This window comes from Arthrobacter sp. B2a2-09, from assembly GCF_027587375.1.
Taxonomy (GTDB): Bacteria; Actinomycetota; Actinomycetes; order Actinomycetales; family Micrococcaceae; genus Arthrobacter.
In genome coordinates this window covers 113,773-171,281 of the sequence record NZ_JAMXIC010000005.1, presented here as the reverse complement: position 1 = coordinate 171,281, position 57,509 = coordinate 113,773, and the positions used below count along the sequence as shown (strand labels likewise).

General features: G+C 64.8%; 48 protein-coding genes and 1 pseudogene (2 of these 49 only partly in view). 33 read left to right on the top strand and 16 right to left on the bottom strand.

All coding sequences use genetic code 11. From position 1 onward, the window contains the following. The 4 genes in view from NFJ07_RS07760 to NFJ07_RS07745 are tightly spaced (at most 12 nt apart) and all read right to left on the bottom strand, a layout consistent with a single transcriptional unit that may run on beyond the window. Positions 1-1,071, bottom strand: partial view of an amidohydrolase gene (locus tag NFJ07_RS07760; RefSeq protein WP_269993534.1) — the 5' portion only. It extends 612 nt beyond the left edge of the window; 1,071 of the gene's 1,683 nt are visible here — the first part of the coding sequence; it begins with the start codon at positions 1,069-1,071; the stop codon falls past the left edge of the window. Positions 1,072-1,080: 9 nt separating this feature from the next. After that, positions 1,081-2,487, bottom strand: a complete 1,407-nt coding sequence (locus NFJ07_RS07755) for an aldehyde dehydrogenase family protein (RefSeq protein WP_269993533.1) — start codon at positions 2,485-2,487, stop codon at positions 1,081-1,083. Between the two features lie 12 nt (positions 2,488-2,499). Beyond that, positions 2,500-4,116, bottom strand: coding sequence for a thiamine pyrophosphate-dependent enzyme (locus NFJ07_RS07750; protein WP_269993532.1), 1,617 nt, complete (start codon positions 4,114-4,116; stop codon positions 2,500-2,502). Then, positions 4,113-5,450, bottom strand: coding sequence for an MFS transporter (locus NFJ07_RS07745; RefSeq protein WP_269993531.1), 1,338 nt, complete (start codon positions 5,448-5,450; stop codon positions 4,113-4,115). Before NFJ07_RS07745 ends, NFJ07_RS07750 begins: the two co-directional genes overlap by 4 nt. A gap of 152 nt (positions 5,451-5,602) precedes the next feature. Here NFJ07_RS07745 and NFJ07_RS07740 point away from each other — a divergent pair, with 152 nt between their 5' ends. The 4 genes from NFJ07_RS07740 to NFJ07_RS07725 all read left to right on the top strand — a co-directional run bounded on the left by NFJ07_RS07740 (position 5,603) and on the right by NFJ07_RS07725 (position 9,390). Continuing rightward, entirely contained in the window at positions 5,603-6,835 is a 1,233-nt protein-coding gene (locus NFJ07_RS07740; RefSeq protein ID WP_269993530.1) for a helix-turn-helix domain-containing protein, read from the top strand. A 148-nt stretch (positions 6,836-6,983) separates the two neighbouring features. After that, a complete protein-coding gene (locus NFJ07_RS07735) occupies positions 6,984-8,342 on the top strand; it encodes an MFS transporter (RefSeq protein ID WP_269993529.1) in 1,359 nt (452 codons plus the stop codon). Continuing rightward, positions 8,339-8,755, top strand: coding sequence for a RidA family protein (locus NFJ07_RS07730; protein ID WP_269993528.1), 417 nt, complete (start codon positions 8,339-8,341; stop codon positions 8,753-8,755). Before NFJ07_RS07735 ends, NFJ07_RS07730 begins: the two co-directional genes overlap by 4 nt. Beyond that, on the top strand, positions 8,752-9,390 hold the full coding sequence (locus tag NFJ07_RS07725) for an RraA family protein (RefSeq protein WP_269993527.1): 639 nt from the start codon (positions 8,752-8,754) through the stop codon (positions 9,388-9,390). Before NFJ07_RS07730 ends, NFJ07_RS07725 begins: the two co-directional genes overlap by 4 nt. Positions 9,391-9,555: 165 nt before the next feature. Here NFJ07_RS07725 and NFJ07_RS07720 read toward each other — a convergent pair whose 3' ends face one another. Continuing rightward, complete coding sequence (locus NFJ07_RS07720) at positions 9,556-10,704, bottom strand: helix-turn-helix domain-containing protein (protein WP_269993526.1); 1,149 nt, start codon at positions 10,702-10,704, stop codon at positions 9,556-9,558. Between the two features lie 184 nt (positions 10,705-10,888). Here NFJ07_RS07720 and NFJ07_RS07715 point away from each other — a divergent pair, with 184 nt between their 5' ends. Genes NFJ07_RS07715 through NFJ07_RS07700 form a run of 4 tightly spaced genes read left to right on the top strand, consistent with a single transcriptional unit; the run spans position 10,889 to position 16,297 of the window. After that, positions 10,889-12,412, top strand: coding sequence for an amino acid permease (locus NFJ07_RS07715; RefSeq protein WP_269993525.1), 1,524 nt, complete (start codon positions 10,889-10,891; stop codon positions 12,410-12,412). Then, on the top strand, positions 12,409-13,779 hold the full coding sequence (locus tag NFJ07_RS07710; RefSeq protein ID WP_269993524.1) for a M20 family metallo-hydrolase: 1,371 nt from the start codon (positions 12,409-12,411) through the stop codon (positions 13,777-13,779). Before NFJ07_RS07715 ends, NFJ07_RS07710 begins: the two co-directional genes overlap by 4 nt. Continuing rightward, positions 13,776-14,588, top strand: a complete 813-nt coding sequence (locus tag NFJ07_RS07705) for a nitrilase-related carbon-nitrogen hydrolase (RefSeq protein WP_269993523.1) — start codon at positions 13,776-13,778, stop codon at positions 14,586-14,588. The genes NFJ07_RS07710 and NFJ07_RS07705 overlap by 4 nt, the downstream gene beginning before the upstream one ends. A gap of 50 nt (positions 14,589-14,638) precedes the next feature. After that, a complete protein-coding gene (locus tag NFJ07_RS07700) occupies positions 14,639-16,297 on the top strand; it encodes a flavin monoamine oxidase family protein (protein WP_269993656.1) in 1,659 nt (552 codons plus the stop codon). Positions 16,298-16,426: 129 nt separating this feature from the next. Here the strand turns inward: NFJ07_RS07700 and NFJ07_RS07695 are convergent, their stop codons facing one another. Both NFJ07_RS07695 and NFJ07_RS07690 read right to left on the bottom strand, forming a co-directional pair. Continuing rightward, positions 16,427-16,756, bottom strand: a complete 330-nt coding sequence (locus tag NFJ07_RS07695; protein ID WP_269993522.1) for an FCD domain-containing protein — start codon at positions 16,754-16,756, stop codon at positions 16,427-16,429. 33 nt (positions 16,757-16,789) lie between these two features. Then, positions 16,790-17,614 (bottom strand): oxidoreductase, encoded by an 825-nt coding sequence (locus tag NFJ07_RS07690; protein WP_269993521.1) that lies wholly within the window; start codon positions 17,612-17,614, stop codon positions 16,790-16,792. Positions 17,615-17,826: 212 nt separating this feature from the next. Between NFJ07_RS07690 and NFJ07_RS07685 the strand changes: the two are divergent. From NFJ07_RS07685 to NFJ07_RS07675, 3 genes and pseudogenes are all read left to right on the top strand, one after another. Further along, positions 17,827-18,817, top strand: a pseudogene (locus NFJ07_RS07685) (helix-turn-helix transcriptional regulator). Further along, positions 18,814-19,695, top strand: a complete 882-nt coding sequence (locus NFJ07_RS07680) for an SDR family oxidoreductase (RefSeq protein ID WP_269993520.1) — start codon at positions 18,814-18,816, stop codon at positions 19,693-19,695. Before NFJ07_RS07685 ends, NFJ07_RS07680 begins: the two are co-directional and overlap by 4 nt. 157 nt (positions 19,696-19,852) lie before the next feature. Next, the gene (locus NFJ07_RS07675; protein WP_269993519.1) at positions 19,853-20,617 is read left to right on the top strand and encodes an SDR family NAD(P)-dependent oxidoreductase; all 765 of its coding nucleotides are present in this window, start codon (positions 19,853-19,855) and stop codon (positions 20,615-20,617) included. Positions 20,618-20,720: 103 nt separating this feature from the next. On the opposite strand, the gene NFJ07_RS07670 is transcribed toward NFJ07_RS07675, so the two are convergent. Beyond that, a complete protein-coding gene (locus NFJ07_RS07670) occupies positions 20,721-21,359 on the bottom strand; it encodes a TetR/AcrR family transcriptional regulator (RefSeq protein ID WP_269993518.1) in 639 nt (212 codons plus the stop codon). A gap of 203 nt (positions 21,360-21,562) precedes the next feature. Between NFJ07_RS07670 and NFJ07_RS07665 the strand changes: the two genes are divergently transcribed. The 13 genes from NFJ07_RS07665 to NFJ07_RS07605 all read left to right on the top strand — a co-directional run bounded on the left by NFJ07_RS07665 (position 21,563) and on the right by NFJ07_RS07605 (position 34,890). Beyond that, positions 21,563-22,669, top strand: a complete 1,107-nt coding sequence (locus NFJ07_RS07665; protein WP_269993517.1) for a Gfo/Idh/MocA family protein — start codon at positions 21,563-21,565, stop codon at positions 22,667-22,669. After that, a complete protein-coding gene (locus tag NFJ07_RS07660) occupies positions 22,666-23,475 on the top strand; it encodes a hypothetical protein (RefSeq protein WP_269993516.1) in 810 nt (269 codons plus the stop codon). The genes NFJ07_RS07665 and NFJ07_RS07660 overlap by 4 nt, the downstream gene beginning before the upstream one ends. Positions 23,476-23,577: 102 nt before the next feature. Beyond that, positions 23,578-24,894, top strand: a complete 1,317-nt coding sequence (locus NFJ07_RS07655) for an ABC transporter substrate-binding protein (RefSeq protein ID WP_269993515.1) — start codon at positions 23,578-23,580, stop codon at positions 24,892-24,894. A gap of 23 nt (positions 24,895-24,917) precedes the next feature. After that, positions 24,918-25,880: a carbohydrate ABC transporter permease gene (locus tag NFJ07_RS07650; protein ID WP_269993514.1), complete on the top strand. Its 963-nt coding sequence runs from the start codon at positions 24,918-24,920 to the stop codon at positions 25,878-25,880. Then, complete coding sequence (locus NFJ07_RS07645; RefSeq protein ID WP_269993513.1) at positions 25,880-26,773, top strand: carbohydrate ABC transporter permease; 894 nt, start codon at positions 25,880-25,882, stop codon at positions 26,771-26,773. Before NFJ07_RS07650 ends, NFJ07_RS07645 begins: the two co-directional genes overlap by 1 nt. Before the next feature lie 42 nt (positions 26,774-26,815). Further along, complete coding sequence (locus NFJ07_RS07640) at positions 26,816-27,550, top strand: sugar phosphate isomerase/epimerase family protein (RefSeq protein ID WP_269993512.1); 735 nt, start codon at positions 26,816-26,818, stop codon at positions 27,548-27,550. After that, entirely contained in the window at positions 27,550-28,770 is a 1,221-nt protein-coding gene (locus tag NFJ07_RS07635) for a Gfo/Idh/MocA family protein (RefSeq protein WP_269993511.1), read from the top strand. Before NFJ07_RS07640 ends, NFJ07_RS07635 begins: the two co-directional genes overlap by 1 nt. Positions 28,771-28,773: 3 nt before the next feature. Further along, positions 28,774-29,874: an alpha/beta hydrolase gene (locus NFJ07_RS07630; RefSeq protein ID WP_269993510.1), complete on the top strand. Its 1,101-nt coding sequence runs from the start codon at positions 28,774-28,776 to the stop codon at positions 29,872-29,874. Positions 29,875-30,010: 136 nt separating this feature from the next. Then, on the top strand, positions 30,011-31,009 hold the full coding sequence (locus NFJ07_RS07625; protein ID WP_269993509.1) for a sugar phosphate isomerase/epimerase family protein: 999 nt from the start codon (positions 30,011-30,013) through the stop codon (positions 31,007-31,009). Between the two features lie 46 nt (positions 31,010-31,055). After that, entirely contained in the window at positions 31,056-32,252 is a 1,197-nt protein-coding gene (locus NFJ07_RS07620; protein ID WP_269993508.1) for an MFS transporter, read from the top strand. 47 nt (positions 32,253-32,299) lie between these two features. Continuing rightward, the gene (locus tag NFJ07_RS07615) at positions 32,300-33,277 is read left to right on the top strand and encodes an aldo/keto reductase (RefSeq protein WP_269993507.1); all 978 of its coding nucleotides are present in this window, start codon (positions 32,300-32,302) and stop codon (positions 33,275-33,277) included. A gap of 75 nt (positions 33,278-33,352) precedes the next feature. After that, positions 33,353-33,724: a DUF2255 family protein gene (locus tag NFJ07_RS07610; protein WP_269993506.1), complete on the top strand. Its 372-nt coding sequence runs from the start codon at positions 33,353-33,355 to the stop codon at positions 33,722-33,724. Positions 33,725-33,786: 62 nt separating this feature from the next. Then, entirely contained in the window at positions 33,787-34,890 is a 1,104-nt protein-coding gene (locus tag NFJ07_RS07605; protein ID WP_269993505.1) for an NADH:flavin oxidoreductase, read from the top strand. 247 nt (positions 34,891-35,137) lie between these two features. On the opposite strand, the gene NFJ07_RS07600 is transcribed toward NFJ07_RS07605, so the two are convergent. Continuing rightward, positions 35,138-35,935: a hypothetical protein gene (locus NFJ07_RS07600; RefSeq protein WP_269993504.1), complete on the bottom strand. Its 798-nt coding sequence runs from the start codon at positions 35,933-35,935 to the stop codon at positions 35,138-35,140. Positions 35,936-36,075: 140 nt separating this feature from the next. After that, the gene (locus NFJ07_RS07595) at positions 36,076-37,407 is read right to left on the bottom strand and encodes a hypothetical protein (protein ID WP_269993503.1); all 1,332 of its coding nucleotides are present in this window, start codon (positions 37,405-37,407) and stop codon (positions 36,076-36,078) included. A 318-nt stretch (positions 37,408-37,725) separates the two neighbouring features. Here NFJ07_RS07595 and NFJ07_RS07590 point away from each other — a divergent pair, with 318 nt between their 5' ends. Further along, complete coding sequence (locus NFJ07_RS07590) at positions 37,726-38,301, top strand: gamma carbonic anhydrase family protein (protein WP_269993502.1); 576 nt, start codon at positions 37,726-37,728, stop codon at positions 38,299-38,301. A 572-nt stretch (positions 38,302-38,873) separates the two neighbouring features. On the opposite strand, the gene NFJ07_RS07585 is transcribed toward NFJ07_RS07590, so the two are convergent. Together NFJ07_RS07585 and NFJ07_RS07580 are read right to left on the bottom strand one after the other, a co-directional pair. Further along, positions 38,874-39,605, bottom strand: a complete 732-nt coding sequence (locus NFJ07_RS07585) for a tyrosine-protein phosphatase (protein WP_269993501.1) — start codon at positions 39,603-39,605, stop codon at positions 38,874-38,876. Continuing rightward, positions 39,602-40,921 (bottom strand): MFS transporter, encoded by a 1,320-nt coding sequence (locus NFJ07_RS07580; RefSeq protein WP_269993500.1) that lies wholly within the window; start codon positions 40,919-40,921, stop codon positions 39,602-39,604. The genes NFJ07_RS07585 and NFJ07_RS07580 overlap by 4 nt, the downstream gene beginning before the upstream one ends. Positions 40,922-41,084: 163 nt before the next feature. Between NFJ07_RS07580 and NFJ07_RS07575 the strand changes: the two genes are divergently transcribed. Together NFJ07_RS07575 and NFJ07_RS07570 are read left to right on the top strand one after the other, a co-directional pair. Continuing rightward, a complete protein-coding gene (locus tag NFJ07_RS07575) occupies positions 41,085-42,809 on the top strand; it encodes a glycoside hydrolase family 3 protein (RefSeq protein ID WP_269993499.1) in 1,725 nt (574 codons plus the stop codon). Beyond that, entirely contained in the window at positions 42,806-43,444 is a 639-nt protein-coding gene (locus NFJ07_RS07570; protein ID WP_269993498.1) for a TetR/AcrR family transcriptional regulator, read from the top strand. The genes NFJ07_RS07575 and NFJ07_RS07570 overlap by 4 nt, the downstream gene beginning before the upstream one ends. A gap of 431 nt (positions 43,445-43,875) precedes the next feature. On the opposite strand, the gene NFJ07_RS07565 is transcribed toward NFJ07_RS07570, so the two are convergent. The 3 genes from NFJ07_RS07565 to NFJ07_RS07555 form a co-directional block, all read right to left on the bottom strand. Then, positions 43,876-44,646, bottom strand: coding sequence for an SDR family NAD(P)-dependent oxidoreductase (locus NFJ07_RS07565; protein ID WP_269993497.1), 771 nt, complete (start codon positions 44,644-44,646; stop codon positions 43,876-43,878). A gap of 96 nt (positions 44,647-44,742) precedes the next feature. Further along, a complete protein-coding gene (locus NFJ07_RS07560) occupies positions 44,743-46,410 on the bottom strand; it encodes a flavin-containing monooxygenase (protein WP_269993496.1) in 1,668 nt (555 codons plus the stop codon). 14 nt (positions 46,411-46,424) lie between these two features. Further along, the gene (locus tag NFJ07_RS07555) at positions 46,425-47,378 is read right to left on the bottom strand and encodes an alpha/beta hydrolase (RefSeq protein WP_269993495.1); all 954 of its coding nucleotides are present in this window, start codon (positions 47,376-47,378) and stop codon (positions 46,425-46,427) included. Positions 47,379-47,739: 361 nt separating this feature from the next. Between NFJ07_RS07555 and NFJ07_RS07550 the strand changes: the two genes are divergently transcribed. The 4 genes from NFJ07_RS07550 to NFJ07_RS07535 all read left to right on the top strand — a co-directional run bounded on the left by NFJ07_RS07550 (position 47,740) and on the right by NFJ07_RS07535 (position 53,262). Next, complete coding sequence (locus tag NFJ07_RS07550) at positions 47,740-48,882, top strand: substrate-binding domain-containing protein (protein WP_269993494.1); 1,143 nt, start codon at positions 47,740-47,742, stop codon at positions 48,880-48,882. Positions 48,883-48,965: 83 nt separating this feature from the next. Continuing rightward, the gene (locus NFJ07_RS07545) at positions 48,966-49,685 is read left to right on the top strand and encodes an SDR family NAD(P)-dependent oxidoreductase (RefSeq protein WP_269993493.1); all 720 of its coding nucleotides are present in this window, start codon (positions 48,966-48,968) and stop codon (positions 49,683-49,685) included. Between the two features lie 23 nt (positions 49,686-49,708). Further along, complete coding sequence (locus tag NFJ07_RS07540) at positions 49,709-52,246, top strand: ATP-binding cassette domain-containing protein (RefSeq protein WP_269993492.1); 2,538 nt, start codon at positions 49,709-49,711, stop codon at positions 52,244-52,246. Further along, positions 52,243-53,262, top strand: coding sequence for an ABC transporter permease (locus NFJ07_RS07535; RefSeq protein WP_269993491.1), 1,020 nt, complete (start codon positions 52,243-52,245; stop codon positions 53,260-53,262). The genes NFJ07_RS07540 and NFJ07_RS07535 overlap by 4 nt, the downstream gene beginning before the upstream one ends. Before the next feature lie 11 nt (positions 53,263-53,273). On the opposite strand, the gene NFJ07_RS07530 is transcribed toward NFJ07_RS07535, so the two are convergent. Next, the gene (locus tag NFJ07_RS07530) at positions 53,274-54,926 is read right to left on the bottom strand and encodes a sigma-54-dependent Fis family transcriptional regulator (RefSeq protein ID WP_269993490.1); all 1,653 of its coding nucleotides are present in this window, start codon (positions 54,924-54,926) and stop codon (positions 53,274-53,276) included. Between the two features lie 186 nt (positions 54,927-55,112). On the opposite strand from NFJ07_RS07530, the gene NFJ07_RS07525 reads away from it, so the two are divergent. Together NFJ07_RS07525 and NFJ07_RS07520 are read left to right on the top strand one after the other, a co-directional pair. Continuing rightward, positions 55,113-56,606 carry an NAD-dependent succinate-semialdehyde dehydrogenase gene (locus NFJ07_RS07525; RefSeq protein WP_269993489.1) on the top strand — a complete coding sequence of 498 codons (1,494 nt, stop codon included), beginning with the start codon at positions 55,113-55,115 and terminating at the stop codon, positions 56,604-56,606. After that, positions 56,606-57,509: the 5' portion of an iron-containing alcohol dehydrogenase gene (locus NFJ07_RS07520; protein WP_269993488.1), read on the top strand. 347 nt of this gene lie beyond the right edge of the window; 904 of the gene's 1,251 nt are visible here — the first part of the coding sequence; the start codon lies at positions 56,606-56,608; its stop codon lies off the right edge, out of view. Before NFJ07_RS07525 ends, NFJ07_RS07520 begins: the two co-directional genes overlap by 1 nt.

The following is a 57,509-nucleotide window of genomic DNA, read 5'->3' as shown; positions in this document are numbered from 1 at the left end:
CGCAATCGACCACCCCGAGGCGTAGGCGGCCTCGATCCGTTCCCGCAGGAGGGCGGGTTCGGCTTGGAAGTATCCCGTGTTGCCTGTGTTGTCCGTCTGCCCATGGCTGCAGTACTCGTCGCTGACGGCGGCGGTCTCGCCGAGAAGCGAGCCGTCCAGGAAGACCTTGGCTGGGCCCAGGGAGAGGTATTCGTTGCCGAATCCGCTCGCTATGCCCAAATCCAGGCCTGCCGCACCGGAACCGTCGTCGTCGTGGCCGCCAACCCGGTGCAAAACGTCCAGCACCGGCATGACCTGGGCGCGCGCATGGAGCCTGCCGTTGGCCGCGGCCCGCTGGTATGCGGCTAGCTCGACCGGGCTGTGCCCGATCCAGCCACCACCCACGCCCGCTTCGGTGAAGCTCGTGATGCCCTCGGAGGCATAGTGACGCGTGGCCCGATCCAGGGCTGCCTCGATTTCGGTAATCGAATACGGCAGGGTCAGCTGCTGGATCAGTGCTTGCGCCGTTTCCTGGACAAGCCCCGTGGGCCTCCCGGCGGAGTCGCGGACGATCACGCCGCCGTCGGGATCTGAGTACGACGGCGACTCAGCACCGGCCTGCCGCAGTGCGGCTGTGTTGACCACGGCCATGTGACCAGAGTTGTGCCGCATGAACAATGGCCGCTCCCCCGTGATGCGGTCGAGTTCGCGGATGTCCGGGAACGCGCCGTCGTGCTGCTGCTGGCTGAAGCCAGTGGCCATGAGCCAGGCGCCAGCCCCATGGCCTGGGCCAGCGCCAGCGTCGGCCATGGCTCCCCGCAGCAGCCCGTACAACTCCCCCAGCCCCCGCGCCTTGGACACATCCAGCTCGGCCAGGCCCAGCCCGAACCACGTGGTGTGGCAGTGCGCATCGATGAAGCCGGGAGTGACGGTGGCGCCGCCAAGGTCGAGGATCTCGGTGGCGGCAATGCCATCCAGGTCTTCATCGAGTCCCGCCACGAGGCCTTTCCAGACTCCCAGCGAGCGGGCGCATGGACGGCCCGGGTCCATCGTGATGATATCCGCGTTGCGCAGGAGCAGGTCAAGTTTCATACCGATGGCCTAGCGGTGCGAGGTGGTAACGGACTTGATCCGGGTGTAGTCCTCCAGCCCGAAGACGGAGAGGTCCTTGCCCGTGCCGGAGTGCTTGAAACCGCCGTGTGGCGCCTCGGCCGGAATGACTTGGTGGCAGTTGATCCACACGGCGCCGAAGTCGAGCTCGTTGGACACCCGGGTGACCACGCCGTGGTTGTTGGACCAGACACTTGAGGCGAGCGCGTACTTCGTACCGTTGGCCAGCTCAAGCACCTCTTCCTCGGTGGAGAACGGCTGGACCGTGACCACCGGGCCGAAGATCTCGTCGCACACCACCTCGTCAGTCTGGAAGACGCCGTCGATCACTGTCGGTTCGAAGTAGTACCCCGCACCGGTACGTTTGCCGCCCGACAGGATGGTGGCATTGGCCGGAAGCCGGGTCATAAAGCCTTCCACGCGCTCAAGCTGCGTTAAACTGTTCAGCGGCCCAAGGTCCGACGCGTCATCGCCGAGGGTCAGCGCGGCGGCGGCAGCACCGAGGGCCTTGGCGAACTCGGCGTGAATGTCCGCGTGGACCAGCACCCGGGTCACGGCAGTGCAGTCCTGGCCGGCGTTGAAGAACGCGCTCAGGGCGAGCTCGCGGGCGGTCTGCTGGATATCGATGTCGGCGAAGACGATCGCAGGCGCTTTGCCGCCGAGCTCCAGGTGGACGTCCTTCAGGGTCTTGGACGCAGCGGACATGACCTGGGCGCCCGCCCGGGTGGAACCCGTGATGGACACCATCTCCGGGATCTCGTGGTCCACCATCGCGGCACCCGCCTCCCGGCCTCCGCAGACGATGTTCACGACGCCGGCGGGGTAGACCTCCTGGGCCAGCTCGCCCAGGATCACGGTGGACCACGGGGTGGTGTCCGCGGGCTTCAAAACCAGAGTGTTTCCCGCCGCCAAAGCCGGCCCGATCTTCCAGATGGCCATCATGAACGGGTAGTTCCACGGGGTAATCTGCGCGACCACACCCAGCGGTTCGCGGCGGATGGTGGACGTGAAGCCCTGCACGTACTCGGTGGACGCGGTACCGGACACGACGCGGCAGGCTCCGGCGAAAAACCGCAATTGGTCGGCGCCGCGGAGGATCTCCAGTTCGCGGGTGACGGCCCGCGGCTTGCCCGTGCACGCCACTTCGGCGTCCAGCAGCCGGTCCACATTTGCCTCGATGAGGTCCGCGAGTTGCAGCAGCAGCGCCTGGCGCTCGCCCGGCGTCGTGCGCTTGTAGCTCTTGAAAGCGGCAGCAGCGGCCCGGAAGGCGAGGTCGACGGCGGCCGCGTCACTATCCGGGGCGGTGCCGATCTGGGTTCCCGTCCGGGGATCGAAGAAGGGCAGGCTCGCCGGGGCGTCGACCGCCTGGCCGTTGATGATGTTCTTGAGCGTGATCACGTGGGGCTCCAGTCAGTTGCTCTTGGGGGAACGGGTGGTGGGGTCCTGCGGGAGGTGCAACACGGCCGGGAGGCCGGAGTCGACGGCGCGGCGGAACGCGGCGGCGAAGTCCTCGGCCCTCTCAACGCGCTCGCCGTAGCCGCCGTAGGAGCGGGCCAGGGCGGCAAAATCGGGATTGGTCATGTGCGTGCCGGACGGTCGGCCCGGGTAGTGGGCTTCCTGGTGCTCTCGGATGGTGGCGAAGATGCCGTTGTCCACCACCAGCACAATGAACTTTGCGCTGTGGCCCATGGCCGTGGCGATTTCCTGGCCGTTCATCATGAAGCAGCCGTCGCCAGCCACCGAGATGACCTGGCGGCCGGGGTATGCCAGCGAGGCCGCAACGGCCGCCGGGATTCCCATGCCCATGGCTCCGTTGCGCGGAGCGGCGAGGGAGTTAGCGCTGTTGTGCTTCAGGTAGCGGGCCGGCCACAAGGCGTGGTTGCCCGCGCCGAAGGTGAGGACGGCGTCGTCGTCCATCTCTTGCTTGAGGATCTCCATCACGACGCCGAGGTCCACTGCCGTGCCTCCGTCAGGTTGGGCCGAGGAGAACTTGAGGTAATTTGCCCGGGCGTCCTGGAACCAGCCGGCGGCGGGCCGCACGGCAGAGTCCGTGTCCGCGATGGCAAGCGAGAACGCCGAGACGTCTGCGGTGATGTGCTGGTCCACCTGGCCGAAGTGGCCGAGGAGGTCCGGGTCCGGGTTGATCACGACGGTCCCGGCATTGAGGCCGCGGGTGTAGCCGTCTGAGAGGACGTCGCCGCGGACGCAGCCAAGGAAAACGAGCAGGTCGGAGTCGTCCAGAAGCGCTGCGGTGGCATCATTGCGGCCGTATCCCAGGAAGCCTGCGTAGGACTCGCTGCTGTGCGGGACGGCGTCGTAGGCGCGGAAATCGGCCACGACGGGGATGCTGTGGCGTGCCGCCCAGACGGCCAGCGCGTCCCCGGATTCCTGGGTCCAGCCCTCGCCACCCACCACGACGAGCGGCTTGTTGGCCGCGGCGAACCGCGTTTCCAGCTCGGCCAGGTCCGCGGCAGCGGGACCGGGACGGGAGACCCGGCGCGGCTCCACGGTGCCTTCGTTGACGGCGTGCACCAGCACATCCTCCGGCAAGCCGATCACTACGGGACCCGGGCGTCCGCTAAGCGCGGTAAAGATGGCGTCGTCCACCACACGGGCGGCGGAAGCGGCGTCGTCGAGAGTCACGACTTTCTTCGCGGTGCTGCCGAACCAGGCGTTGATGTCGAACTCCTGGAAGGATTCCCGCCCGCGGTCCGCCACGGGGATGAGGCCCACGAACAGGATCATTGGTGTCGCGTCCTGGTGTGCCGTATGGATAGCGATGAACGCGTTGGCGGCGCCGGGGCCGCGCGTCACCATGGCGACGCCGGGGAGTTCCGTGAGGCGGCCCTCGGCCAGCGCCATGAAACCTGCTCCGCCTTCGTGGCGCGTCACGATGGTCTCAATCGAGGAGTCGTGGAGTCCGTCCAGGACATCCAGGTAGCTCTCGCCGGGGACGCCGTAGACGCGTTTGATGCCTGCGCGTTCAAGCTGCTCGACGATGAGGTGGCCTGCTGTAGTGGTGCTCAATGCTTCATTCCTTCTTCTTTGATGCTCAGGCCGGGAAGGAAGATCCCGGACACGGCGGTCAGTATGGAAACAATCAGGAGAATGATGGCGCCGGGCCAAAATGAGTTGCCGTTGGCGGCCACCAGCGCTGTGGCGATAAGGGGTACGAAGCCGGATATGACACCCGCGGTATTGGAAGTGATGGCGACGCCCGTGTAGCGGACCTTGGTGGCGAACAGTGCCGTCAGCGCCGTGCCCGAGACGGCGTACGGGATGGACAGGACGGCGACGCCGATCGTCATGCCAACGACCACCAGGACCGGATTACGGCTGTCGATGGCAAGGAAGACAGGGACCGCAATGATGGCTGAGGCCACACCGCCCCACAAGATGACTTTGCTGGCACCGAATTTTTCACCCATCCTGCCGGCCCAGATCAGGGCCCCGATTTCGAGTGCGGCCGCAAGGAGGGTGCCCAGGAGAAGCAGCTCGGACGGCAGCTTCAAGACCTTGGTGCCATAGAAGACCACGAAGCTAGTGATGAGGTAGAAGCCGCCGATGCCAAGCAGCGCCGAGCACATGCCCACCAGGATCTGGCGCCAGCTGTTCTTCAGCACGCCGCGGATGGGGGCATGCTCGGTTTCGCCGGATTCCATGAGGGCTTCAAATTCGGGCGACTCGCTGAGCCTGCTACGGATCCACATGGAGATGGCCAGGAGCGGGATGGCTGCGATGAAAGGGATGCGCCAACCCCACGCGTCGAAGTTGCGCTGACCCACGAGGAAGAGCATGCCGAAGAAGCCTCCGGAGGACAGGATGGTGCCGATCGGGGAGCCGATCTGCGGCAGCGCCGCGTAGCGGGCACGCTTGGCGACCGGGGCGTTTTCGACGGCGATGATCACCGCGCCGCTCCATTCCCCTCCGACGGCGAGGCCCTGGACGATTCGCAGGGCCACCAGGAGGATGGGGGCGGCCAGGCCGATGGTCATATAGTTCGGCAGCAATCCGATCAGGCCGGTGACGACGCCGATTCCGACGATGGTGACCATGAGGATCTTTTTGCGGCCTACTTTGTCGCCGAGGGCGCCGAAGATGAATCCACCGATGGGACGGGCGACGAACCCTACGGCGAGGGTGGCGAAGGAGCCCATCGCGGCCACGAATGGATCCTGAGACACGAAGAACTGCGCGTTGAACACGAGTGCTGCCGCGGTGGTGAAGAGGAAGAAGTCGTACCACTCCAGCGCTGTGCCTACGAGGGCGGCGAGCGCGACCTTCCTGGTGACCCTCTCATCGACTGTGCGGGGCATCCCGGGAGTCAGATGCGTGGGGGCGCTGCCTGCGCTGCTGGCCATGATTACTCCAAAAGATTCGAACGATGCCGTGAAAACCGAGGAACTGCCGGTTGTGATTGGCCTCACTCGGCAGTGACTACTCCCATAGTGCCAGTAGATCCGCCCAAAAAAACTAGCTCCGTGCCACTGAATATCGGCCGTAGAATGTGTGAATGCACAATGCAGAGAAGGCTGGCGACGCAGCACGCTGGGGAGAGCTCGTGGAAGGGTTGCACGGGCGGCTGGAGGAACTTGTCGAGCTTTTCGTGACGCGCGTCCAGGAGATCCCCGAATATGCCGACAACAGGGTGAGCTTGCCGGAATTGAGGAGCACGGCACGTGAAACTTTCCGGCGCCTCATCGACGGACTGCGGGACGAGAGGTTCCGCCATTCAAACTCCCATGGCAGTCAGGATTCGCTGGCGCGCTTCTCCTCGGAGCTTGGTGCCAAACGGGCGCGTGCCGGAATTTCGCCCGAAGCCCTGATTTCAGCTGTACGCCTGGATTTCAGCATTCTTTGGGCAGATCTCCTGAAGATCTCGGACGCGGAGGATGCCGTGCTCTTGACGTCCCATGTAGACCAGGTGTGGCGCGTGGTGGATGAATTTGCCACCCAGACCCACTCCAGCTATTCGAGCGAGCGCGTCCGGATGGCCCAGGAGGAATCAAACATCCGCCGGGAGTTCATCGCCCGGTTGTTCAGCAAGTCCGAGCTATCGGCAGATACCATCAGCCAGGCCGCGGGAGCCCTGGCCACGGACCCGGAAGCAAGGTTTTCCATCGTGGCGGCGAGCGGCGAGGCAGCCTCCAAACTGCGGACGATTGCCACCCAGGGCGGCTGGCTCCAACCGTCCCAACGGCTCTACGTCCACGAATTCGGCGGCAGCACGTACGTCTTCTGGGCGTTGCCGCGGGCTCATGGCGGAGGGCCCCGCGTCGCGGGACTCGGCGGCGCAGGCCGGCAAGACGAAGGACCTGCCTACATTCCTGCGCCCATCATCGGAATACCTTGTGGTTATGTCGAGGGATTTTCCGGCCTGCGCGCCCTGCCCTCCGCAGCACGCACGGCGGAGCGCCTCGCTTTGCTGCTCCAGCCCGCTGACCGAGGCCCATTGACGGCGGCAGCAGCGTGGGCCCGTCTCGCCAAGCAGCAACTCCAGGATGCGGGCCTGGACCTCTGGGCCGATCTTGAGTCCGCCCTCTCGGAATGCCGCGACGGCGAGCGCGAGCGGCTGACCGAGACGGTGCGCCATTTCCTGCACACGGGCAACATCACCACGACGGCGCAGGAACTGTTTTGCCACCGGAACACCATCCTCAACCGGCTCAACCGCTTCCAGGAGCTCACTGGCATCGATCTGGCCGTGCCGGCGCAAGCGGCCCGGCTGGTGGTGGCCTGGGCCTGAGGTCTGCAAAGGAAAGCGGTGTTGTGTGAACACACATTTTCCGTCGTTTTTTGCTGGAAATTCAGCCATTGAAGTGTGGTACGCAACACAGGATAGTTATCTGCATCCTCACCCGGGCACTCGCCCCCACACTCATCTGGAGCTTCTCATGGCCCAAACGGTAGATACCGCTCCCGCGTCCGCAGCCAGGCTTGACCTGGCCAAGATGCGCAAAATCGCCCTCGCCAGCGTCATCGGCACCACAGTCGAGTGGTACGACCTGTTCGTGTTCGGAACAGCGTCCGCCTTGGTCTTCAACAAGATCTTCTTCCCCAGCTTCGACCCGATCGTCGGCACCATGCTGGCCTTCGGCACCTTCGCCTCCGCCTACATTGCCCGCATGGTAGGCGCCATCATCTTCGGCCACTTCGGTGACCGTCTCGGCCGCAAATCCATGCTCCTGATCTCCTTGCTGACCATGGGAGCGGCAACTTTCGCCATCGGCTTGCTGCCTGACTACAACAGCATCGGCATCACGGCGCCGCTGCTTCTCCTCCTGCTACGCGTCATCCAAGGCCTGGCATTGGGCGGCGAGTGGGGCGGCGCGGTACTCATGACCGTTGAGCATGCGCCTTCCGCCCGCCGAGGCTTCTACGGTTCCCTCGTTCAGGTAGGCGTTCCCGCAGGCACCTTGATCGCCAACGTCGCGTTCCTGATCGTCGCTTCCACCATCAGCTCGGACGCACTGCTGAGCTGGGGTTGGCGCATCCCGTTCGTGGCCTCCTGCCTGCTCGTGGCTGTCGGCATCTACATCCGCCTCCACATCGAGGAAACCCCGTCATTCCAGGCCGTCAAGACCGCCGGCGCCAAGGCGAAAATGCCCTTTGCCGCCCTCATGGCCAAGTACTGGAAGCAAGTTGTCCTCGGCGGCATCGCCACTCTCTCTACCGGGAGCACCTTCACCCTACTGGTTGCCTCCGGCGTTTCCTACGGCAAGAAGGACCTCGGCCACTCGGAGAGCCTCATGCTCTGGGTTGTCCTGGCTTCCTGCGCACTGTGCTTTGTGCTCATCCCCTTCTTCGGGAAGCTCTCGGACAAATACGGCCGCAAGCCGATCATCTACGCCGGAGTGGCCGCTGAGGCGCTGTTCGCATTCCCGATGTTCTGGCTCATGGACACCAAGTCCGTACCCCTGTTGTTCGTCGCCTACCTCGGAATGATGACCGCCTTCGCAGCCAACTACGGTCCCATCGCCACGTTCCTGGCCGAACTCTTCGGTTCCAAGGTCCGCTACTCCGGATTGTCCGTGGCCTACATGCTCTCCGGCCTCCTCGGCAGCGCCGCTACCCCGTTCATCACCACCTGGCTCCTGGGCCTGACCCACCAGAGCTCCTCCATCGCCTGGTACATCACAGCCGCTGCATTGATCTCCTTGGCGGCGCTGTTCGTCCTGACGGAAACCCGCCACGGCAACATCGACGCCGTCGACGTCGCCCCGGTGGATGCGGCGGAAGCGGCGGCGAAATGAGCGATTCCCCAGCGACGAACCCGGTACCCGCGACGGCCGCCATCACGCGGTTCGGCGAAGTCCCCGGCCAGGCAGCCGCCGTCGGACCCTTCTCCCACGCGGTCATCGCCAACGGTTTCGTGTTCACCTCCGGCCAGATCCCGGCCATCACCGGTTTGGACGACCAACCGGAGACCTTCGAAGGACAAGTCCGGCAGACGATCGAAAACCTGCGTGCGGTACTGGAGGCAGCAGGTTCCAGCCTGGCGCACGTGGTCAAGGTCAACACGTACTTGACCAGCCAGGACCAACTCGAGGAGTACAACCGCGTCTACACGGAGTACTTCGGCTCCGCGAAGCCCGCGCGCACTTCCGTCTGTGTGAGCCTCTGGGGAGTATCCCTTGAGATTGAATGCGTGGCGGTGCTCGCATGAGCCAGGCATCTACGGCGGAGCTTCGGTCCTCGGCAGGCCTGTTAGCCCGGCTTGCCGAGGTCAGCTACCCCACTATCGGACACTTTCTTGAGGACGGATTTGTTGATCCGGCAATCCAGTCGCTGCTCGACGGCGTAAAGGTGGCCGGGCCTGCGGTGACAGTCCGAATCGTTGACAACGATGCGATCGCCATGAACCGTGCACTCCTAAAGCTGTACCCAGGAGCAGTGCTGGTGATCGACATGGATGGCGACCACCGCCATGCGCCCGTCGGCGCAGTAACGGCAGCAGCCGCCAAGGCCCAGGGCGCGGCTGGCATCGTTGTGGACGGACGAGCCACGGATCTGTTGGAGTTGCGGAGCACCGGCCTGCCGGTCTTCGCCCGCGGCACCTCGTGCCTCACCACCAAGCGGCTGCACGCCAAGGAATCATCGGTCAACGTTCCCGTGTTGTTCGGCGGAGTCGAGGTTCATCCCGGAGACTGGGTGCTGGGTGACGATAATGGCGTGATTGTGCTGACCCAGGAGGAGGCGACAGCGGTCTTGGAGCGGGCACTCGCCTCGGACGCGGCCGAGCCGGAACTGCTGGCACGAATCGCCGTGGGTGAACCGCTCGAAACGCTGCTCGTGCACTGAAGCATGTGACCGCCACACGCCGCCATGCGACGCGCTGCTGGCAGCACGCTCGACTTGTCCAGAGACGGAGGCTCAAGCCACACAGGAGTGTGTGGCTTTGAGCCGTCTCCACGCCGGGGCCTTCGTGATGCCAGCACGGGAATATCGACTCCGGAACCTGCGCCCCTACCCCCCAATGGCAAGCAGCGCCAACGCACTGTCCCGTGGCTTTTGAAGGTCCAGGCCTGTGTAACCTTCAAATGCCGCCAGCCTGTTGACAACGGTGTTCCGGTGGCAGGCGAGCCTGTCTGCCGTGGCTACGAGGCTGCCGAGCTCCAGGAACGCTCGCACCGCTTCCAGGAGGCGTTCCCGCTCCGGGTCGCTACATCGACCAAGCGCCGAAAAGACCAGGGTTTCAGGGTTACAGCCCACTTGCGAGAGTCGGTGTGCTGTGATGGACAGCCAACGGTCCCTGAGCGTGAAGACTCCCTTGCTGCCCATGGGCAGGTCTTTCATGATTTCCCGGGCGGCGCTGACTGCTGTGCGCACTCCTGCTATCCCGTTGGCGTGCGGTGCCACAGCGACGGCCACATCGTCGAACAGCGCGGCCTCCTGATAACTCAGCTTTTCGTTGGAGTCCACCGTTCGGGGGCGGATGACAAGAGTGTGGTGCCCTTGGTCATAGGTCAGCACAGGAAAGTCCCGCGGCGGACGCGCCCGGACCCGCCTCCTGATCAGCAGGCCGTCGTTCCGGTCGATGGCCGCTACAAGAAACATCGCGTGAGGGTTGATGCGGAGGGCACCGGCTATGCGTGACAACTCAGTTGGGGACGGCTCGGCCGGCGCCAACAGTTGGGTCAGATACTGCTGCTGAAGATCGGCATCGGCGCCCTCAATTTCCTCCAACTCCCTCAAATACCGCTCTTGGACGCTGGACGCGAAGCGGTCGACAGTCGCCCACACGACTTCCGCCTTCCTTACCAACAACGCAGGGTCTGCGCGCAGCTCCGGTGCGGACAAAGCATCCCAGAGCACCGAGAAATCGAGGCGAATCGCCCGGACCAGGCTGTCCAGCGGAACGCCCTGACGTGCCCTCCGGGCGCCAAGTTCGGAGGCAAAGACCGAAAGCGCGCCAATATCCTCGGCACGCCCGCCGAGAGCCGAGAGCATGGCAGAGAAGGAGCTGAAACTGCTGCGACGCAGGTCCTCAAGCGTGAGGCCGGAATCGGCGTAGGCGGGATCGGGAAGAATCCGGGTCAGGAAATTCTCGACGAGGCAAGGAAGCTGCCTGCCCACGGCATCGACCAAAGTCAGCCACTGCTCATCGTCCGTCATGTCGCCCCTCCCACAGTATCTCCATACATCCTCGCGGAACCGGACGCCACGGCCCATGTACGTTCGTACATTTTTTGCATGCTTTTACGTTCGCCCCTGTCATGGGCAATGATCCATCGCCTTGGGACGATCGAAATCAGCTGCTCCTGTGGCAGCCCAACACTTTCACCGGCCAGGAGTTTCCATGACCACCATTGATCCAGTCGAGGAGCGGACAACGGCTGTCCGCCCCGACGAGCAATCCGGCTACAAGAAGGGCCTTTCCAACCGCCAGGTCCAAATGATCGGCATCGGCGGCGCCATCGGCACGGGACTCTTCCTCGGCGCCGGCGGACGCCTGGCCTCAGCAGGGCCCGTACTCCCCGTTGTCTACGCGATCTGCGGAGTGTTCGCCTTCTTCATCCTCCGCGCCCTCGGCGAGCTGGTCCTGCACCGCCCGTCATCAGGCTCCTTCGTCTCGTACGCTCGGGAGTTCTATGGCGAAAAGGCAGCGTACATCTCCGGGTGGGTGTACTCACTGTCGTGGGCGCTCACCGCGATCGTGGACATTACCGCCGTCGCCGTTTACCTGAACTACTGGACCGCCTTCAGCAGTGTCCCGCAATGGATCCTCGCGCTGGCGGCCCTGCTCGTGGTCACCGGCGTCAACCTCATCTCCGTGAAGCTATTCGGCGAACTGGAATTCTGGTTCGCCATTATCAAGGTTGGCGCGCTCGTGGCATTCCTCCTGGTGGGCGGCATCTTCCTCGCCGGCAACTTCCCGGTCGCCGGACACCAGCCCGGGCTCTCCCTGATCACCGACCACGGCGGCCTGCTGCCCAACGGGCTACTCCCCGCGGTCATCATTGTGCAGGGCATTGTGTTCGCTTACGCCGGCATCGACATGATCGGTGTAGCCGCCGGCGAAACCAAGGACCCTCGGAAGATCATGCCCAAAGCGGTCAACGCGGTCATCTTCCGGATCGCCATCTTTTATGTGGGCTCCACTGCCCTGCTGGCGATGCTGCTTCCGTATAGCTCCTATAAGGCCGGGGAGTCCCCGTTCGTAACCTTCTTCGCCAGTATCGGCGTGCCCGGTGCGGGCGACGCGATGAACTTCGTGGTCCTCACCGCCGCGCTATCCAGCCTCAACGCCGGGCTCTACTCCACCGGGCGGATCTACCGCTCCATGGCCCAGACCGGGACGGCACCCCAATTCATGAAACGGATGAGCCGCGGCGGGGTGCCCTACGGCGGAATCCTCTTCACCGCAGCCTTCACTCTGCTCGGCGTGGGGCTCAACGCTGTCGTTCCAAAGATGGCCTTCGAAATCACCATCAACGCCACCGCCCTGGCCATCCTCTGCACCTGGGCAACCATCATTTTGTGCCAACTGAAACTGTACAAACTGTCCAAGGCGGGACTGATGCCGCGGCCAGCCTTCCGGCTCTTCGGTGCGCCTTGGACCGCCTACCTGACTTTGGCGTTCCTGGCCGCGGTACTTGTCCTGATGCTGTTTGATTTCCCGATCGGCACGTACACGGTCGCCTCCCTGGCAATCATCATCCCGGCCCTCATGGCCGGCTGGTACTCCGTGCGAAGGCGCGTCAACGAACTTGCCAGGACCCAGCCGCTGACCAATGCCATCCCGGTAGCGCAGGCCACAGCCCAGCAATCACCGCCCCAGTCTTCCACCGCGCGGTTCAACAACGAGGAGCACACGCCATGACCACCGCAGCAACGCGTCCCGCCAACGCCCCGTCCCAAAAGCCAGCCGACATCAGCCGGGCAGCGACAGACGACGCTGCGTCCTTCCTCCGCGACTTCCGCAGCCTCTCGACCATTGGCGAAACACCCGGCCACGGTGTGGACCGCCAAGCCGGCACTGCGGCGGACGCACAGGCACGTGCCTGGTTCACTTCCCTCGCCTCCCAGAACGGGTTCCGCACGGAAACGGACCAAGTTGGAAACCTCTTCGCGCTGATCGAATGGAACCCCGGCGCACCGTACGTACTGGTGGGCTCGCACCTGGACAGCCAGCCGACGGCCGGAAAGTACGACGGCGCCTACGGTGTCGCCGCGGCCCTTCACGCTGCCCGCAGGCTGGCCGACCGCGCAGCCTCGAAATCGCCCGACCACGGCACCCCGCCAGCGGTTCCCAAGTACAACCTTGCCGTCGTTGACTGGTTCAACGAGGAAGGCTGCCGCTTCGCCCCGTCCATGATGGGAAGTTCCGTCTACACCGGAAAGCTCCGCGCCGACATCGCGCTGTCCATTACGGATACCGCGGGTACCAGCGTGCGCGAAGCCCTTACCGAAATCGGGCACCTAGGAACTGGCGATGGGCCCGCTGCCGCCGCCTATGCGGAGATCCACATTGAACAGGGCCGGTCGATGGAGGACTCCGGCACCACGATCGGCCTGGTCCACGCCTGCTGGGCCGCTGCGAAATACACCGTTACGGTCCACGGCGAGCAGGCACACACGGGTTCAACCGTCATCGCCGACCGCAAGGACGCCCTGCTGGGAGCGTCGCGCCTAGTGGTTTTGCTTCGGGAAATCGCGGACCACTTCAGCGGTGCCGTGCTGCACACCTCCGTGGGTCAGTTGACGGTGTATCCGAACTCGCCCGTTGTGGTGCCGTCCCGGGTGGACCTCGTGATGGACTTGCGGACCGCCGATGAGGGCGTCCTGGCCACTGCCAAGGCCCTGCTCCGCGCCGGTATCGCCGCCATCGAGACGGAGGCCAACGTCAGCATTGAGGTCGAGGAGTCCCACGCCTGGGGCATCAACCCCTACCAGCCCGCGGGTGTGGCCTTGGCCGCCGAATGCGCAGCCGAGCTGGGCTTCAGCAACCGCCGAGTGTTCACGCTCGCCGGGCACGACTCGATCAACATGAAGGATGTCGTCCCTACGGTCATGCTGTTCGTCCCCAGCGTGGACGGCATCTCCCACAATGAGCGCGAATACACGAACGACGACGACGCCTGCGCCGGCGTGGACATGCTGACCCGCGTAGTTGAAAGGCTGTGCAACGGAGACCTCGACGATGCCGCGTCGCCGGAACCCGGCTCCCGGCTGGAGGGCACCACGTGACCGGCCGGATCAAGGTGGCCGTCCTGCAAGCGACCGGGCTGGTCAACTCGCCGCAGCAGAACCTGATCAGGCTTGCTGCCCGGGCGCAGGAAGCAAAGGCACTGGGTGCGGACCTTCTGGTAACCCCCGAACTGTTCGTCAGCGGTTACGCTCCGGGCCTGGTCCACGGCACCGACGGGACAGCCCAGCGGCGGCAGATCGCCGACATCGCCCTATCCGCGGGCCTGGCGATCGTGGGCTCCACAGTCGAACACGACCGGGAGCGGCGCTATATCTCGGCGTCCTTCTTTGACCGCGACGGTGCCGAACTGACCCGCTACCGCAAGCAGCACCTCTTCGGTGCAGTCGAGAAGGAAGCGTTCGACGCCGGGGAGGCTCCCCCCGCCGTCGTCCGCTTCGACGGAGTCAACGTTGCCCTCGGAATCTGCTTCGACATCGAGTTTCCCGAGTTTGCGCGCGCCGCGGCCGTCGCGGGCGCGGAACTGCTCTGCATTCCAACGGCAGTCCCCCTGCGTGAAGGCGGCCAGTCCGACGCACACCCGTTCGACACCCGGATGATTCCGGCGATGGTGGTACCCACCAGAGCCCTCGAAAGCCAGCTGTTCATTGCGTACGCCAACCACACCGGCCCACACTTCGCCGGCCTAAGCACCATCGCCGATCCGTACGGGCGGCACCTTGCGGCCGCCGGTGACGATGCCGCGCTCATCGTCGCAGACGTTGCCCTGTCCACTCTTCGCCAGGCCCGGCTGGACACCGACTACCTCTCCCCGTTCATCGACAGCGCAGCCAGCGCCAACCCCAAGTAAGGACCCCCGTGACCATCGCAGCCACCAGCACGCCGACTGCAAAACTGAGCATGCTCATCCCCGATTTCCCGTTCCCCTACGAGGACTACATCACCCATGAAGCGGGAATAGGTTCCGTCCCGGCCGACATGTACGGCACCGAAGTGGCCGTTGTGGGCGCCGGACTGTCAGGACTCGTCGCAGCCTACGAACTCATGAAAATGGGACTCAGGCCGGTTATGTACGAGTCCTCAAGGATCGGAGGACGCCTCCGCGGAGGCACCCAGCCGGGCAAGCCCGGACCGGTGGCGGACCTGGGCGGAATGCGGTTCCCCAAGAGCGGCACCTCGTTCTTCCACTACGCGGATCTTGTTGGCATCGAAACGCAACCGTTCCCCAACCCACTGACGCCTGCCGCCGGAAGCACCGTGATCGAACTTGGCGGCACGGCCCACTATGCCGAGACCCCCGACGATCTTCCTGGGTTCTTCCGGGACGTGTCCAACGCCTGGGACGACTGCCTGGAGGAACGCGCCCACTTCAGCGCCATGCAGGAAGCCATCCGGACGAAGGACCTCGCCACCATCAAGAGGCTCTGGAACGAACTGGTTCCGCGCTTCGACGACATCTCCTTCTCCGGTTACCTGGCCACGTCAAAGGCGTTCTCGTCCCTCCCGTTCGAATACCGGGAGGCCTTCGGCCAGGTCGGGTTCGGAACGGGCGGCTGGGACACCAACTTCCCGGACAGCATCCTGGAGATCCTCCGCGTCGTGTACGTGGATGCCGACGCGGACCAGCACCGGATCATCGGCGGGGCGCAGCTCCTGCCGGAACGTCTCTGGAACCATGCCCCCTCCGACCTGGCGCACTGGCCAGAAGGCACAAGCCTCGCGTCCCTTCACGGCGGGCACCCGCGGCCCGGCGTCGCGTCCATCCGGCGCCTTCCTGGCAGTGGGGGCGCCGCTGCAGCGGTCGAGGGACCCATCGCCGTCACGGACAAGTGGGGACAGTCGCGGGAGTATCCGGCGGTCATTGCGACGTGCCAGAGCTGGCTGCTCTCGGCGCGCATCGATGTCGACGAGTCGCTCTTCAGCCACAAGCTCTGGACGGCGATCGAGCGTAGCCACTACATGCAGTCCTCCAAGACGTTCGTAGTGGTCGATAGGCCGTTCTGGAAGGACATCGACCCACAGACCGGCCGCCAGCTCATGAGTACCACGCTCACAGACCGGCTCACGCGCGGCACCTACCTGCTGGACAACGGCCCGGACCAGCCCGCCCTGATCTGCTTGTCCTACACCTGGAACGACGACGCCCTGAAGTGGTTGCCGCTGGATGCCGACGAGCGGGTCAGACTCATGCTGCACTCCCTGAAGCAGATCTATCCCACCGTGGACATCGCCTCGCACATCATCGGCGATCCAATCACGGTCTCCTGGGAAGACGACCCAAACTTCATGGGCGCCTTCAGTGACAACCTCCCAGGGCACTACCGCTACCAGGAGCGGCTCTACACGCACTTCATGCAGGACGGAATGGACCCGGCACACCGAGGCATCTATCTCGCCGGCGACGGCATCTCCTGGACCGGCGGCTGGGCCGACGGAGCCGTGACCACAGGCCTCAACGCCGTGTGGGGCGTCATGACACAGCTGGGTGGCAAGACCAATCCGGGGAACCCGGGACCGGGCGACCGCTTCGACGAACTCAAACCCATCCGGCTTCCCTGATCTCCCCGGGGCAGGCTGTTCATCGGCCCCACTCATGCATCGGCCGTATGGGGCCCCGTCTTAGAGGGGCTCCATGCGGCCGTGCCCATGCCAATGGGTAGCACCGGATGAACGGCCCGCTCTGGGCGGCTATTCGGCGCGGGGCCTTGACGCTGCCAGGCGGCTCGAATCGGGCAATGTTGCCACGAAAACGTCCGTCGCGCTGATGTCCGCCAGTGCCATGCGCCGGGTGTCGTCGAGGTATCCGACGTGGTTTTGGAATGCCGCGCGGGCGGCTTCCGGGTCCTGGTCTGCGATTGCCTGGTAGATGACCGTGTGTTGCGCCCACACGGCTTCGCGGTCCAGTAGATCGACGAACACGGTGTTGGTGGCTGGCCGCATGAGATGCACCGACATCATGGCGAGTTCGAGAATCTGGTTCTTTGCTAGGGGGCACTGCAAGGACGCGTTGGACGGCACGGGAAGTGCCCGTCCGTGGCCAAACGTCGTTTCTCAGGCGTCGAAGTCGGTGCTGCGGCTCAATGCTTCCCAGTTGGACGTCGAGTCGAGCCGAGCCTGCACGATCTTCTGGTACGCCTCGAGCGCATCGCTGCCTAGCAAGAGGAAAGCCGGGGTGTCCTCGGCCTCGACAGCACGGATGATCGCCTGCGCGGCCTTGGCCGGATCGCCCTTGGCAGGAGAGTTCACGACGGTTTCGATACGCCGTTTCCCGGCAGTCCCGGCGTAGTCCGCGATGACCGTCGTCGACTGAGTGAGAGACCGGCCCCCGAAGTCGGTGGCAAAACCGCCCGGTTCGACGACCGTCGCGGAGATGCCCAGTGGCTCCAACTCACCCCGGAGCGAGCCCGTCATACCCTCGATGGCGGCCTTGGCGGCCGCGTAGTAGCCGGAGCCAACCGGGGTGTACGTCGCCGCGATTGAGGAGAAGTTCACGATCGCCCCGCTGCGACGTGCACGCATGCCGGGCAGCACCGCCTTGATCATGGCGACCGATCCGAAGAAGTGAGTGTCGAACAGCAGCCGGATGTCCGCTTCATCGCCTTCCTCGACGGCGGCACGATAGCCGTAGCCGGCATTGTGAATCAGGACGTCGACGCCGCCGAATGTCTTCTCGGCCTCTGCGACTGCGGCAGTCACCTGCGCCGGGTCTGTGACGTCCAGCGCCACAGCCAGAACCCGATTGTTGCCCTCCGCGAGGTCCGCGACCTTTTCACGGTCACGCGCCGTCGCGACGACGTTATGTCCTGCCGCGATAACAGCCTCCGCCAGAGCGCGGCCAATACCCGTCGAGCATCCCGTAATGAGCCAAGTAGTCATTGTCATGTCCCTTTCTGAGGAGTCCGATATCAGTAAATACCTCACCCAAGAAAGCTGGGAGGTTCTGACGGAACCCCTACGTTCCCGAGCCGAAAGGACCAAAGGGCTTGAAGACTTACCGACAAGGTGTAAAGCCCTGATATTCCGGGCCGGTTTTGGGGGTGTCTGATAGACACTGCCACCGGCAGACGCGGCTGCGTAGCGTGGTGGATGTGGACAGAAAAGAGGAAATCCGTGAATTCCTGATCTCGCGTCGAGCGAAGATCAGCCCGGAACAGGCCGGAATCCCCACATACAGGGAACTGCGCCGAGTGCCGGGGCTGCGCCGTGAGGAAGTGGCGCACCTCGCAGGGGTCAGCACGGACTATTACACCCGCCTGGAACGCGGCAGCGTCCGCGGGCGTCTCGGACGCCGTACTCGAGGCCGTGTCATCGGCCCTTCAGTTGGACGAGGCCGAGCGGGCGCACCTGATGGACCTGGCAAGGACGGCCAACACGCCGTCGCGCCGGACCCCGCGCCGGCCACCGCAGCAACGGGTCCGTCCGGGAGTGCTGCGTCTGCTGGACGGGATGACCGGAGCGGTCGCCGTGGTGCAGAACAGCCGTACGGACGTGCTGGCCGCAAACCTCCTGGGCCGGGCACTGTATGGACCCGCGTTCGCCCTCGCGGCACAGTCGAACACCTCCTCGCCATCCGACCCCGGGACCCCGCGGCGGGTCCCGAACCAGGCCCGCCACATCTTCCTCGAACCGGGCGCGGGAGACTTCTACCCTGACTGGCCCGCGGTCGCGGCCACCGCGGTCGCGATGCTGCGCTCTGAATCCGGCCGGAACCCCGACGACCGGGCCCTGAACGAGCTGGTCGGGGAACTGACCACCCGCAGCGGGCTGTTCTCGGCATTATGGGCCGGACACGACGTGCGGATCCACACCACAGGGACCAAACGCTTCCACCACCCGCTCGCCGGGGACATGTCCCTGCAGCACGAGACGCTGGACCTTCCCGGCGACCAGGGACAGACCCTGTTCACCTTCACCGCGGAGCCCGGCTCCGCGTCCGAAAACGCGCTGGCCTTCCTCGCCAGCTGGGCGGCACCGCCTCCCGAAACCACCACCGGCGACACCGCCGGCCGATCCACCACCCCCGGCCTGCGCTCCCCCGCGCAGCCGGGAACACCCAACCCAGGAAAGACAGAACCATGAGTGAACACGATGACAAAGCAGGACAGAAGGAAGACATGACCGGGAAGAAAGTCTGGTTCATCACCGGAGCCGGCCGCGGCATGGGCACCGACATCGCGAAGGCAGCCCTGGCCGCCGGCCACGCGGTCGTCGCCACCGGCCGCAACCCCGAAAAAGTCGCCCAGGCAATCGGCGAGGACAAGGACCTGCTAACCGTCAAGCTCGACGTCACCGACCCCTCCGACGCCACAGCCGCCATCCAGGCCGCCGTCGACCGCTTCGGCCGGATAGACGTGCTGGTGAACAACGCCGGCAACTTCTACGCCGGATTTTTCGAAGAAATCACCCCCGAAGACTTCCGGAAGCAGATCGAAACCACCATGTTCGGGCCCATGAACGTCACGCGCGCCGCCCTGCCGGTCCTGCGCGCCCAACGCTCGGGCCTGGTCGTCACGATCTCCTCGACCGCCGGCATCGCCGGCGGGGAGTTCCTGACCGCCTACGCCGCGTCCAAGTTCGGCGTCGAAGGCTGGGCCGAGTCTCTGGCCCCCGAAATCGCACCCTTCGGGATCCGTACCATGCTCGTCGAGCCCGGATTCTTCCGCACCGAACTCCTCACCCCCGAATCCACGAGCTACGCCGAATCGACTATCGACGACTACGCCCAACGCACCGAACAGACCGTCACGTCATGGAAGAGCATGAACGGACTCCAAGGCGGAGACCCCGCCAAACTCGCCCACGCCCTCATCCAACTCGCCGAACTGGAGCAGCCACCACTGCGCTTCGCCGCCGGAGCCGACGCCGTCGGGCTATTTGACTCCCGGGCCAAGGAGCTCCAGGACCAAGCCAACGCCCACCGCGAACTCTCCAGCAACCTCGCCCACGACGACGCCTAACAGCACCCCCAGCCGGTCCCGCCCCCCCTGAACCGTCGCGGGGGCGCGGGACCGGCCATCCCTCCACGCACGACCACCACCTCCGTCCCACTGCTGGACGACCACGGCCTCCGGCTGCCCAAAACCCGCGACAACGCCCCCCAGGAGAACACCCAAGATGACATTGAAACTTTCGGGAACTGCCGCCCTCGTCACCGGGGCCAGCAGCGGCATCGGCGCCGCGACGGCACGAGAACTCGCCGCACTCGGCGCGTCCGTGGCGCTCGTGGCCCGACGTCGGGACCGCCTCGAAGCCCTCGCCGCCGAAATCGAGAACGACGGCGGCACCGCACTGGTCATCGAAGCGGACATCACCGACCGCGCCCAGGCCCAGGCCGCCGTCGAAGGGACGGTCGAACGGTTCGGGCAGTTGGACATCCTGGTCAACAATGCCGGGCTGATGCTTCTGGGTTCGGTCCTCGGCGCGGATCCTGGGGACTGGGACCGCATGATCTCAGTCAACGTCCAGGGCCTGCTGTACACCACCCACGCGGCCCTGCCGCACCTGCTCAAAGCCGCCGACAACAGCGAACGCCGGGTCGCGGACATCGTGAACATCAGCTCGGTTGCCGGTCGCGTGGCCTGGGGCGGCTACGGCGTCTACAACCTGACCAAGTTCGGCGTCAACGGCTTCACCGAGTCCCTCCGCCAGGAAGTCACCCAGCGGCACGTCCGCGTCGGCGTCCTGGAACCCGGCGGCGTGGACACCGAACTGGCCTCGCACAACACACCCGAGATCCAGAGCGGGATGACGACCCCGTTCTACGAACAGACCGAAGTCCTCGCCCCCGCGGACATCGCCGACGGCGTCGCCTACATGGTCACCCGCCCCCGCCACGCCTCCATCGCCGAGCTCTGGATCATGCCCACCGACCAAACCTGACCGCCGCCGTCGTCGTCCGTAGGTTGGTCCAATTTCTGGCTTCGTGGGCCCGATTGGACTAGGCAATGGACCTCGGGCCCTGTGACCCCGGTCAACTAAGAGATCACCGCGCGGCTGGCGGGCTGCTTCGCTCCGGCTGTCCCGTCCACCGCGCCAAAACGACGTTCAGATGGGTGCTGACGAGCCGGACCAAATCGATTTCGGGGTTCAGCAGCCACTGGATCTCATCGCCGTCCAGGAGCGCAATCACTCCACGGACCTCGCTCTCGATTTCGCTGTCGCTCAGCGGGAGTACCTCGCCCTTGGCGAGAGCTTCGCGGAGGTGGCCGCTCATCTCTTCGACCGCCTTCTCATACCGGTTCACCATGAAGTCCCGTGCAGGATGACCGGGATCGGAGGCCTCGGTGGCCAACGTCAGGAACAGCTCAATGAATCCCCGGTGGGCAGTGTGATACTCCATCAGCCGGGGCAGCCACTCGAAGTATGCCAGTCCCGAATAACCGGCACTCAAGACTGCCGACTGTTCGCTCCAGTAGTCCCATACAGCGATGAGCAGCGCTTCCTTTTGGCCGAAATAGCTGACCAGCGTGGGTGCGCTGACACCGACTTCACTGGCGATCTGCCGAAGAGACCCGTTGTTGTAACCGTACTGAGCGAAGACGCGGGCGGCGGCCTCGACTATCTGCTGCCGGCGCTTGATTCCCTTCGGGTACGGACCCCTGGATGTCAGTTGTGTGCTCATGGCTCCTCGTCTTTCCTCCCCATCAGACTAATGGACCCTTGCCAAAAACTGAACAGGCGTTATATTCTTTAAAACCTAACAGCTGTACAGTTTTCGAGTGACGGGCCTCAGATCTCCGATGGAGGAGAAAGGCAGTCACCGTCACACCCACCAACGGCGGTGATCGATCCCGTTGGACTGCAACCAAGTTTCGAGGACAAAAAGTGCACAATTCCCTTTATCCAGAGCCGGAGCCAAACGGAGTCCTTGGCGTCGGCATTCTCGGGGCCGGCCCCGTGACCCAGGCGATTCACTTGCCTTCGCTGGCCAGATTGCGGGACTTGTTCGAGGTCCGCCACATCATGGACGTCGACCCCGCAGTGGCCGAATCGGTGGCAAGCAGGGTCGGAGCGCGCTTCAGCACCAGCATGGATGAACTGCTGGCTGATCCCGAAGTAGATGTTGTGGCCATTTGCAGCCCGCACCAGTTCCACGCCGCCCAGGTCACAGCAGCCTGCCGGGCCGGGAAGAAGGCTGTGCTTTGCGAGAAGCCCTTCGCCATGAACGGCGAGGAAGCGGCAAGGATTTCCGCCGTTTCGGCCGAAACCGGGGTTCCCATCATCGTCGGTGCCATGCACACCTTTGATCCGGGCTGGTTGGCCGCCGAGGCTGCCTGGGGGAACCTCCCGGAGCAGGTTCACACGATCCGTTCCTCCATCGTTCTGCCGCCGAATCCGCGTTTTGAGGACTTCGCCACCGAGATCGTCGGCCGGCCGGAAGCGTCTGCACCGGAAGCCTCAACGCCGAACCATGTGGAGCCGGCAGCCGCGAAAGCCATGCTGCGCGGCGGCGTGATGGGCCTGGCGATCCATGACCTGCCGCTCGTACGCCGCTTCGTGCCCGACTTCCAGTCGGTCGAAGTCCTGCACGCGGAGGTCCTCCAACCCTTCGGCTACGTCATTTCCCTTCGCACCGCCACCCGAACCATCGAACTGCGGGCAGCCATGAACAGCACCTGGAAGCCAGAGTGGACCTTCCAGGCCATCGGTGATGAGGCGCAACTGACGGTCAGCTTCACCCCTTCCTACGTGCACTCCGGGTCAGCGACAGCCCAGATAGCACGCGCTGGAAGCGCCATTCAGCTGGGCCCCTACGGCCACAACGGCTACGAAGGGGAATGGCGCAAGCTCGCTGAGCTGGCCCGCGGCAAGGGCGAGGCGCCTCCTGCCCGGACACTCATCGACGATCTCGAGTTCGCCCTGTCCATAGCCGACGGCGCGGCCACGCGTTACGAATCCCCTACCCACACAAGACAGGAAGTTTCGGCATGAGCACCAAGCTGACAGTCCACGCCGACCCGAAGGCAGAACTCTCCGGAGGCGTCTCCGCAGTGGTCGCCTCCCTGCCGGTGTCCTACGGGCCTGCGGCCGGAGCCGCTGACATCAGTGCCCTCGACGGGGAAGCAGGCTGGACCCTGCGGGTCCTTGCCGCCGCGCAGGACGGTGCCCGCGGGGTCGTCGTCGTCAATCCCGTCGCCGAATCCGTCGAGGACATCGCGGCTGCGGCCAAGACCGCAGCCGCCGTGGCCCTGGATCAGCGATGGTCTTCCAACCCCGCGGTCGAGGGTGCCCGGCACGCCCTGCAGGGGTACCTCGACGACGCGGCTCTCCTGGACTCCGTGGCCATCGCCGCCCCCGGAACACAATCCGTGGAGCTCCTCACCCAGCATCTGGCCCTCATCCAGGACCTCGGCGTCGGGTTGGAGACCCTCCGTCTCGTCCAGCACGGACCCACCGGGTACGTGGCGGCAGGCAGCCTCGCTAACGGCGCCCCGATGGCCTTGCAGGGAATCACGACCTCGGCAGTCCGTCCGCGCTGCTCGGTCACGGTCCTGAATTCCACCGGGGGCCTCGAGCTCACGGTCCCGGACCCCGACGCCGCCTGGCCGGCTGAAATCCTGGTCACCAACCCCTCCGGTTCCACCCTCTTGCCGACCCTTTACGAGTCCGCGCACCGCTCCACCTGGACCCGGCTGAAAAAACACCTCGACGCCGGCCAGATGCCGACGGACCTGGCCCGCTTCGGCGAGGTTGCTTCAGCCGTGCACCGCCTCACCGGCCACCGCGCAACCCCCTGAACAGCACCACCACAGGACACCACAGTTCGAACTCAACACCACTGTTCCACCTCAACGTAGAGACGGCCGGCCCCCACGGGGCCGGTTCTGGAAGGAAACATCATGACCATCAAATCCGCACTCTCCACCTCGGCCTTTTCCCGGCGCGGGTTCCTCGGCGTCGCCGCGGCAGCGGCGTCCGTCCCGCTGCTGGCGGCCTGTGGCGGGGGGTCCGCTTCACAGGGCGCAGGCGGCACGATCAAGTTCTGGGATATGCCCTGGGGCCCGCCGGCTTACAGCGACCTCGCGAAGAAGCTCACCGAGTCCTATGTCCCGACGGGCAGTCTTGGCAAGGCCAGTTACCAGACCATCCAGTGGAACAACTTCTACCAGACCTTCTCCTCGGCCATCGCGTCCAAGACCGGTCCGGCGCTGTCCACGGGCGGCGGCTTCCAGGCCTTCCAGTTCGCCGAACAAGGACAGATCGCTTACGCGGACAACGTCATTTCAAAACTGAAACAGAACGGCCAGTACAACGATTTCCTTCCTGGAACCATCGAGTCCCAGAACACCGACAAGGGCTACGTTGCAGTTCCATGGTCCCAGGGCCCGCGCGTGGTCTGGTACCGGAAGTCTCTGCTTGACCGGGCCGGCGTCGCAGTCCCCACGGACTGGAAGTCCTGGCTCGAAGCAGGAAAGGCACTGAAGGGCATCGGAGTCTCCGCGTTCGGCATCGGCGCCGGTGCCGGAAACGTCTTCGGCAACCAAAACCTGTTGTCCATGATGATCAACAACGGCGGCGGTCTTTTCAACGAAGACGGCAGGCCCGACGTTGTGACAGACCGGAACATCGAGGCCATGGAGTTTGTCCGCGAAATGGTTTCCCTGGGACTCATCGATCCTGGCGCCGTCAGCTACACCCTCGACAACCTCTCCAGCCAGTGGAAGGACAAGAAGATCGGCATGGGCTGGTACGCCCCGGGCCTGCCGGAGAGCACCGGCGACACCTCCGGGGACCTTCAGGTGGCCTCCCCGTTGGCCGGCCCCCACGGGGACAAGGGCACCGTGAACTACATCGGCAGCATCATGATGTACAAGAACACCCCCTCCCAGGAAGGCTCGGAGGCGTTCCTGCTCTGGTACCTGGGCCAGCTGAAGGAATTCTGGAAGCAGGACGTGGTGGGTCTGCTTCCCGTACAGCAGTCCATTGTGGACCTGCCGGAGTTCCAGAAGAACAAGCAGAACGTACAGATCATCAAGGAATGGCAGTCCGTCGGCAAGCCCTTCGGTACGAAGTCACCCCGGCTCTTCGGATCCCTCGCCGCCGTGGATGGCGGCCAGGCCCTCTCCCAGTTCGCCCAGACGATGCTGGGTGCCCGGGCAGATGCAAAGACCGCCCTGACGGACCTGCAGAAGGGCATCGAGTCCGTCACCAAGTGACGGACCCGATGAGGAGAACCACCATGACTACCACCACCAGATCCCTGGCCCGGGCCCGCAAAGGCGTCGGGCCAGGCGGAGCTTCCGGACCCGCCGGAACCGCCCGGAAACAAAGCACACTGTCCCGGCAGACCGGCAGGACCTTCGCGTTCCTGATACTTCCCTCCGTCCTCCTACTGCTGCTCATCAATGGCTACCCGCTCATCTACGCCGGAATCCAGGCGCTCCATAACGGGAACCTACTGGACACAGGGGCCTTCGTCGGTCTGGACAACTTCTCCAGCGTGTTGTCCTCGGAACCGTTCTGGAAGGCCGCCAGGTTCACCCTGGTCTTCACGCTCGTCGGCGTCTTCGGTTCCTGGCTCATCGGCCTGGCCCTGGCCCTGGTGCTGCGCACCAAAATCCCCGCCAACGGCCTCTTCAAGGTCCTTCTGCTGCTGCCCTGGGTGGTGCCGATCGTGGTGTCCTCCACGGCCTGGAACTGGCTGACCGCCACCCCCACCAGCCCCGTGCCCGCCCTGTTCAACGCCCTGGGACTGGGAACGCCGCTCTTCCTCGCCGACCCGACGCTGGCAGCCATCACGGTGTGCCTGTTCAAAGTCTGGATCAGTTTCCCCTTCATGATGATGATGATCTCCTCGGCCCTGGCCTCGGTGGATAACACCGTGTACGAGGCGTCGAGCATGGACGGCGCCAGCAAGTGGCAGCAGTTCACCCAGATCACGCTGCCGCTGATCTCACGCTCCACCTACATCAGCTGGATCCTGATGACCATTTTCTGCGTCAACGACTTCCCCACCATCTACCTGCTCACCGGCGGCGGGCCCGTCGACGCCACCACCTCCCTGGTGGTCCTCGCCTACCGCATGGTGTTTCAGAACTTCCAGACCGGGCCAGGCGTCGCCATCGCCTTCCTCATGACGATGACCCTGGTCATTGTCTCCGTCGTCCTGTACCGGCAGATACGAAAGTCGAGCACCGAATAATGAGCACCGTCCTTCACACCCACCAGGCCGCCCCGGCTGCCGCAACAGGGGGACCGGCAAAGTCCCGTTCCGCTGTGGCCGACGCCGGCAACCGGGGGCGGTGGTGGCGTTTCACCCTGATCCTGGCAGTCACCGCGGTCGTTCTCATCCCCATCATGGTCACCGTCGCACTCGCGTTCACCCCCGGCGCCAATAGCACCGCCACCGGCGGCTTCACCCTTGAGAACTTCTCCACCGTCTTCGAAAAGACACTCGTAGGAACCTGGCTTCAGAACAGTCTGATCACGACCCTGACGACGGTGCTGGTGTCCGTGGCCGTTGCCGCCCCGGCGGGATATGTCCTCTCCCGCGGCCGCGGCAAACTCGTCTCCGGATACTCCCTGCTGCTGTTCGTCATCCAGTCCCTGCCGATCATCACCTCCGTGGTCCCGCTGTTCATCCTCTTCGCAGGCATGGGGCTGGTGGACAACCTGGTAGGGATCACGATCATCTACGTCGGCTCGACCATGTCCGTGGCCACCTGGATGATGGCCGCCTACTTCGACTCCATCCCGATCAGCCTCGAAGAGGCCTCCTGGATCGACGGCTGCTCCGTATTCGGATCATTCACCCGGGTCGTGCTGCGCAACTCCCTGCCCGGCATCCTGTCCACCGCGATCTTCTCCTTCCTGCTGGCCTGGAACGACTACCTCGTCGCAGTGGTGTTCCTGCGCTCCAACGAGACCTTCACCCTCCCGATGGGCGTACAGACCTTCTTCCAGCAAAACGCGACGGACTGGGGCTCCGTCATGGCCGTGGCCCTGGTCATGATGATCCCTCCCGTGCTCGTCTTTGCCGGCCTGAACAAATACTTCAGCGTCGGCGGCATCGGCGGATCCCTCGCCGGCCAATAGCCTCCCTCCCACACCTTGAAAACGTCAGCACCTGGAGACCCAATGACCTACTCAATTCAGCTGTACACCTTGCGCAACGCCATCCAGGAAGACCTGCCGGGCACCATCAAGAAGGTTGCCGAGATCGGTTTCACGCAGGTTGAACCCTACAATTTCGTGGCCACGGCAAAGGAACTCGGCGCCGCTTTGAAAGAGAACGGCCTGCGCGCCCCGTCCGGCCACGCTCCGCTGCTGAGCCAGGACCAGGACGAGATCTTCGCAGCCGCCAAGGAACTCGGCATCAGCACGGTCATCGACCCGTACCTGCCCGCCGAGCACTGGCAGAACGCCGAAGACATCCAGGCCACCGCTGCAAAGCTCAACGCCGCCGCGAAGAAGGGTGCCGAATACGGCATCCGCGTCGGCTACCACAACCATGCCTGGGAGCTCGAGTCCATCATCGAGGGCCGGACGGCCCTGGAGTATTTCGAAGGCCTGCTGGATCCGGAACTGGTCCTGGAAGTGGACACCTACTGGGCTGCCGTCGGCGGCCAGAACCCGGTGGAACTGCTTGCCCGCCTCGGTGACCGCGTGAAGTTCATCCACATCAAGGACGGCCCCGGCACCACGGACACCAAGGCCCAGTTGCCGGCGGGCCAGGGCACCGTCCCGGTGCTCGACGTCGTTGCTGCCGCGACGTCCCTGGAAGTGGGCGTCGTGGAGTTCGATGACTACGCCGGAGACATCTTCGAAGGCATCGCAGAGAGCCTCGCCTTCCTGAACGTAGGCAGGGTCTAATGAGCCGCATCGTTCCCTTAGGCGTGGCAATGATCGGCTACGCGTTCATGGGCAAGGCCCACTCCAACGCGTGGCGGAACGTGGCCAGCTTCTTCGACGTCCCGGCCTTCGAACGGAAAGTCCTCGTGGGCCGGGACGCCGCCCAGGTGGCCGGCGCCGCAGCCAAATACGGGTGGGCCGAATCAGCCACCGACTGGCGCACCGTGATCACCCGCGATGACATCGACATCGTGGATATCTGCGCCCCGGGCTGGATGCACGCCGAAATCGCCATCGCGGCGCTGGAGGCCGGCAAGCACGTCCTCGTCGAAAAGCCGCTCGCCAACACCCTGGCCGAAGCCGAAGCCATGACCGAAGCAGCCCGCACCGCGCGCGAACGCGGGGTCCAGTCGATGGTCGGTTTCAACTACCGGGGCGTCCCCGCCCTGGCCCTGGCGAAGGAATTGATCGCGGAGGGCCGGCTCGGCACGGTCCGGCACGTCCGGGCCTCGTACCTGCAGGACTGGCTCGCTGATCCCGAAACGCCGATGTCCTGGCGGCTACGTGCCGAAACGGCCGGCACCGGCGCCCTGGGCGACATCGCCTCCCACGCGATCGACCAGATCCAACACCTCACCGGCGAAAGCGTCATCGAAGCCACCGGGGTGCTGAGGACATTCGTGACCCAAAGGCCCGGCTCGGACGGCATGGAGGACGTCACCGTTGACGACGCAGCCTGGGCCACCCTGGGACTGACCGGCGGGGTGGGGGCCTCGGTGGAGGCCTCACGCGTGGCGGCCGGCCGGAAGAACAGCCTGCAGATCGAAATCTACGGAACCCGCGGCGCGCTGACCTTTGACCTGGAATCCATCAACGAACTCCACTTCCTCGATGCAACGCTTCCGGCCCGGGAGCAGGGATTCAGCCGGGTCCTGGTCACCGAACCCGAACACCCCTACCTGGACGCCTGGTGGCCCCAGGGCCACGTCATCGGCTGGGAACACACCTTCACCCACCAGATCCGGGACTTCCTCACCGCCATTAGCACCGGCACCGCCCACTCGCCTTCCTTCGAGGAAGGACTACAGGTCCAGCGCGTCCTGGCAGCCGTCGAAGAATCAGCGAAAAACAAAAGCACCATCACCCCTGTCCCCCGGGGACTGACGACGCCGGCGCCTAAAACAGTGCCCGGCACCGACGTACAGGCCGCCCACGCAGCACTTGTCCCATCAAGAAAGTGAACCATGAACCACAACTTGCCGCCGATGACCGCACCGGCTCGCGGTCGCGATCAATTCGGCGAGACCCCCCGCCCGCCGTTCCATTCCCAGATCCAAACCGCCAGCGACATGCTTTCCTGGACCGCGCTGAAGCTTGAGGAAATACCCGTTCATCGTGGCCATGCAGGAGAAGACGCGCAGACCCTCGACCGCTTCGGGCTCGAACACCGCGATATCGAGGTGCCCGGCTACAACGGCCACCTGGGCAAAGCGGGTGTGTGGCGGCGCCCGGGCGACGCCGAAACCGGTCCGGGCTTCATCTTCATCCACGGTGGCGGCATGGTCCTGGGCGACCGGTTTCTTGACGTCAGCGTTGTCTTGCCGTGGGTCCAGCAGCATGGCGGGACCCTCGTGAGCATCGAATACCGGCTTGCCCCGGAGTTCCCGGCCCCGGTTCCGGTCGAAGACGCCTACGCAGCGGCTTCCTGGGTCGTGGAGCATGCGGGCGAACTGGGATTCGACCCCGAACGTGTCGTGCTCGCAGGAATGAGCGGCGGCGGCGGTATTGCAGCCGGGGTCGCGCTGCTGGCCCGCGACCGGCGGGGCCCCTCCTTCGAAGGCGTGTGGCTGAACTGCCCGATGATCGATGACCGCAATGACACCGTATCCGCCCGCCAATACGAGGACCTCGGGCTGTGGGCCACCCGCAGCAACAAGGTCTGCTGGCAAGCTGTCCTCGGCGACGCCGTGGGCACCGACGACGTCTCACCTTACGATGCGGCGGCCCGGGCACCCTGGCTCGGCGGCCTGGCGCCGATACTGATCACCGTCGGCTCGGCAGAACCCTTCCGGGACGAAGACGTTGCCTTCGCGTCCGCGATCTGGCGCGACGGCGGCGATTGCGAACTCCACGTCATCCCGGGCGGCACCCACGCCTACACGCTTTTCGCAGCCAACTCCAGCATCGGCGAAATCCACGAAGCAGCAGTAGCCCGGTGGATCGCCCGCATCGTGGAACCCGATGACCCGAACGGATCCCGGCACCTGATCGAAAACTTCGCCGCCGCGACCCCCGCCGACAACGCACCCCCGGCAACCCCGCAACCGGCATCAAATAGCGCATAAAGGTCGGACACCATGTTGGATCTGCTCGTAGTCAGTGAGGACAACCGCCGAGAGCACGGGTCCAACCCGCCGTTCGCGGTAGTTCGCCGGCGAGCAGCCAAGTGCAGTCCCCCGAAAATTTTTGCAAGGAGAACCAATGCCCCGCCCGTATACCTTGTTCACCGGCCAGTGGGCCGACCTGCCCTTCGAGGAAGTCGCCCGCCTGGCCTCCGGCTGGGGCTATGACGGCCTGGAAATCGCCGTGTCCGGGGACCACCTGGACGCCTGGCGCTGGGACGAACCCGGCTACGTCGAGTCCAAACTCGCCATCCTGGACAAGTACAACCTGAAGGTCTGGGCCATCTCCAACCACCTCAAGGGCCAGGCCGTGTGCGATGACCCTATCGACTTCCGCCACCAGGCCATCGTCGGGGCCAAGGTCTGGGGCGACGGGGACCCCGAAGGCGTCCGCCAACGCGCCGCCGAGGAAATGAAACACACCGCCCGCCTCGCCAAGGCCCTCGGCGTGGACACCGTGGTCGGCTTCACCGGTTCCTCGATCTGGCAATACGTCGCGATGTTCCCGCCTGTCCCTGAGAAGGTCATCGAGGCCGGCTACCAGGACTTCGCCGACCGCTGGAACCCCATCCTGGACGTCTTCGACGAATGCGGGGTCCGCTTCGCCCACGAAGTCCACCCCTCCGAGATCGCCTACGACTACTGGACCACCGTCCGGACCCTGGAAGCGATCGGGCACCGGGAAGCATTCGGGCTGAACTGGGACCCCTCGCACTTCATGTGGCAAGGCATCGACCCCGTCTCCTTCATCTGGGACTTCAAGGACCGGATCTACCACGTGGACTGCAAAGACACCAAGCTCCGCCCCACCGGCCGGAACACCGTCCTCGGCTCCCACCTGCCCTGGGGCGACCCCCGCCGCGGCTGGGACTTCGTCTCCGCCGGACGCGGCGACGTGCCCTGGGAATCCTCCTTCCGCGCCCTCACCGCCATCGGCTACACCGGACCCATCAGCATCGAATGGGAAGACGCCGGCATGGACCGCCTCCACGGCGCCCCCGAAGCCCTCGCCGCCCTCAAAAAATACGACTACCCCGCCTCCCAAACCAGCTTCGACGCCGCCTTCAGCCAGGACTAACACGTCTCAAACGGAACACCGTCTCTGCAATCGATTGGATCCACCCATGGTGACCACCACAGCCACCCCGCCTGCGGGCACCCGTTCTTCCTTGTTGCCCTTGGTGGTCTTGAGCCTGTGCGGCTTCACCAGCGTCACCACCGAACTTCTGCCCTCGGGGTTGCTGACCCGCATCGCCTCGGACCTTGGCACCGGCATCGCCGGGGCCGGGTCCCTGACCTCGGCGTACGCGGCCGCGATCGTCCTTACCGTCCTGCCCCTGACCCGGTTCACGCTCCGCGTCCCGCGACGGGTACTGTTCGCGGCGATCCTGTCCGTCTTCGCGGCCGCCAACGTCCTCATCGCCCTCAGCCCGACCCTTCCGATCGCCATCACCGGGCGGGTCCTGGCAGGTGTTGCGCACGGTCTGCTGTGGGCGACCATGGCCCCCTTGGTCGGCCGGGTCACCAGCCCGGCGCGGGCGCCCCGGGCGATGGCGATCGTCTTCGCCGGCACCAGCCTGGGCCTGGCAGTCGGCACACCGCTGGGAACCCTTTTAGGCCAGGCATGGGGCTGGCGCACCGCGTTCCTGATCCTGGCGGGGGTGAGCGCGGCCCTGGCAGTGTTTGCCTTCCTCACGATTCCCCAGGTGAGCCCGGACACCAAACGGCCGCTCTCCATCGCCCGGGCAGCCCGCCTGCCCGGAGTCGGCCTGATTGTGGGGGGCTGGGCTGTCATGCTGCTGGCCCACTTTGCCGTCCTCACCTATATCGCCCCGTTCCTGGAACACGCGGGTCTCGGGGAAATGGTCGGCGCCGGCATCGCCGTCCTGGGAATCGCCGGCCTGGCCGGCGTAGCCCTGGCCGGACGGGTGCCACGGCGGGCCCTGTTCGCAGGGCTCCTGGCCGCCCCGACGCTCATCGTCGCCGGCCTCGTCGGCTTGGGCGTACTGCCCGTGAACCTTTCGTTCGCCGTCGTACTCCTGGGGATCTGGGGAGCCGGATACTCCGCCGCGGCGGTGTTCGATCAGCAGGTCATCCTCGTCGTCGGCCACGAGGCCCCCGACACAGTCACCAGCATCTCCGTCCTCGCCATCCAGCTCGGCATCGCCCTGGGCGCAGCGCTGGGCGGGCTCACCGTCGAGGCCCTCGGCGTGGCCTGGGTCCCGGTCACCGGAGCTGTCTTCGCCGCCGTGTCCGTGGCCCTACGCATTCCCCTGCGCCGCTTCCTGCCCCGCCACACCCCGACAACCACTCAGATCTGACTACCCCGGTGCAACGCACCGAATCAAACACGAGGAGAAAAGCACAAATGGAATACACACGTCTGGGCTCATCAGGCCTGAAGGTCAGCCGCATCTCCCTGGGAACCATGGGCTACGGAGACGGATCCCGGGAGAAATGGGCGATCGACTACGACGCTGCTGCACCGTTCTTCCGGCAGGCCCTCGACCTGGGCATCACCTTCTGGGACACCGCCAACATCTACAGCTTCGGCGGTTCCGAGAAGATCGTCGGCCGCGCAATCAAGGAACTCACCCGCCGTGACGACATCGTCCTTGCCACGAAAGTCCACCAGCACATGCACGAGGGCCCCGGCGGATCCGGGCTCTCCCGCAAGGCCGTCATGGAACAGGTGGACGCCTCCCTCACCCGGCTCGGCACCGACTACATCGACCTCTATCAGATCCACCGCTACGATCCCGAAACCCCGGTCGAAGAAACCATGGAAGCACTCCACGACGTGGTCAAGGCCGGCAAGGCCCGCTACCTTGGCGCGTCGAGCATGTTCGCCTGGCAATTCGCCAAGATGCAGCACGCCGCCGAAACCCACGGCTTCACGAAATTCATCTCCATGCAGAACCAGTACAGCCCCATCATGCGCGAAGAAGAACGGGAGATGTTCCCCTTGCTCGCGGACCAGGGCGTCGGCAGCAACCCCTGGAGTCCGCTCGCCGGCGGCTTCGTCGCCCGTCCCTGGGGCGACAAGAGCACCGACCGGGCAAAGACCAACGCGGACGTGGACTTCAACGGGAACCCGCTCTGGCTCGACAGCGACAGGGACATCGTCGACGCGATCGAACGCATCGCACAGGCCCGCGGGGTCTCGATGGCCCAGGTCGCCCTGGCCTGGGTGCTGAAGAACCCGGTAGTGAACGCCCCCATCGTCGGGGCAACCAAGGAACACCACCTGGCCGACGCCGCAGCGGCCCTCGAGCTGGACCTCACCGAGGATGAACTCGCAGCCATCGAAAAGCCCTACGCACGACGCGAACCCACCTGGTTCTGAATCCAACATCCGTTGCCGGCGCGGCGCCCCGCCGCCGCGCCGGACGCACTCACCCAACAGAAAGCTGGACCAAACATGACCTCCTGGTCGCCACAAGACCTCCGCACCATTGCCGAGAACGAGGATCTTTATGTATCCCCCTTCCGCGAGGATGGCGTCACCTACGGAACGCCGACCCAGGTCTGGTCCCTCGTCGTACGCGGCGACGTCTACGTCCGTGCCGCCAATGGCCCGGACTCCCGTTGGTACCAGGCTGCCCTACGCCAGCAAGCAGGACGGATCCGCGTCGCCGGTGCCGAGCACGAGGTGACGTTCGAACCTGCCCGCCGCGAACTCGACGACCTCATCGATGCTGCCTACGAGAAAAAATACCCCGGGAGCTCCGCCGTGCCGATCATGCAAGGCGACGGACCGAAATCCGCGACCGTCAAAATCTCTCCGCGCTGAACTCCCAAAAACCGGCCGCCAAAACCGACGCCGCCCCGCCCACGGAAACGGAGCCTAACCGAATGAATGTCCCGGATCTTTTCCAGCCCCTCGCCTTCACCCGCGGCCCCGAATTGAAGAACCGGCTCCTGCTCGCGCCCCTCACGAACAAACAGAGTAACGAGGACGGCACGGTCTCGGATCACGACATTGCCTGGATCGGACGGTGCGCCCGGGACGGATACGGGATGACGATGACCTGCGCCACGAACGTCCAGCGTGCAGGGAAGGGCTTCCACGGACAGCTGGGCATCTACGACGACCGCCACGTGGAAGGCCTGGCCCGGCTCGCCGCCCTCATCCGCGCGGGCGGCTCAGTCTCCTCCGTGCAACTCCACCACAGCGGGGCGCGCGCACTGGGTGGCGTCAACGGCATACCCGCCGGGCCGAGCGGCGACATCGCCGACGGCGCACGCACACTGTCCACGGCAGAGGTCGAGCATCTGCGCGATGATTTCATCACGGCCGCGCAGCGCGCCGACACGGCAGGCTTTGACGGGGTCGAACTCCACGGCGCATTCGGCCACGTCCTGGCCCAATTCCTCTCCCCCACCCTCAACACCAGGACCGACCCCTACGGCGGGACACTCGAAGGGCGCTCCCGGCTCATCTTCGAAATCATCGAAGGCATCCGGAACGCCTGCCGCCCCGACTTCCAGCTAGGACTACGTCTCTCCACCGAACGGTTCGGACTTCAAGTCGCAGAAATCCGCGACGTCGCGGCGGAAGCCATCCACACAGGATCCATCGACTACCTCGACATGGCCCTCCACGACATCGACAAAACCACCGACGAAGACGAGTTCAAGGGCCGCACCCTGCTCAGCCTGTTCACCGACCTCCCGCGAGGAAACGTGAAACTCGGTGCATCAGGCAAAGTCATGAGCGCACGAAAAGCCGCCGCGGCCCTCCAAACCGGCTGCGACTTCGTCATGATCGGCCGCGCCGCAATCCTCCAACCCGGATTCCCCAAACGCGTCCAGCACGACCACGACCACCGCTCCCCCGAACTCCCGGTCACACAAACCCACCTCGAAGAGGCCGGCCTAAGCCCGGCCTTCATCAACTACATGAGGGAAGGATGGGACGACTTCGTCGCCCCCGATACCGTTCTGGCCTCCAAGTGATCCATTGCCATGGTCCAAGGACCTCCCCCGATTCGCCTCATCGGGGTCAGAACCGTCCAACCGGCTTCGCCGTGAGACCTGATAAGGATTCATACACGGCCTTCTAGAACCCAATTTCTTGCTTACGGGGCCAGCCCAACCGGGTGAGTCGGCCTCGCTGCCCAACGTAGGCGGAATGCGTCCTGGCTAAGTCTGCCTCGATGAACGGCCATTCCGCTTCCGAGACAGGAGGACGACGTATGGGTGCCTATCGGCCGTTAATCGATGAATTTAGCAATTGACGGGCCTGCGAACAGCGGGCGATATCGATCTTCTTTTTCGCCGCGGAGCGTGCCTCTCTTGGGCTGTTTCCCAATTTCCCGTTGGACTTCGCTTCAACGACCACGACTTCACCGTTGACGTGCGCAATCAGATCCATTTCTGCCACCGGTTTGCCAGTGCCGGCGGCGAGGAACTCAATTTCCGAAGTGTCTGAGTACTCCCAGGTTTCCCTTCTCAGGTGTTGGGCTGCGAACAGCCCAACATCCCCGTGGGTCGTCATAAGCTCCCTGAACGATGCGTGTAGGTCGTAGAACCAGGCAGGCTCGTTGCCGTCATTTTTCCACCGTGTAGCTGTCAGCTCATTTACTGCAGAGCACCTGACGCAGAGAAAACGTTGCCCGATCTGATCGATCCCCACGAACGAGGGCCGCGTGCAGTCGGAGCAATCAAGGATAAATCCACGCCGGAGGAGATCGGCCTGTGCAAGCTGATCGATCCAACTTCGCACATCCTCATCTCGCAGTCCCGGAACGGACCTGCACAGCGCTTCGAACCTTGGATATGGGTCATACCCGAGTGCAACTCCGTCCCTCAGAGGGAAGACTTTGCTCGTACGCTCCGCCGGGTTTTTCGGATCGCCTGACGCGAACCTTCTAAGGGCAGGGTGAAACGGCCCCGAAACCATCGCAGCCAATGCCTGCCTTCCCCCGAGTCGACGGGCCAGGAGCTGGGCATGCATTCCAGGGACAGATGACTTTGCCTCAAGACCTGCCTGATTAGCCATGGCTTGCACCCAAGGTTGCATGCCAAGAATCTTGAGCCTGGGTTGTGGAATCTGGCTCGTCAAGGAGGCCCCGGCCCCAATAAGTCCCCCGGCTTGGGAGTGGAAGACAAACCCGTCCCTGCTGCTCCTGACCTCGCTATTTATGAAAGGCTGCCGCTCTGGTTGAACGAAAATCTGTGGGACCCTCGACCGTGTGGCATGGACGTCTCCCAGAAGTTCACGCCTATATACCAGTACGGCCTCACTGGCTCGTTCTTTGGCCTTATTAGTGCCACGGGCTGCGGGGTTGCGAGCGGTGCGCGCATAAACGTGGTGCCGTCCTGGGCAACCGAGACAGGGACAGAGAGTTGCGTCTCAGGCGGCTCCGCCACGGCCATTTGATGGAGCCCTAGGCGGAGTTCAGGCACGCCAAGTTCTACCCCGTCAGGCAAACTTTTGCTTCTTCCGATCGCGTCAGTGGAAGCGGCAGGGAAGGGGTTAGCATCCCAGCTGTCCCCACACAGCACCTCCGTAAGCCCCGTCAATTCTGCTCTATCGAGTGAGCTTGAGGACAATAGGAGGCGGCCGGCCCACCCCTGGACACGCATCCCTGCATTTGCGAGTTCTAACCGGATTGTGCGGGCAACGGTTTCGTTCGTCAGCATCTCGGAGCTGAGCCAGACGCCAAAGCCGAGCAGACGCTCGTACGCGTAAGCCAGCGCGAAATCCTCAGCGGTGTCACCAACAACAACGGCGCCGCCGTCGATCGAAAAACGATACCGCAGTGTGGTCAAGCCGCCGTCCGGCTCGTCACACCAAAAATATGTCTTTTCCCCGGTTGATGCCCCGCCTACGTTCATTCTCTCCACGAGACCACCTGGCGCTTTCCTGGACCACCTATCGGGGTCGAGAGCGAGCCTCATCATCTGGGCCTCATCAGGTTCTTCGCGCTCATCCTGGTCTTTCTCGAGCGCGAAGGGCAGCATTCCTGTGCGGATCGCGAGGGAGAGCGACGCCGACCCCGTCCAAGTCTCCGAACCGGCAAGAACGACCGATTCAGAGGGCATCGGACGTGCCGCGGCAATGAGCCGGCCGGGTCGTGCGCCCACCTCGAAATCCAGGTGTTCGATGCTCTCCCTTTGAACTTCATCCGGACCGCCGTAACGAAACGGGGTACACGCCGCTGCCACGAAAGCCCGGGCCTTCAAAGCCGCGGAGTCCTGTACAGGCAGGTCAATAACATAGGGGCGAGCCAGATAGGACCTGCGTTCCTCAGCCTCGACGAGAAGTTTGCCATCCTCGGAGCGAAGGGCGACAAACCCCGGATTTACTCGCTCCATCTCGCTGAGCGGCAGGCGCACGGTAACTACGTGGTCAGGATCATAAGCCGCAACAACGTCAATAATTTCAGGGGCAACCGTCCCGTCATCTTTGAAAGGGACAAGAATGAACCCAGCTCCACCCCAATACTTTCCGGTAACGGAGATCGCCAAGCGAGCCGACGAGCGCCAATGATCACCACCGCGGAACAGAACAGCGACCCGCGCCGGGCGCAAAATGACGGTGGCATTGGTGTAGGCATCTTCGAGAGGTTCCACGAGAACCAATTGAACATGGTGAACTGAAAAAGCGCTGCCTTTCAGCGCGCGACGTAGAGCTGGCTACGCCCATCGCCTTGTAGGCGCACACCAGGCAAGCATCCGAAAGGCTCCAACGCGCTGGCGTCCGGTAAAGGATCGGCTTACGGGCGGCGCAAGTCGTCTAGACTGTCCCCGATTGGAGGGCTAGCCATGTTGTTGAGTCATCGCGGTGTGGAACCATCAGTAGACCCGTCCGCCTACGTCGCACCATCGGCCGTCGTTGTCGGAGACGTCCACATCGGGGCAGGTACCCGGGTGCTGCACAGCGCCGTCCTGACCGCTGAGGACGGTCGGGTCCGCATCGGCGAGAACACCGTGGTGATGGAACACGCCCTGATTCGAGGCCGTGAAGGTCACCCCGCACTGGTGGGATCTTCAGTGATGGTCGGGCCCAACGCTCACGTGAACGGCAGCGTGATCGAAAACGGTGCCTTCATCGCAACGGGCGCCGCCCTGTTCCCCGGAAGCCGGATCGGTGCCGGCGCCGAGATCCGCATCCACGGTGTGGTCCAAGTCAACACCACGGTCGCGCCGGGCGAGATCGTGCCGATCGGCTGGATCGCGGTCGGCACCCCTGCGCGCATCCTGCCCCCGGACAGACACGATGACATCGGGGCAGTGCAGCGCGAACTCGACTTCGTGGGCACGGTCTACGGCGTCGACCGAGGAACGTCCATGGACGAGCTCATGCGTCGACAGTCCGAGTTCTACGGCGCACACAGAGACGATCAGATCCTCGAAGATTAGTCGAGTTCTCCCCTGTCCGGTGAGAGATCGTCAAACGAACACCAGGGGTGATGTAGCGGCCGCGAAAAGCCGGCCACCTATCGCTTCGATTCACATTCCCTGATGAATCTGTTTCGCTGCCGAGGCTATCGAAGGTGCACCGGATTCGATGGGACCAGGCTTCGGCGGAGGGCGGTTTCGGCGCAATGTTTCAGCGCACCCACCCCACTGCGTGTCGGTGTGACTTTCAACTAAAATGGCGGTTCTTTCACAGTCCGGTTTGGCGGTTTTGGGCCTGTCTGGGGGCGGCTGGTGAACGTGTGAATATCCCTCCGGCCAACGTCCTCCGGGCCGTCGTAGTGGCCTGAATGCGCCGGTTTTGATGTGTTGTTGTGTTCCGGCCTAGTGGTGGGAGGGACCGTGGCAGATCGGGGCCGGCCGCAGGGCATGGAAGCCATAGGGGGTGGGGGGCAATGGGGGTGGTGCCTCCTGGAAGGCGGTGCCGTGGCCCATTGCCCCGGGTGGATGCTTTCATGTCCGCGAGCGAGCGCAGCGGCCGGGGGTGTGGATCGATGGTCCTGACGGTCCCCCGCTCAGGCGCCGCCCTCGAGGAGTCTAGCTCGCAGGCCTGAGAGGTCGTCGTTGGTGAGGCCGTGGGCGAGGAGGTATCCGGAGACGCTGCCAAACCTGTTTTCGGCCAGGGTGAGGGCTGCGGTGAGGGCTTCGGCCGAGGTTCCGTGGACGAGTTCCTCCACCTCCGGGGTGACCTCGAGGCCCATGCTGAGGGCGCCCTCGAGCATCCGCTTGCTCCAGGGTCCGGAGAGGTTTTGCGTTGACAGGGTGTAGTCGGCGAGGACTGCGTCACGGTCGGCGCCGACGGCGAGCAGCAGGAGCGCGATGCCCATGCCCGTGCGGTCCTTTCCGGCTGTGCAGTGAACGAGCACGCCTTCCCCGCCCGTTGCGACGATTGAGGCGAGACGGGCGAAGATGGCGCCACTTTCCTGGATGAGCTGGCGGTAGATTCCGTCCAGGCTCGGCAGATCGGCCAGCGAGGTGGGCATGGCTCCGTTGAGGAGTGGCATCTTGACCAGGACGGGGCGGCTCGAGTCGGGTGCGATGCCGGGCATCCGTGCAACCTCGATCTCGCTGCGGAAGTCCACGACGGTGCCGATTCCACTGGCGGCGAGCTCGGAGCGGCCGTCCCTGCTGAGCGAGGATACCGATTCTGAGCGATAGAGCACGCCGCGGCGGATGGTCCCGGCCGTGGCCGGCATGCCGCCAACGTCGCGGAAGTTGACCAGACCATCGAGCGTGGCCGGTGTCATGCTGCCACCTCGGCCATCGCCGCAACGCTCTCGGTCTTGTTGCGCCGTCCAAGCACCGGTCTTAGTGCCGGGAGCATGACGAGCGAGAGCAGGACCGCGCCGGCTGCCACGAGGTAGAGGGCGACGTAGTTCTTGTCGCCACCGGCGACCGGGTCGGAGCCGCCGATCAGGACGACGAAGGGCGCCAGTGCTGGTGCGATGGATTGGGGCAAGGTCTTGGCCATGTTGAAGATTCCAAGGAATTTGCCTTCCTCGCCCGTGGGCAGTGTGCGCATGGCCAAGGCCAGGTCGACGGCGTAGTACACGCCGAGCGCGAGTCCTGCCAGGACGGTGGCGACCCAGAAGACCACCAGGTCGCCGGTGAACGCCTTCAGCAGCAGCGAGGCGGCCATCAGAACGGCAGATCCGGCAATGAACGGTCCGTAGTGCCCGCGCCGTGAGGCGAGGTAGCCGCAGACGAAGGCGGCGAGCACGTTGAGGGCGGCCGAGGCCAACGTCGCCACGGAGGTCAGTGCTGCGGCTGTGGATTGTTCCATGTTGAGGCGCAGCATGAGGTAGAAGAGGCCGAAGGTGGAGATGACGGTGTAGCCGAACTGCATTGCGAACCGCTGGATCCACACGAGAGTGAACATCCGCACGCGCAGCGGGTTGAAGAAGAACGACGTGAGCAGGCCGCCCAGGGAGGGGGCCGGAATGGTGTTGCGCTCGGCGGGTGGGTCGTTGAGGAAAATGCAGATGACGGCGACGACCGCCACTGCGAACACCGGCATGGCAAGGATGACGACCGAGAGCTGCGTGGCGAAGAGTGCGGCGACGATCATGGCGGGCACCAGGCCCAGGAAGCCGAAGGCGCCGAAGATGCCGGAGGCCTTGGCCCTCTGCGCCTCGGGAATCTGGTCGGCGAGGAGTGCGGAGAGCGCCGCGAGGGTCGCGTTGTAGGCGATCTGGGAGAGGGCCCACCCGATGATCAGGATCGGCAGATTTGTTGCGAAGGCCATGACGAGGGCGGCACCGAGGCCCGCGACTGTCCCGCCGATGATCCAGGGCCGCCGGCGGCCGAAACGGCCCGCGGTACGGTCTGAGAGGACGCCAAACAGTGGGTTGGCCAGCATCGCACAGATGGCGCCGATGGCAGTGACCAGACCGAGCGCCGACTCCTTGCCGGAGGCCGGCACGATTTGAAGCACTTTGAGCGAGAGGGACACCACCAGGGGGGTGACGAGCGCGCCCAACGTGGCGAGCTCAAGCAGGGCGAGCAGGTAGATCTTCCGCATCGGGACGCGGGCAGTGGGGCTTGGTGAGGCTTGGACAGCCATCGGGGTTCCTTTCATAGAACTCGTCGTTGAGCCCATCTGAACAGCCCGGATCAACGAACTAGATAAAACTTAGTGACGACTAGGTTAATTCGGGGAGGGTGGGGCTTGTCCGCGTATAGCCTGAAATCACACCTCTGGAAGCACCGAGAACGAATGGATGGCCGTGCCGAACATCGAATCCCTCCTGGCAAGGATGACCCTGGCGGAGAAGGCCGGGGCGCTGTGCGTCGCCCGTGTCGTCGTCGGCGAGGACGGCACCCTCTGGGAGGGAACGCCGTCCGAATCGCCGTTCGGGTTCACGCCTACGACCGAGCTGCTCCTTGAACGCTCCATCTCCCACCTGACCTTAATGAACGCCCCGGGCGTGCGGGCCCTTGCCGACTGGCGCGGCGCGATCGATGCACGGGCTGCCGGGTCCCGCCTCGGTATCCCGGTCAGCGTCCTGTCCGATCCGCGGCACGGGCGCGTGCGCAACACGGCCACCGCACTGAGCGGCGATGGCTTCACCTCCATGCCCGAACCGGTCGGTCTCGCTGCGATGTTTTCCGCCGAACTCGTCGAGGAGTCCGCGGCGATGATGGCGCGCGAGCTGCGTGCAGCCGGCATCGACGTCGCCCTACATCCGATGGCGGACCTGGCCACGGAGCCCCGCTGGGCGCGCGTCGCCGGCACCTTCGGCGAGGACGCCGATCACGCCACCTTGACGATGGCTGCCTATATCCGCGGCATGCAAGGGCCGGACGGGGGCGTTGCCTGTACCGTCAAACATTTCTCCGGTGGTGGCCCGCAACAAGGCGGCGAGGACGCGCATTTCGAGCGCGGCGCACACACCGTCTACCCGGGAGGGCGGTTCGATGCGCACCTGGCGCCGTTCGCCGCGGCCGTAGACCTCGGCATCGCCCGCGTGATGCCCGGATACGCGGCCCCGCGTGGTCTCGACGCCGAGGCCGTCGGATTCGCCTTCCAACGCGGGCTCATCACCGGCATCCTCCGCGAAAGGCTCGGCTTCGAGGGCGTCATCATCACCGACTTCAACATCGTCACCGGAATGCGCCTGCCCAGGCTCGGGATCGAGCTGCCGGTGCGTTCATGGGGCCTTCTGGACCTGAGCCCGGTCGAACGCGTCGGCCGGCTCTTCGCCGCGGGGATCGACCAGCTCGGCGGCGAGGACGATCCCGGGCTGATCATCCGCGCCGTCGAGGACGGGCTCGTCAGCGAACAACGCCTTGAGGAATCCGTGCTCAGGTTCCTTCGCGAGAAGGAGCGCCTCGGCCTGTTCGCCCCGCGGGTGAGCGCCCCCGGCCTCGGGGCCATCGGCGGGCGCGAGCACGTCGAGATCGCCGAACGGGCCCGCGCCGCCTCCATTGTCGCCCTCGCCGGGCAGCCCCTCGGGCTGACAAAAGCGACGCGGGTCTACGCGGAGGGCATCGATCCGGCCGTCCTGGCCGACTACGCGACCTGCGTACCGTCGCCGGAGCAGGCGGAGCTGGCGATCCTCCGCATTGACGCCCCGTACGAGCCGGCCGCGAACGCCCTTGAGGGCGCCTTCCACGGCGGATCGCTGGCATTCACCGACGAGGAGTTCGCCCGGATCTGCGCGATCTGTGATCTTGTCCCGACGGCCATCGACGTGTTCCTCGAACGCCCGGCGATCCTGACCGGATTGCCCGGGCGCGTACACGCACTTCTGGGATCCTTCGGCGTCCCGGACCGTGCGCTCCTGGACGCGGTGTCGGGCCGGGTCGACGTGCCGGGGAGGCTCCCCTTTGACCTGCCGCGCACGATGGCGGCGGTTGAGGCCTCGCGGGAAGACGTCGCCTTCGACACGGACAATCCGCTGTTCCGCTTCGGCCACGGCCTTCACTGGCGGAGCCAGGAACTGGCATGATGGCCGGTGCGGATGGGGCAGCCCCGGCCGTTGACGGCAGACAGCGCCGCGGCGACGAACGGCGGGAGCGGATTCTTGCAGCCGCTGTGCACCGTTTCGCCCATCGCGGCTACGACGCCACCCGCATTGCGGACATCGCCCGCGACGCCGGCGTGACTGACGCCGGGCTCATCCACCATTTCCCGACGAAGCTCGCTCTCTTCCTCACCATCGTCGAGCGGCGCGAGCAGGCGTACGGGCTCCACGAGATCGGGGACCTCGACACCGTCAGCGACCTGCTTCACTGGTACATCAAGGCAGTTCGCGAAGCCGCCCAGCGGCCCGACTACGTGTATTTCCGTGCGATGTTGAGCGGCTCGGGGCTCCTGGACGGCCACCCCATCGCCGGCCGCCTCGCGGCAAACCTTGAAGGTGCCCTGGATGGTCTGACACCCATCTTCCGGCGTGGCATCGACCGGGGGGAGATTTCCGGCGACGAAGATGCCGAGCAGCTCATGCTTGAGCTGCTGGCACTCAACGAGGGCATCCGCGCCCAGTGGGTAGCCCTGCCCGGTCGGATCGACTACCCGGCGGTTTTCGAACGCGCCGTCAACGCCATGTACCGCCGCATCGCAGGGCGCGCGCTCATACAGTGAAGGCCTCCGACGCCGGCACGGCCGGACGGAACGCCGCGCCGGTAGCAGTCCGGGCAACCAGGGTCCAGGAACATCTCGCGGAAAAGCAGCTCCAATCCATTTACGGACGAGTACGAAAACGTTCTGACTCGACGCGAACTACGGGACCGCTGGGGTGCGGAAGATGAAGCGCCCATCCGGTCTAAGGCCTGGAGATCTGAAGTTTCTACGTTGAGGTGCTTTGGGAGGCAACTAAATCAATAATCGCTTTGGTACAGCGGGTACTCGCGGGTTTCTTGCGCGATGAACTTGGCCTTCGCTATGCAGTCAAAGAACAGCACAAAAGGAGTGTCTCGGACCGGAAACTCATCGATCTCCGGGCCGAGACCCCACGTAACTCCGGACTAGTTTGAAAACGAATAGGCGCCGTTACCGGTAACGTTTCACAGGTCTCAGCGGGCCATGAACCCTCCATCAATGGGCAGGTTCACGCCGGTGACCCAGGAGGACTCGTCTGAGGCGAAATACAGTACGCCGTAGGCCACGTCCAAGGGCTGGCCGAGCCGCCTGATGGACTGGTTTGCGGTGTTCACCTTCTCGTATTCACGGAGGCCGCCGGGAAAAGTCTCGGCGATTCCCTCGACCAGCGGGGTGAGCACCGTGCTCGGATGCACGGAATTGACCCGGATATTGTATTTTCCGTACGTCGCCGCATCCTGCTTAGTCATCATGGTCACCGCACCCTTGGCCACGTGATAAGCCGTGAACTCGTCATTTCCCGTCAGCCCGTAGATCGAGGAGAAATTGACGATCGACCCCGAATTTTGGGCGATCATGTATGGAAGCGCGTGCTTCGTGGAAAAGAAGACTCCTTTGACGTCGATATCGAAGAGTGAGTCCCACTCGGCCTCGGACAGTTCATGGGTCGGTTTGTCCACCCCGATGATGCCGGCGCAGTTGACCAGCACGTCCACTGTGCCGAATTCCCAACCGATCTCCTGGTAGACCTGCGCGACGCCAGCCTCTTGGGAAACGTCCACCTGCCAGAACTGCGCTCGACCGCCCGCCTCTTCGATGACCGCGACGGTCTCCTTCCCGCGCTCGACGCTGAGGTCGGTCACCGCGACCGTGGCGCCCTCCTGCGCGAAGAGCTCCGATGTCACGCGGCCCATTCCGGACCCTGCACCGGTGATCACTGCAATCTTGCCTCTCAGTCTGCCCATGTTCCCTCACCATTCTCTGGGGATCGAATTTCTTTGGAATCGATTGGCCGTCCCTCGGCTCGCCGCCAGGGATGGTCCCTGGCGGCGCAGAAAGGATCAGACGGCGGCGGTCTCGACCGCCAGTGCGGGGGCAAGGAAGCTGGCGTACCCGGTGTCCTCGGCCTCGCGACAGAACTGTTGGTACACGCCTCCGCCGCCCATGTAGACCTGGAACTCGGCTGGCTTGCCCTGGACGTTCTCGCCCATGAACCATGCCTTCGCCTTCAGACCCTCGGAGTACATGACGGTCGCGCGGCCCGCACGTTCGACCTCTGCGGCCCACCATTCCTCCGACTCCGGCGTCGCCTCGAGGCGTTCGATCCCGTTCTTCTCAGCGAAGGCGATCGCGCGCGCGATCCATTGTGCGCCGAGCTGGATCGGCACGGGTAGGTTTGAGTATGGGGTCGTGGGGCCGAGGGACATGAAGAAGTTGGGGAATCCGTTGACCGAGATGCCCAGATTGCTGCGGATCCCCCTGGCCCACTTGTCCCGGAGCACCAGACCGTCGCGACCCACGATGTCGATGAATGTCAGCGTCCCGGTCATGGCATCGAAGCCGGTCGCGAAGATCAGGACGTCGAGTTCATACTCCGTGTCGCCGACCGTGACACCGCGCTCCGTGATCTCGGTGATCTGGTTCGCTTTGACGTCGACCAGGTGGACGTTCTCGCGGTTGAACGTGGCGTAGTAGCCGTGGCCCGTCGGGACCCGTTTGCCGTTGAAAGAGTAGTCGTTTGGGCACAGGGCCTCGGCCGTCACCGGATCCTTGACGATCTCGCGGATCTTCTTGCGGATGAACTCGGACGCGAGTTCGCTCGATTCGTGGTTTGTGGCGAGGTCGTTGAAGCACTCGTTGGCGAAATGGAATCCGCCCTCATTCCATTTGCTCTCGAAGATGCGGTCGCGCTCCTCAACGGTCACATCAAGTGCGCTCTTCTCGGCGTAGGCCATATCGACGCCGAACGGGTGGGCAGCAGCGCGAGCGAAGATCTCGTCGTAGTCCCTGCGGACCTCGGCCATGCGTGCGCCGTCAACCTTGTCATTGGTCGTCTCGACGATGAAATTGGGCGTCCGCTGGAAGACGAAGAATTCCTCGCATTGCGGCGCAATGGTGGGCACGATCTGGATCCCCGACGCCCCGAGGCCGATGATCCCGACGCGCTTCCCTTCGAGCGCGACGCCTTCGCGCGGCCAACGGGCCGTGTGGTACTTCTCGCCCTTGAAGCTCTCGATCCCCGGTATCGACGGCCAGATCGGCTGAGAGAGCACGCCCATGCCACTGATGAGGTACTTCGCGGTGAGTGCGGTGCCGTCCTCGAACTGGACAGTCCAGACATTCGCGGCGTCGTCGTATCTGGCACCCGCCACACGGGTGTTCAGACGGATGTCCTTGCGGAGGTCGAGCCTGTCGGCCACGAAGTTCAAGTACTCGCGCACTTCGGCGCCAGAGGGATAGCGCTCGGTCCAGTTCCACTCGTCGCGGACTTCCTTGGAGAACGAAAAGGAGTAGTACTGGAACTCGCTGTCAGTGCGTACTCCGGGGTAGTTGTTGACCCACCACGTGCCGCCGATGCCGTCCAGGGCGTCCACGACCAGGCTGCGCTGCCCGATTCCCCTGAGGTGGTGGAGGAGCGCGAGTCCGGAGAAGCCTGCCCCGATGATGATGCTGTCGTAGTCAGTCCCTGCCGTGTAGGGCGGGCGGCCGTTGTTGTCGCTAGTGGACATGTTCGTATTTCCTTTCAGTTCTGGGAAGTGGATGACGCCGCCGAATCGACCAGGGCGGCGTTGCCTCGGCCGGACCGGTACCACTCGGCGATGAGCTGGATCTCAGTGTCGGCGCGGGGGTGCCGGCCGGCGAGGAACGGGTAGACGTGCTGCATGCCATGGCCGACCGAGAAGGTTACGTCCACGCCGGCATCCGCAGCGAGTCGGTTCACGCGCACGCTGTCGTCGAAGAGAGACTCGGTGTCGGCGGCGCAGATGTAAAGCCTCGGAAAACCGGTGAGGTCGGCGTAGAGGGGGTTGGCCCGGGGGTCCGTGGGTTCAGTGGCACCATCGATGTACCGTTCGATGTTGGCCTGGAGCCCCTCGCGTGCGATGAGGAAGTCGGTCGCATCGTTCGTCGTAATCGTGGCGCCGTCGTTGTGCATGTTCAGCCACGGAGACATGGTGATGACCTGCCCCGGGAGAGGAAGGCCGAGCGAGGGGAGCTCCATCGTGATGCTGATCGCGAGGTTGCCTCCCGCGCTGTCTCCGACAGGCGTGATGTCCTCGGCGCGATGACCTTGGTCTAGGAGGGCACGGTAGATGCTGACGCCGTCCTCGATCTGGGCCGGGAACTTGTGCTCGGGCGCGAGGCGGAAGTCCGCGACGAAGCTCGCCGTTCCGCAGGCCTTCGCGAGGTGTCCGGCTAGTTTGCGGTGGCTGCTCGAAGATCCGAGGGCGAACCCGCCGCCGTGCATGAAGATGTGCATCTGGGACGCGTCGCTGCCTCGTGGGGTGACGAGGATGCCCGGCACCCCACCGATCGTGGTGTGCTTGTATGTGACGTCCTCCGGCTCCGCCGTGGCCCGCTGCCAGTCATCGAAAATGATGCGCAGCAGCCCGACGGACAGGTCCGGGTATTTGGCTAATTCAGTGATCCACTGGGCATAGATCTCGCCCAGCAGATCGGTCGGTGTCGGCGACGACATTGTGGCTCCTTTGCTGCTTCACCCCACGGCTTCGCTGCGGTGCGGGGTCTTTGGGGTGTACTGGGGGCTGCGAATCACCCCCGCCGATCTCAGGTTGCACCACCGGTCGAGGCCGAAGAAGGGGGTGTCTCAAAATGAGGCATCCCAGTCTCAAGGTGAGTCAGATCACTTTGCGAAACGGTTGCAATCATGGGGATACGAAGCATTCACGCCATGCTTTCGCCAGACGCACAACCACAGGCCACAAGCGCCCATGGATGCGTCCACACAGCATCCGAAATTCCACTCAGGCCTGATTCCCTGTCCGCACCGAAGCAGACTCCGCGGAATCAGAAATCACCGATCTCCTGAAAGAGGAGCCATGTTCAAGAAGACCGCACTAACGTCCCTCGTCGCAGTAGGCGCCCTGGCCATGAGCGCCTGCTCCCCCGCAATGACGGCGGGCAGCAAGAACGTCGACACTGCCGCCGGCCAGAAGGTGGGCATCGTCGGCACCCAGAACCAGGTCCAGGACATCTCCCAGTTCTGCGGCACGAAGCCGATCAAAGTCGCCTATGCTGACGGCTTCGGCGGCAATTCCTGGCGCAAGACCACCCGCGCACTTTTCGAGGCCGAGGCCAAGAAATGCTCGAACATCACGAGTGTCAGCTACACCGACGCGCAGGGGAACACCCAGAAGGCAATCTCCGACATCAACTCGCTCGTCGCTCAAGGCGTGAACGTCATCGTCTCGTTCGCGGACGGCGGCCCTGCCCTCCTTCCCACGATCAAGAAGGCCACCGCGGCCGGCGTGAAGTTCGTTCCGATCGTCGCCTCACCCGGTGGACAGCCCGGGACCGATTACGTGGACTTCGTCTCGGAGGACGTCAACACCTATGGCAAGGGTCTCGCGGACTGGACCATCAAGCAGATGGGCGGCAAGGGCAACCTCGTCATGCTTGGCGGGCAGGCGGGCAACCCGTACTCGCAGGCCGTATACGAGGGCGTGAAGAAGGCCCTCGCGGCGAACCCTGACATCAAGCTGCTTAACGCCCAAATGGGGGATGTCCCGGTGGACACCGGCTGGGAGCCTGGCAAGACGAAGCAGGTCGTCGCGGGCCTCATCACCAAGTTCGGCACCATCGATGGCATTGTCGCGGACTATGGCGGCGGCTCGGTCGGGGGCATTCAGGCCTTCACCGAGGCGGGCAAGCCGATTCCCGTCTGGTCTGCGAACGACTCCAACCAGTTCGCATGCCTGTGGCAGCAGTACCACGCCTCGCAGCCGACCTTCCAGGTCGCGACCGAGTCCTCCCGGAACTGGGTGGCCGTCCCTGCCCTCCACAAAGGCCTCGCGGCCTTCAACGGGATCAACAACACCGAGCCGTCAACCTACAACCTGGAGATCATCGAGGACTCCACGAACCAGGCCAAGCTGCCCGTCTGCAACAAGGACCTGCCCAATGACGCCATCCTCTCCTCGGGCCTGAGCGTCGACCAGCTGAAGGCTCTCTTCTCCAAGTAGCACCACGCTGCCGGCGCCCGGCCCCACCTCCGGCGCTGGCAGCTCACCATCCTCTCAATATTTTCAATCCAGTCGGAGTCACAATGAACCGTTTGCAGGGCAAAGTTGCCATCGTCACAGGCGCAGGCCGTGGCATCGGCCGCTCCATCGCCGAAACCTTTGCCCGCGAGGGCGCCACAGTGATCGCAACGAGCCAGTCCAACCACGCTGACTTCAGCGAGGGCATCACGTTCCGCCAGCAGGACGTCGCGGAAGAATCCACGTGGAAGTCCCTCGTGGCCGGAGTCCTTGAGGACCACGGCCGCATCGACGTCCTCGTCAACAACGCCGGCATCATCGCCTATGAGCAGCTCGACGACCTTGCGATGGCCGACTGGAACCGCGTCGTCGCGGTCAACCAGACGGGCGTGTGGCTCGGGATGCGCGAAGTCGTACCCGCCATGGCCGCCCAAAGGAGCGGCTCGATCGTGAATGTCTCCTCCATCTGGGGGAACGCAGCCGTGGCCGGCGCCCATGCCTACCACGCGACCAAGGGCGCAGTGCGCACGATGACCAAGAACGCCGCCATCACCTACGCACCCCAGAACATCCGCGTGAATTCGCTGCACCCCGGGTTCATCGCTACTCCCCTGACAGATGCGCAGTCTCACGAAGTCAACGAGTTCGTGGTCGGGATGACGCCCATGGGGCGTCCGGGACGCCCCGAGGAGATCGCCTACGGCGCCCTCTTCCTAGCCAGCGATGAATCCACTTTCGTCACAGGCTCTGAGCTGGTCATCGACGGCGGATACCTGGCCCAGTAGCAGGCCATAGAAAGGAGAAGACAGTGACAGAAACCCAGCACCTGGATCCGAAGGTCCCCGGCATCGTTATCAGGGACCCGAAAGCCCGCACCGTAGCCCTGCGGCTCACCGGAATCGTCAAGAGCTTCCCAGGGGTTCGCGCGCTCAAAGACGTATCCATCGAGATTACGGCCGGCGAGGTGCATGCCCTGGTCGGCGAGAACGGCGCCGGAAAGTCGACGCTCATGGCCATCGCCTCCGGCGCCCTTGCGCCCGACGAGGGGACGGTCGAGATCGCAGGCCAACCGCTGACCGCCGCCTCCCCGCAGGCGGCCCGGTCCCTCGGCCTGGGCATCGTCCGCCAGGATCCCGCGCTGCTGCCCGACCTCACTGTGGCCGAGAACATGGCCATCGGCGTCGGCTACACGCCCGCCGGCCGGCTCGCGAAAGCTCCGGCCTGGGCGCAGGAGCATCTCGACCCCTGGCAGATGGGAATTAACGCCGCCGGCCGCGTCTCGGACCTCTCAGTCGAGCAGCGCTTCGTCGTCGAGATCGCCAAAGCGCTGGCCCTCAAGCCCCGCGTGCTGATCCTCGACGAGCCGACGGAACACCTGAGCCTCGAGGAGGTCCAGCGGCTCTTCCAGCGGGTCCGCGAACTGGTTGCGGGCTCGACCGCCGTCGTCTATATCTCCCACCGTATTCCCGAAGTGAAGCAGATCGCGGACCGGGTCACGGTCCTGCGCGACGGTGCGATCCGCGGCACGTTCCAGGCAGAATCGGTCACAGAGCACGAGATTGTTGAGCTCGTGGTCGGGCGTTCCCTCGACACGGTGTTCCCCACCAAAGGTTGCGTCGTCGGGTCGATCGGCGATGAGGTCCGGCTGAGCATCTCCGGCCTCGCTGGAACGCATTTCCACGACATCGCACTTGATGTCAGGGCGGGTGAAATCGTCGGCTTGGCCGGGGTGCAGGGGAATGGCCAGACTGAGCTGATCCGCGCCCTCGCCGGGATCGAAAACGCAAGCGGCAGCATGACCGTCGGAGGGCGCCCGGCGAGGCTCGGGAGCAGCGCTGCGATGGCCGACGCCGGAGTCGTCTACGTGCCGTCCGACCGGCATGGCGAGGGCCTGTTCATGCCTCTCAGCGTCGGCGAGAACATCTCCATGAAGACGCTGCGCAAGGTTTCCTCGGGCGGGCTCGTCAGCGACTCCCGGATCGCAGAGACCGCCGCGGAGCAGATCGCCAACCTGAGCATCAAGACGCCGTCGTCACGGACCCCGGTGGCCTCGCTGTCCGGCGGCAACCAGCAGAAGGTCGTCCTCGCGAGGACGCTGCTGGCTGAACCAACCGTCCTGCTGGCCGAGGAGCCGACGCAGGGTGTGGACGCCGGCGCCCGTGTGGACATCTACAGGATCCTGCGCGAGGCAGCGGACCAGGGCGCGGCAGTTGTCATCCTCTCCTCGGACGGCGTCGAGCTCGAAGGGCTTTGCGACCGGGTGCTCATCATGTCGCGTGGCTCGGTCATCGCAGAACTCGACGGCGACGACGTCACCGAGGCGGCCATCGCACGCGCCGCTCTGACCTCGACCTCAGTGCGCAAGCGCGAGGAACCCTCGACGTCGAGGGGCACGCGCTTCCGGCGGTGGCTGCGCGGCGACCAGTCACCAGCAGCGGCGCTCGGCGTGCTCATCGCCGTGATCGCTGCACTCGTCGGAATGTCGAACACGGTGTATTTATCGCCCTTCAGCCTCAACAACCTTTTGGTCATGGCAGCACCCCTGATCCTCATCGGCGTCGCACAACAGGTCGTCGTCATGGGTGCAGGCTTCGACCTCTCCGTCGGACCACTCATGGGCTTCCTCGTGGTGTCGGGGTCCTTCTTCATCATCAATGGAGGGAACATTCTCGTCGGGGTGGGACTCATGATCGGCGGGGCCGTCCTCACCGGCCTCGTCAACGGGATGCTCGTGACGAGGTTCAACCTGAATCCCATCATCGTGACTCTCGCGACCGCCCTCGCCCTCCAAGGCGCTTTCCTCATGCTGCGCGACACGCCGGGCGGAAGCGTTCCGGTCGAGTTCTCCGACTTTGTGTCCGCCAACATCGGCTTTGTCCCGGTCGGAACCATCGTCGCCGTCCTCGTCGCCGTCGTCCTCGAATGGTCTCTCCGGCGCAGCCGCTGGGGACTCGAGCTGCGGGCCATAGGGTCGCGCGCGGACGCCGCCGAACGGCTCGGCATCCGGGCCGGACGGGTCCGTCTGCTCTCCTACGTCCTTGCCTCGCTGCTTGTGGTGCCCGCGGCGGTGCTTCTGCTCGCGCAGATCGGCATCGGCGACGGACGACCTGCACTGCCCTTCACTCTCTCGTCCGTCCTGGTCGTCGTCCTCGCCGGAGCGAGCATCTTCGGGGGCCGCGGCTCCTTCATCAGCATCGTTGCCGCCGGTCTCCTCGTGGCCCAGGTATTGGGCCTGCCCGCGTTTCTCGGCCTGTCGGGGGCCTGGGGCTATTGGCTCCCCGGCATCATCACCATCGGAGCAGCTGTCTTCTACGCACAGCTTCGGAGCATCAGGAAGAACTCATGACGAACTCCCATGTCACCAAGAAAACAGGCTTCGGCCTCAAGCGGCTGGTCTCCGGCGGCTCGGGAGCCATATGGCTCGCGACCCTCGCCCTCTTCTTCGCCAGCCCTCTCGTGGCGCCCGGCAGCCTGAATGCGGCACCAGTGCTCGGCATGCTGCCCTTCGCCGCCGTCCTCGCCATCGCGGCTATCGGCCAAACGCTCATCGTCCAGCAGCGCGGTCTAGATCTCTCCGTGCCCGGCATGCTCGCCTTCGGAGGGGTGTTGATCTCCGGTCTCCCCCAAAACTTCGGCTGGCCGCTCTGGGCGTCCGCGGTCGCGGCCATCGTGCTGCCCGCGTTGGCTGGGCTGGTGAACGGCGTCCTCGTGACCTGCTTCGGGGTGATGCCTCTCGTCGCGACCATCGGCACGAACGCCGCGCTTCTCGGAACGGTGTTCGCCCTCTCGAGCGGCACCCCAGCCGGTGCGGCGCAGGAGCTCACGCAATTTGCCACGTCGAAGACTGTCGGCGTTCCGAACGCACTCCTCATCGCGATCCTCGTGGTGGCCGTGGCCGGCTTCATGTCCCAGCAGTCGATCACCGGCCGCCGCCTCACCTCGGTCGGCGTGAGCAAGGGCGCCGCGACCGTGATCGGCGTGCGGGTGAGCGTCTACCAGACCGTCGCGTACGTCATCGCCGGAGCCCTCTACGGCATCGCCGCAGTCCTCTACACCGGCTATGTGGCTACGCCGCCGCTGTTCTTCGGCGACGGCTACCTGCTGCCGACCGTCACCGCCGTCGTTCTCGGGGGAACGGCCCTCACCGGGGGCCGGGCCGCGATCGTGGCCTCAGCGGTGGCCGCCCTGTTCCTCACGCAGCTCGGCCAGCTCCTGAGGGCCCTTGGCTCGCCCGAGCCGCTGCAACTGGTGATCCAAGCGGCGGTGCTGCTCGTCGTCGTCCTCCTCCGCGAGCTCGTCCCGACCCTTGTTCGCGCGGTGAGGCGACGGCCGCTGGTGGTCGCCGCTAAGGCCATGGCATAGCCATGGAAAACTCACTCCGCGTCGAGCCGGTACGCCTTCATCTTGCGGTAGACGGTGGCCCGCGAGACGCCCAGGATGTCCGCCGCGCGGACGCGGTTTCCCTTCGCCTCGGCCAAAGCCTTCCGAATGGCCTCGAGTTCGGCTCTCTCCATGACGCTCAGGTTCTTCCTGCTCTGCAGGGTGATCGGGAGGTCGGTCGCGTTCACGGCGTCGGTCTTCCCGGTCGCGGAGAGGTGGTTGATCATGTGGCGGAGCTCCTTGACGTTGCCCGGCCACTCGTGCCGCCGGAGCGCCTCAAGGGCGTCCGAGGTCAGGCGAAGCCTCGCGGCGGGTGCCACCGCCTGGGACAGAGCGCCCCAGAGTTCCTCAAGGTCGCCCAGACGGTCCCGGAGAGGCGGAACCCAGAATGTCCTGGCTTCGAATTTGAGCTGAAGCTGTTCGGAGTCCTCAAGCCGGCCCGTCAGTGTCATAATGACGCTCTTCGCGCGGGCGTGGGACTCAAGGAGGGCCCGGACGCCATCCAGTGCCGGCGTGTCGAGCGTCTCGATGCCTCGGATCACGATATTGCGGGGTCCCTCGCGGAGCGTATCGGACACGGTGCGCAGCCAGTCGCGGGTTCCGAGGATGTGGCATTCGGCTGCGTCAAGGAGCGAAGTCGTAGCCGACGAGAAGCCGGACTTGAACGGAGTCCCGAGCGCCAAGGTGGTCTTGCCCACGCCGGACTCGCCGACGAGAATGACCGCCTTGCACTGATCGCGAAGGCGCCCGACCTCGTTCATCACGCTCAGCCACCCCGGCGACCGGCCGGCGATGCGCGGAAACGTCCTGGACAGTGCAGCCTGGAATCGCCGCGGAGGCTCGGTCACGGTCACGATGCTGTTACCTGCCCCGATGTTCCTGAGCTCGACGTCAGCGAGGCCCGAAGAGAGCTCCATCGCGTACCGTCCGTCGGGACGGGACTCCGCTGCGAGCTGGCGGAGCAGGGTCTTGTCGGGGTCGCTGATCTGTCCGGCCAGGGCATTCTGCAGCATGATGCCTTGGGGGTTGAACGCGACCACCGGGTCCGAGTGCCGGCGCGTGATGTTCATGAACGCGCTCAGCGTCGCCCGGGACGCCGGATGCTCGACGGTCAGAAGATGCTGCTCAAGCTGGGTGGTCACGGACCGGATCAGCGGTTTAAGGAGGTCGGCTCGGGGCGTCAGGTCGCAGGACAAGGTCACGACAGCCATCAGGCTCCCCGTGATGGGGTGGAGCACGGGGGCACCGGTGCAGACCACGTTGTGGTAGAACTCGGCGAAATGTTCCTCGCCCTGGATCTGCACGGCCTTGCCCATCGCGACGACGGTGCCGACGCCATTGGTGCCGACGACGTTCTCCGCGAGGACGGCGCCGCGCACGGTCCCCACGCGGTCCAAGTGCGACATGGCCTTGCGGTCCTGGACCCACCGCTTGAGGATCTGGCCGCGGGAGTCGGCGAGCAGGAACGCGAGGCCCGTCCCGTCGAGGTCTTGGGCGAAACGGTTCAAGGGCGCTGCGAACATCTCCAGAAGGTGCTCGTCCAAGACGCTCTCGGGAACGAGCGGTACTTCGACGACATTCTGGGGTTCACCGAGCGCGGCCTGCGACCGCTCCCACGACTGCAAGAGGTCGCGTTCGGAACTCACTTAGCAACTCCTTTGATACTGACCAGCCAAAAGGGTGTCTGTGTAACGCCGCAACTTGGCCGATTATTCCGCACATTCGCCGAACAACGGCACACGCCGGCTACAGCTTTAGGCCGATTGCAGGCGGCGCCGAGCCGCAAACCATTTACAGCAAGCTACAGCACGCCATCACGTTAGGAAAGAATCATGACTACTACATGGACTCTCGACACTCCCGCCGACGTACTCGGCCATCACGTGCCGTTGGGCCTCTACATCGACGGCGGGTGGCAGGCTGGACGCGGCACACTTGTCGTGGACAACCCCTCTACCGGGACCGTGCTGACCGAGGTTGCCGACGGGGGCCCCGAAGAGGCGATGGCGGCCCTGGACGCCGCGGTGGCGGCCTCCGCGTCGTGGCGTGCCTGGGCGCCGCGGAAGCGGGCCGACCTGTTCCATCGGGCATACGGCATCCTCGTGCAACGGGCCGATGCGTTCGCGGACATCATGGTGGCCGAGAGCGGCAAGCCGCGCAGCGAGGCCCAGTCCGAATTCGCCCTTTCGGCCGGGTTCTTCCTCTGGTACACCGAGCAGATCGCGCACCTCCACGGCGCCTACCAGGACGGGTCGCCGGGCGGCTACAGGATCATCGAGACCCATCAGCCAGTCGGCCCGAGCTTTCTCGTCACGCCATGGAACTTCCCGCTGCTCATGTCGGCCCGTAAGGCCGGGGCCGCACTAGCCGCCGGCTGCACCGTGGTCATGAAATCCGCGCGGGAGACCCCCCTCACAGCTGCCCTGTTCGTGCAAGCGCTCCATGACGCAGGATTTCCGGCCGGCGTCGTCAATCTCATACATACCACCACGTCCGCCGACGTCTCTTCGGCCCTGATGGACGACGTCCGCTTACGCAAGGTGAGCTTCACAGGCTCCACACAGGTGGGCCAGACGCTCCTGAAGCAGGCGTCATCGAACATCATGAATTCCTCCATGGAACTCGGCGGCGATGGCCCGTTCATTGTCCTGGACGACGCCGACATCGACCTCGCCGTGGACCAGGCCGTGGCCTGCAAGTTCCGGAACGCGGGCCAGGCCTGCGTCGCGGCCAACCGAATCATCCTGCATGCGGCCATCGCGGAGGAGTTCACCGAGAAGTTCGTCGCGAAAGCCGCGGCGCTCAAGGTGGGTGACGGGTTCGACCCCGATGTCGCCGTCGGCCCCATGATCTCGGCGCGCCAGCGCGACCGGGCCCTCGGGCTCGTGGAGTCGTTCCTCAGGATCGGCGCCGACCTCCTCTCCGGCGGTGGGGCTGCGGATCGACCCGGGTTCTTCTTCGAGCCGACCATCATGCGATTCCCCGCGAAGAAGCACGAGTTCCGCAACGAGGAGCTGTTCGCGCCGATCGCGGCCCTCTACACCGTCGACTCGGTGCAGGAGGCCCTGGAGTTCGCAAACGACACCCCCTACGGGCTCTCGTCCTATCTCTTCACGAACGATCTCTCGCGCGCCGTCGCCATCGCCGAGCACCTGGACTTCGGCATGGTCGGTGTGAACCGCGGGATCATGGCCGACCCCGCGGCGCCCTTCGGCGGCATCAAGGTGTCCGGCCTCGGCCGCGAGGGCGGCCACGACGGCATCTACGAGTTCCTTGAGCGCAAGTACGTCGCGCTCACCATCGACAACACCAAGGGGATGAACTGATGAGCCCTTCATCAATCCACAACGTTATTGGCCTCGGGCTGCTGCGCCAGCCCAAAGAGGTCCTCTTCGGCCCAGGACAGCGCCTCCAGATCCCACGGATCGTGGAGTCGCTCGGGCGGCACGCCCTGGTCTGCACGGATGCCCGGATGGCCACGACCGACGACTTCCTTGAGATCGTCCACGGGATCGAAGCCCGGGGAACTCAAGTGTCCGTATTCTCCGAGACCGAGCCCGACCTTCCCCGCACCAACGTCCTCGTCCTTCAGGAGAAGTTCAAAGACTCCGATGTCGACGTCGTCGTCGGCGTCGGTGGGGGCAGCTGCCTCGACATGGCCAAGGTCGCGGCTCTCATGCTTGCCCATGGCGGCGACATCCGCGACTACTACGGCGAACACCTCGTCCCCGGTCCGGGACTGCCGCTCGTGACCGTCCCGACGACGGGCGGCACGGGCGCCGAAGTCACGTGCATCGCAGTGGTCTTCGACTCCGACCGTGGCATGAAGGTCGGCATCGCGAGCCCCCACCTCGAGGCTCACACCGCCGTCGTGGACCCGGAGCTCACGCTCACGTGCCCGCCCGGCCTGACGGCGGCAACGGGAGCCGATGCCCTCTCGCACCTCATTGAGGCCTTCACGGACCGGGCCAAGAACCCGAGCGTGGACGAGATCCAGAATCACCTCTACGTCGGGAAGAACCGACTGACTGACATGTACTGCCGAGCGGGGCTTGAGCTGCTGAACATCTCGCTTGAGCGCGTGGTCCAGGACCCGTCCGACCTCGAGGCGCGCTCGGACACGATGCTCGCAGCGTTCTGCGCAGGAATGGCCATCAACACTGCCGGGACCGCCTCGGCCCACGCGATCCAGTCCCCCATCGGGAACCTGACCCACACGCCCCACGGCT

What these genes read in the sequence shown, in the direction of transcription:
- NFJ07_RS07660 (WP_269993516.1), top strand. Translation starts at nt 22,666, where the DNA reads ATGAGCACCAAGCTGACAGTCCACGCCGACCCGAAGGCAGAACTCTCC.
- NFJ07_RS07615 (WP_269993507.1), top strand. Translation starts at nt 32,300, where the DNA reads ATGGAATACACACGTCTGGGCTCATCAGGCCTGAAGGTCAGCCGCATC.
- NFJ07_RS07560 (WP_269993496.1), bottom strand. Translation starts at nt 46,410, where the DNA reads ATGTCCACTAGCGACAACAACGGCCGCCCGCCCTACACGGCAGGGACT.
- NFJ07_RS07620 (WP_269993508.1), top strand. Translation starts at nt 31,056, where the DNA reads ATGGTGACCACCACAGCCACCCCGCCTGCGGGCACCCGTTCTTCCTTG.
- NFJ07_RS07735 (WP_269993529.1), top strand. Translation starts at nt 6,984, where the DNA reads ATGGCCCAAACGGTAGATACCGCTCCCGCGTCCGCAGCCAGGCTTGAC.
- NFJ07_RS07720 (WP_269993526.1), bottom strand. Translation starts at nt 10,704, where the DNA reads ATGACGGACGATGAGCAGTGGCTGACTTTGGTCGATGCCGTGGGCAGG.
- NFJ07_RS07680 (WP_269993520.1), top strand. Translation starts at nt 18,814, where the DNA reads ATGAGTGAACACGATGACAAAGCAGGACAGAAGGAAGACATGACCGGG.
- NFJ07_RS07630 (WP_269993510.1), top strand. Translation starts at nt 28,774, where the DNA reads ATGAACCACAACTTGCCGCCGATGACCGCACCGGCTCGCGGTCGCGAT.
- NFJ07_RS07580 (WP_269993500.1), bottom strand. Translation starts at nt 40,921, where the DNA reads ATGGCTGTCCAAGCCTCACCAAGCCCCACTGCCCGCGTCCCGATGCGG.
- NFJ07_RS07715 (WP_269993525.1), top strand. Translation starts at nt 10,889, where the DNA reads ATGACCACCATTGATCCAGTCGAGGAGCGGACAACGGCTGTCCGCCCC.
- NFJ07_RS07605 (WP_269993505.1), top strand. Translation starts at nt 33,787, where the DNA reads ATGAATGTCCCGGATCTTTTCCAGCCCCTCGCCTTCACCCGCGGCCCC.
- NFJ07_RS07610 (WP_269993506.1), top strand. Translation starts at nt 33,353, where the DNA reads ATGACCTCCTGGTCGCCACAAGACCTCCGCACCATTGCCGAGAACGAG.
- NFJ07_RS07535 (WP_269993491.1), top strand. Translation starts at nt 52,243, where the DNA reads ATGACGAACTCCCATGTCACCAAGAAAACAGGCTTCGGCCTCAAGCGG.
- NFJ07_RS07570 (WP_269993498.1), top strand. Translation starts at nt 42,806, where the DNA reads ATGATGGCCGGTGCGGATGGGGCAGCCCCGGCCGTTGACGGCAGACAG.
- NFJ07_RS07675 (WP_269993519.1), top strand. Translation starts at nt 19,853, where the DNA reads ATGACATTGAAACTTTCGGGAACTGCCGCCCTCGTCACCGGGGCCAGC.
- NFJ07_RS07625 (WP_269993509.1), top strand. Translation starts at nt 30,011, where the DNA reads ATGCCCCGCCCGTATACCTTGTTCACCGGCCAGTGGGCCGACCTGCCC.
- NFJ07_RS07545 (WP_269993493.1), top strand. Translation starts at nt 48,966, where the DNA reads ATGAACCGTTTGCAGGGCAAAGTTGCCATCGTCACAGGCGCAGGCCGT.
- NFJ07_RS07745 (WP_269993531.1), bottom strand. Translation starts at nt 5,450, where the DNA reads ATGGCCAGCAGCGCAGGCAGCGCCCCCACGCATCTGACTCCCGGGATG.
- NFJ07_RS07585 (WP_269993501.1), bottom strand. Translation starts at nt 39,605, where the DNA reads ATGACACCGGCCACGCTCGATGGTCTGGTCAACTTCCGCGACGTTGGC.
- NFJ07_RS07690 (WP_269993521.1), bottom strand. Translation starts at nt 17,614, where the DNA reads ATGACTACTTGGCTCATTACGGGATGCTCGACGGGTATTGGCCGCGCT.
- NFJ07_RS07730 (WP_269993528.1), top strand. Translation starts at nt 8,339, where the DNA reads ATGAGCGATTCCCCAGCGACGAACCCGGTACCCGCGACGGCCGCCATC.
- NFJ07_RS07700 (WP_269993656.1), top strand. Translation starts at nt 14,639, where the DNA reads ATGCTCATCCCCGATTTCCCGTTCCCCTACGAGGACTACATCACCCAT.
- NFJ07_RS07640 (WP_269993512.1), top strand. Translation starts at nt 26,816, where the DNA reads ATGACCTACTCAATTCAGCTGTACACCTTGCGCAACGCCATCCAGGAA.
- NFJ07_RS07565 (WP_269993497.1), bottom strand. Translation starts at nt 44,646, where the DNA reads ATGGGCAGACTGAGAGGCAAGATTGCAGTGATCACCGGTGCAGGGTCC.
- NFJ07_RS07670 (WP_269993518.1), bottom strand. Translation starts at nt 21,359, where the DNA reads ATGAGCACACAACTGACATCCAGGGGTCCGTACCCGAAGGGAATCAAG.
- NFJ07_RS07645 (WP_269993513.1), top strand. Translation starts at nt 25,880, where the DNA reads ATGAGCACCGTCCTTCACACCCACCAGGCCGCCCCGGCTGCCGCAACA.
- NFJ07_RS07710 (WP_269993524.1), top strand. Translation starts at nt 12,409, where the DNA reads ATGACCACCGCAGCAACGCGTCCCGCCAACGCCCCGTCCCAAAAGCCA.
- NFJ07_RS07525 (WP_269993489.1), top strand. Translation starts at nt 55,113, where the DNA reads ATGACTACTACATGGACTCTCGACACTCCCGCCGACGTACTCGGCCAT.
- NFJ07_RS07600 (WP_269993504.1), bottom strand. Translation starts at nt 35,935, where the DNA reads ATGGCTAATCAGGCAGGTCTTGAGGCAAAGTCATCTGTCCCTGGAATG.
- NFJ07_RS07725 (WP_269993527.1), top strand. Translation starts at nt 8,752, where the DNA reads ATGAGCCAGGCATCTACGGCGGAGCTTCGGTCCTCGGCAGGCCTGTTA.
- NFJ07_RS07655 (WP_269993515.1), top strand. Translation starts at nt 23,578, where the DNA reads ATGACCATCAAATCCGCACTCTCCACCTCGGCCTTTTCCCGGCGCGGG.
- NFJ07_RS07650 (WP_269993514.1), top strand. Translation starts at nt 24,918, where the DNA reads ATGACTACCACCACCAGATCCCTGGCCCGGGCCCGCAAAGGCGTCGGG.
- NFJ07_RS07740 (WP_269993530.1), top strand. Translation starts at nt 5,603, where the DNA reads ATGCACAATGCAGAGAAGGCTGGCGACGCAGCACGCTGGGGAGAGCTC.
- NFJ07_RS07550 (WP_269993494.1), top strand. Translation starts at nt 47,740, where the DNA reads ATGTTCAAGAAGACCGCACTAACGTCCCTCGTCGCAGTAGGCGCCCTG.
- NFJ07_RS07635 (WP_269993511.1), top strand. Translation starts at nt 27,550, where the DNA reads ATGAGCCGCATCGTTCCCTTAGGCGTGGCAATGATCGGCTACGCGTTC.
- NFJ07_RS07555 (WP_269993495.1), bottom strand. Translation starts at nt 47,378, where the DNA reads ATGTCGTCGCCGACACCGACCGATCTGCTGGGCGAGATCTATGCCCAG.